General features: G+C 72.5%; 61 protein-coding genes, 1 tRNA gene, 3 pseudogenes and 1 riboswitch (1 of these 66 cut by a window edge). Of the genes and pseudogenes, 19 read left to right on the top strand and 46 right to left on the bottom strand.

Annotated elements, in window-relative coordinates:
• Both ABZT87_RS26105 and ABZT87_RS26100 read left to right on the top strand, forming a co-directional pair.
• Nucleotides 1–211 carry the 3' portion of a hypothetical protein gene (locus tag ABZT87_RS26105; RefSeq protein ID WP_354855320.1) on the top strand. It extends 200 nt beyond the left edge of the window, so 211 of the gene's 411 nt are visible here — the last part of the coding sequence; its start codon lies off the left edge, out of view; its stop codon occupies nucleotides 209–211.
• A 61-nt stretch (nucleotides 212–272) separates the two neighbouring features.
• A pseudogene (locus tag ABZT87_RS26100) lies at nucleotides 273–698 on the top strand (low temperature requirement protein A); the annotation flags it as partial.
• Between the two features lie 48 nt (nucleotides 699–746).
• On the opposite strand, the gene ABZT87_RS26095 reads toward ABZT87_RS26100, so the two are convergent.
• The 6 genes from ABZT87_RS26095 to ABZT87_RS26070 all read right to left on the bottom strand — a co-directional run bounded on the left by ABZT87_RS26095 (nucleotide 747) and on the right by ABZT87_RS26070 (nucleotide 6,283).
• Nucleotides 747–1,355: a thymidine kinase gene (locus ABZT87_RS26095; protein WP_244295995.1), complete on the bottom strand. Its 609-nt coding sequence runs from the start codon at nucleotides 1,353–1,355 to the stop codon at nucleotides 747–749.
• Between the two features lie 164 nt (nucleotides 1,356–1,519).
• A complete protein-coding gene (locus tag ABZT87_RS26090; protein ID WP_355138827.1) occupies nucleotides 1,520–2,911 on the bottom strand; it encodes an MFS transporter in 1,392 nt (463 codons plus the stop codon).
• Nucleotides 2,912–2,928: 17 nt separating this feature from the next.
• Nucleotides 2,929–3,696, bottom strand: a complete 768-nt coding sequence (locus ABZT87_RS26085) for a glycerophosphodiester phosphodiesterase (protein ID WP_355138825.1) — start codon at nucleotides 3,694–3,696, stop codon at nucleotides 2,929–2,931.
• A gap of 72 nt (nucleotides 3,697–3,768) precedes the next feature.
• Nucleotides 3,769–4,611, bottom strand: a complete 843-nt coding sequence (locus ABZT87_RS26080; RefSeq protein WP_355138823.1) for an SDR family NAD(P)-dependent oxidoreductase — start codon at nucleotides 4,609–4,611, stop codon at nucleotides 3,769–3,771.
• Between the two features lie 100 nt (nucleotides 4,612–4,711).
• Entirely contained in the window at nucleotides 4,712–5,305 is a 594-nt protein-coding gene (locus ABZT87_RS26075; protein WP_355138821.1) for a hypothetical protein, read from the bottom strand.
• A 213-nt stretch (nucleotides 5,306–5,518) separates the two neighbouring features.
• The gene (locus ABZT87_RS26070; RefSeq protein WP_355138819.1) at nucleotides 5,519–6,283 is read right to left on the bottom strand and encodes a lysophospholipid acyltransferase family protein; all 765 of its coding nucleotides are present in this window, start codon (nucleotides 6,281–6,283) and stop codon (nucleotides 5,519–5,521) included.
• A 165-nt stretch (nucleotides 6,284–6,448) separates the two neighbouring features.
• On the opposite strand from ABZT87_RS26070, the gene ABZT87_RS26065 reads away from it, so the two are divergent.
• From ABZT87_RS26065 to ABZT87_RS26045, 5 genes are all read left to right on the top strand, one after another.
• On the top strand, nucleotides 6,449–7,864 hold the full coding sequence (locus ABZT87_RS26065) for a cytochrome ubiquinol oxidase subunit I (protein WP_355138817.1): 1,416 nt from the start codon (nucleotides 6,449–6,451) through the stop codon (nucleotides 7,862–7,864).
• A 15-nt stretch (nucleotides 7,865–7,879) separates the two neighbouring features.
• Nucleotides 7,880–8,878 carry a cytochrome d ubiquinol oxidase subunit II gene (gene cydB / locus ABZT87_RS26060; protein WP_355138815.1) on the top strand — a complete coding sequence of 333 codons (999 nt, stop codon included), beginning with the start codon at nucleotides 7,880–7,882 and terminating at the stop codon, nucleotides 8,876–8,878.
• A gap of 59 nt (nucleotides 8,879–8,937) precedes the next feature.
• Nucleotides 8,938–9,768 carry an arginase family protein gene (locus tag ABZT87_RS26055; protein WP_355138813.1) on the top strand — a complete coding sequence of 277 codons (831 nt, stop codon included), beginning with the start codon at nucleotides 8,938–8,940 and terminating at the stop codon, nucleotides 9,766–9,768.
• Nucleotides 9,769–9,880: 112 nt separating this feature from the next.
• Nucleotides 9,881–11,074 (top strand): GNAT family N-acetyltransferase, encoded by a 1,194-nt coding sequence (locus ABZT87_RS26050; protein WP_355138811.1) that lies wholly within the window; start codon nucleotides 9,881–9,883, stop codon nucleotides 11,072–11,074.
• Nucleotides 11,075–11,155: 81 nt separating this feature from the next.
• A complete protein-coding gene (locus ABZT87_RS26045; RefSeq protein WP_354855289.1) occupies nucleotides 11,156–11,530 on the top strand; it encodes a hypothetical protein in 375 nt (124 codons plus the stop codon).
• A 12-nt stretch (nucleotides 11,531–11,542) separates the two neighbouring features.
• On the opposite strand, the gene ABZT87_RS26040 is transcribed toward ABZT87_RS26045, so the two are convergent.
• Nucleotides 11,543–11,974 (bottom strand): hypothetical protein, encoded by a 432-nt coding sequence (locus ABZT87_RS26040; protein ID WP_355138809.1) that lies wholly within the window; start codon nucleotides 11,972–11,974, stop codon nucleotides 11,543–11,545.
• A gap of 96 nt (nucleotides 11,975–12,070) precedes the next feature.
• On the opposite strand from ABZT87_RS26040, the gene ABZT87_RS26035 reads away from it, so the two are divergent.
• Nucleotides 12,071–12,523, top strand: coding sequence for a MarR family winged helix-turn-helix transcriptional regulator (locus ABZT87_RS26035; RefSeq protein WP_355068061.1), 453 nt, complete (start codon nucleotides 12,071–12,073; stop codon nucleotides 12,521–12,523).
• Nucleotides 12,524–12,600: 77 nt separating this feature from the next.
• Here ABZT87_RS26035 and ABZT87_RS26030 read toward each other — a convergent pair whose 3' ends face one another.
• The 3 genes from ABZT87_RS26030 to ABZT87_RS26020 form a co-directional block, all read right to left on the bottom strand.
• Nucleotides 12,601–13,287, bottom strand: coding sequence for a hypothetical protein (locus tag ABZT87_RS26030; protein WP_355138807.1), 687 nt, complete (start codon nucleotides 13,285–13,287; stop codon nucleotides 12,601–12,603).
• A 74-nt stretch (nucleotides 13,288–13,361) separates the two neighbouring features.
• A complete protein-coding gene (locus ABZT87_RS26025; protein WP_355138805.1) occupies nucleotides 13,362–13,823 on the bottom strand; it encodes a peroxiredoxin in 462 nt (153 codons plus the stop codon).
• 45 nt (nucleotides 13,824–13,868) lie between these two features.
• Nucleotides 13,869–14,702 (bottom strand): patatin-like phospholipase family protein, encoded by an 834-nt coding sequence (locus ABZT87_RS26020; protein WP_355138803.1) that lies wholly within the window; start codon nucleotides 14,700–14,702, stop codon nucleotides 13,869–13,871.
• 78 nt (nucleotides 14,703–14,780) lie between these two features.
• Between ABZT87_RS26020 and ABZT87_RS26015 the strand changes: the two genes are divergently transcribed.
• Complete coding sequence (locus tag ABZT87_RS26015) at nucleotides 14,781–15,512, top strand: SDR family oxidoreductase (RefSeq protein WP_355068067.1); 732 nt, start codon at nucleotides 14,781–14,783, stop codon at nucleotides 15,510–15,512.
• Between the two features lie 30 nt (nucleotides 15,513–15,542).
• Here ABZT87_RS26015 and ABZT87_RS26010 read toward each other — a convergent pair whose 3' ends face one another.
• From ABZT87_RS26010 to zwf, 3 genes are all read right to left on the bottom strand, one after another.
• Entirely contained in the window at nucleotides 15,543–15,668 is a 126-nt protein-coding gene (locus ABZT87_RS26010) for a hypothetical protein (RefSeq protein WP_255473694.1), read from the bottom strand.
• Nucleotides 15,665–17,077, bottom strand: coding sequence for an OFA family MFS transporter (locus ABZT87_RS26005; protein ID WP_355068068.1), 1,413 nt, complete (start codon nucleotides 17,075–17,077; stop codon nucleotides 15,665–15,667). The genes ABZT87_RS26010 and ABZT87_RS26005 overlap by 4 nt, the downstream gene beginning before the upstream one ends.
• Nucleotides 17,078–17,206: 129 nt before the next feature.
• The gene (zwf, locus tag ABZT87_RS26000; RefSeq protein ID WP_354855297.1) at nucleotides 17,207–18,586 is read right to left on the bottom strand and encodes a glucose-6-phosphate dehydrogenase; all 1,380 of its coding nucleotides are present in this window, start codon (nucleotides 18,584–18,586) and stop codon (nucleotides 17,207–17,209) included.
• A gap of 281 nt (nucleotides 18,587–18,867) precedes the next feature.
• Here zwf and ABZT87_RS25995 point away from each other — a divergent pair, with 281 nt between their 5' ends.
• Nucleotides 18,868–19,707 (top strand): alpha/beta hydrolase, encoded by an 840-nt coding sequence (locus tag ABZT87_RS25995; RefSeq protein ID WP_355138801.1) that lies wholly within the window; start codon nucleotides 18,868–18,870, stop codon nucleotides 19,705–19,707.
• The gene (locus ABZT87_RS25990; RefSeq protein WP_355138799.1) at nucleotides 19,700–20,290 is read left to right on the top strand and encodes a DinB family protein; all 591 of its coding nucleotides are present in this window, start codon (nucleotides 19,700–19,702) and stop codon (nucleotides 20,288–20,290) included. Before ABZT87_RS25995 ends, ABZT87_RS25990 begins: the two co-directional genes overlap by 8 nt.
• 126 nt (nucleotides 20,291–20,416) lie before the next feature.
• Here ABZT87_RS25990 and ABZT87_RS25985 read toward each other — a convergent pair whose 3' ends face one another.
• Together ABZT87_RS25985 and ABZT87_RS25980 are read right to left on the bottom strand one after the other, a co-directional pair.
• Entirely contained in the window at nucleotides 20,417–21,253 is an 837-nt protein-coding gene (locus ABZT87_RS25985) for a hypothetical protein (RefSeq protein ID WP_355138797.1), read from the bottom strand.
• 150 nt (nucleotides 21,254–21,403) lie between these two features.
• Nucleotides 21,404–22,000 carry a hypothetical protein gene (locus ABZT87_RS25980; RefSeq protein ID WP_355138795.1) on the bottom strand — a complete coding sequence of 199 codons (597 nt, stop codon included), beginning with the start codon at nucleotides 21,998–22,000 and terminating at the stop codon, nucleotides 21,404–21,406.
• A gap of 316 nt (nucleotides 22,001–22,316) precedes the next feature.
• On the opposite strand from ABZT87_RS25980, the gene ABZT87_RS25975 reads away from it, so the two are divergent.
• A complete protein-coding gene (locus ABZT87_RS25975) occupies nucleotides 22,317–23,324 on the top strand; it encodes a tyrosine-type recombinase/integrase (protein WP_355138793.1) in 1,008 nt (335 codons plus the stop codon).
• 28 nt (nucleotides 23,325–23,352) lie between these two features.
• Here the strand turns inward: ABZT87_RS25975 and ABZT87_RS25970 are convergent, their stop codons facing one another.
• On the bottom strand, nucleotides 23,353–24,132 hold the full coding sequence (locus ABZT87_RS25970; protein ID WP_354855303.1) for an endonuclease/exonuclease/phosphatase family protein: 780 nt from the start codon (nucleotides 24,130–24,132) through the stop codon (nucleotides 23,353–23,355).
• 183 nt (nucleotides 24,133–24,315) lie between these two features.
• On the opposite strand from ABZT87_RS25970, the gene ABZT87_RS25965 reads away from it, so the two are divergent.
• Nucleotides 24,316–25,089 (top strand): TSUP family transporter, encoded by a 774-nt coding sequence (locus ABZT87_RS25965; protein ID WP_355138791.1) that lies wholly within the window; start codon nucleotides 24,316–24,318, stop codon nucleotides 25,087–25,089.
• A gap of 20 nt (nucleotides 25,090–25,109) precedes the next feature.
• Here the strand turns inward: ABZT87_RS25965 and def are convergent, their stop codons facing one another.
• Entirely contained in the window at nucleotides 25,110–25,619 is a 510-nt protein-coding gene (def, locus tag ABZT87_RS25960; RefSeq protein WP_354855305.1) for a peptide deformylase, read from the bottom strand.
• Between the two features lie 31 nt (nucleotides 25,620–25,650).
• The gene (locus ABZT87_RS25955) at nucleotides 25,651–26,871 is read right to left on the bottom strand and encodes a chorismate-binding protein (protein ID WP_355139079.1); all 1,221 of its coding nucleotides are present in this window, start codon (nucleotides 26,869–26,871) and stop codon (nucleotides 25,651–25,653) included.
• Nucleotides 26,872–26,967: 96 nt separating this feature from the next.
• Here ABZT87_RS25955 and ABZT87_RS25950 point away from each other — a divergent pair, with 96 nt between their 5' ends.
• On the top strand, nucleotides 26,968–27,168 hold the full coding sequence (locus tag ABZT87_RS25950) for a DUF5999 family protein (protein ID WP_234586185.1): 201 nt from the start codon (nucleotides 26,968–26,970) through the stop codon (nucleotides 27,166–27,168).
• 123 nt (nucleotides 27,169–27,291) lie between these two features.
• On the opposite strand, the gene gcvP is transcribed toward ABZT87_RS25950, so the two are convergent.
• From gcvP to ABZT87_RS25935, 3 genes and pseudogenes are all read right to left on the bottom strand, one after another.
• Entirely contained in the window at nucleotides 27,292–30,117 is a 2,826-nt protein-coding gene (gcvP, locus tag ABZT87_RS25945; protein WP_355138789.1) for an aminomethyl-transferring glycine dehydrogenase, read from the bottom strand.
• A gap of 71 nt (nucleotides 30,118–30,188) precedes the next feature.
• Nucleotides 30,189–30,287, bottom strand: a riboswitch (glycine riboswitch).
• 60 nt (nucleotides 30,288–30,347) lie between these two features.
• Nucleotides 30,348–31,209 (bottom strand): annotated as a pseudogene (locus tag ABZT87_RS25940) (NAD-dependent protein deacetylase).
• Between the two features lie 111 nt (nucleotides 31,210–31,320).
• A pseudogene (locus ABZT87_RS25935) lies at nucleotides 31,321–32,389 on the bottom strand (MerR family transcriptional regulator).
• A 107-nt stretch (nucleotides 32,390–32,496) separates the two neighbouring features.
• On the opposite strand from ABZT87_RS25935, the gene ABZT87_RS25930 reads away from it, so the two are divergent.
• On the top strand, nucleotides 32,497–33,153 hold the full coding sequence (locus tag ABZT87_RS25930; RefSeq protein ID WP_355138787.1) for an NAD(P)-binding oxidoreductase: 657 nt from the start codon (nucleotides 32,497–32,499) through the stop codon (nucleotides 33,151–33,153).
• A 43-nt stretch (nucleotides 33,154–33,196) separates the two neighbouring features.
• On the opposite strand, the gene ABZT87_RS25925 is transcribed toward ABZT87_RS25930, so the two are convergent.
• The 15 genes from ABZT87_RS25925 to ABZT87_RS25855 all read right to left on the bottom strand — a co-directional run bounded on the left by ABZT87_RS25925 (nucleotide 33,197) and on the right by ABZT87_RS25855 (nucleotide 44,833).
• The gene (locus ABZT87_RS25925) at nucleotides 33,197–33,892 is read right to left on the bottom strand and encodes a DivIVA domain-containing protein (protein ID WP_355138785.1); all 696 of its coding nucleotides are present in this window, start codon (nucleotides 33,890–33,892) and stop codon (nucleotides 33,197–33,199) included.
• Entirely contained in the window at nucleotides 33,889–35,055 is a 1,167-nt protein-coding gene (locus tag ABZT87_RS25920) for a globin domain-containing protein (RefSeq protein ID WP_355138783.1), read from the bottom strand. The genes ABZT87_RS25925 and ABZT87_RS25920 overlap by 4 nt, the downstream gene beginning before the upstream one ends.
• Before the next feature lie 2 nt (nucleotides 35,056–35,057).
• Nucleotides 35,058–35,456: a group 1 truncated hemoglobin gene (locus tag ABZT87_RS25915; RefSeq protein ID WP_355068091.1), complete on the bottom strand. Its 399-nt coding sequence runs from the start codon at nucleotides 35,454–35,456 to the stop codon at nucleotides 35,058–35,060.
• Nucleotides 35,457–35,821: 365 nt separating this feature from the next.
• Nucleotides 35,822–36,418: a MerR family transcriptional regulator gene (locus ABZT87_RS25910; protein WP_354855312.1), complete on the bottom strand. Its 597-nt coding sequence runs from the start codon at nucleotides 36,416–36,418 to the stop codon at nucleotides 35,822–35,824.
• Nucleotides 36,419–36,608: 190 nt separating this feature from the next.
• Entirely contained in the window at nucleotides 36,609–37,073 is a 465-nt protein-coding gene (locus tag ABZT87_RS25905; RefSeq protein ID WP_007460347.1) for a bifunctional nuclease family protein, read from the bottom strand.
• A gap of 185 nt (nucleotides 37,074–37,258) precedes the next feature.
• Nucleotides 37,259–37,960, bottom strand: coding sequence for a MerR family transcriptional regulator (locus ABZT87_RS25900; protein ID WP_193376631.1), 702 nt, complete (start codon nucleotides 37,958–37,960; stop codon nucleotides 37,259–37,261).
• Between the two features lie 50 nt (nucleotides 37,961–38,010).
• On the bottom strand, nucleotides 38,011–38,463 hold the full coding sequence (locus tag ABZT87_RS25895) for an FHA domain-containing protein (RefSeq protein ID WP_007071101.1): 453 nt from the start codon (nucleotides 38,461–38,463) through the stop codon (nucleotides 38,011–38,013).
• A gap of 217 nt (nucleotides 38,464–38,680) precedes the next feature.
• The gene (gene gcvH / locus ABZT87_RS25890; protein WP_007460354.1) at nucleotides 38,681–39,061 is read right to left on the bottom strand and encodes a glycine cleavage system protein GcvH; all 381 of its coding nucleotides are present in this window, start codon (nucleotides 39,059–39,061) and stop codon (nucleotides 38,681–38,683) included.
• 83 nt (nucleotides 39,062–39,144) lie between these two features.
• Nucleotides 39,145–40,110 (bottom strand): DUF881 domain-containing protein, encoded by a 966-nt coding sequence (locus ABZT87_RS25885; protein WP_355138781.1) that lies wholly within the window; start codon nucleotides 40,108–40,110, stop codon nucleotides 39,145–39,147.
• Nucleotides 40,111–40,121: 11 nt separating this feature from the next.
• The gene (locus ABZT87_RS25880) at nucleotides 40,122–40,454 is read right to left on the bottom strand and encodes a small basic family protein (RefSeq protein ID WP_007460356.1); all 333 of its coding nucleotides are present in this window, start codon (nucleotides 40,452–40,454) and stop codon (nucleotides 40,122–40,124) included.
• A complete protein-coding gene (locus tag ABZT87_RS25875; protein ID WP_355138779.1) occupies nucleotides 40,451–41,389 on the bottom strand; it encodes a DUF881 domain-containing protein in 939 nt (312 codons plus the stop codon). The genes ABZT87_RS25880 and ABZT87_RS25875 overlap by 4 nt, the downstream gene beginning before the upstream one ends.
• Nucleotides 41,386–42,018: a CDP-alcohol phosphatidyltransferase family protein gene (locus ABZT87_RS25870; RefSeq protein WP_355138777.1), complete on the bottom strand. Its 633-nt coding sequence runs from the start codon at nucleotides 42,016–42,018 to the stop codon at nucleotides 41,386–41,388. Before ABZT87_RS25870 ends, ABZT87_RS25875 begins: the two co-directional genes overlap by 4 nt.
• 293 nt (nucleotides 42,019–42,311) lie before the next feature.
• On the bottom strand, nucleotides 42,312–42,776 hold the full coding sequence (locus ABZT87_RS25865) for a MarR family transcriptional regulator (protein WP_354855316.1): 465 nt from the start codon (nucleotides 42,774–42,776) through the stop codon (nucleotides 42,312–42,314).
• 56 nt (nucleotides 42,777–42,832) lie between these two features.
• The gene (locus ABZT87_RS25860) at nucleotides 42,833–44,011 is read right to left on the bottom strand and encodes a PP2C family protein-serine/threonine phosphatase (protein WP_354855317.1); all 1,179 of its coding nucleotides are present in this window, start codon (nucleotides 44,009–44,011) and stop codon (nucleotides 42,833–42,835) included.
• 75 nt (nucleotides 44,012–44,086) lie between these two features.
• Nucleotides 44,087–44,833, bottom strand: a complete 747-nt coding sequence (locus tag ABZT87_RS25855) for an SAM-dependent methyltransferase (protein ID WP_355138775.1) — start codon at nucleotides 44,831–44,833, stop codon at nucleotides 44,087–44,089.
• 115 nt (nucleotides 44,834–44,948) lie between these two features.
• Between ABZT87_RS25855 and ABZT87_RS25850 the strand changes: the two genes are divergently transcribed.
• The 3 genes from ABZT87_RS25850 (at nucleotide 44,949) to ABZT87_RS25840 (ending at nucleotide 46,588) form a co-directional block, all read left to right on the top strand.
• Complete coding sequence (locus tag ABZT87_RS25850; protein ID WP_355138773.1) at nucleotides 44,949–45,830, top strand: universal stress protein; 882 nt, start codon at nucleotides 44,949–44,951, stop codon at nucleotides 45,828–45,830.
• Nucleotides 45,831–45,902: 72 nt separating this feature from the next.
• Nucleotides 45,903–46,115 (top strand): phosphatidylethanolamine-binding protein, encoded by a 213-nt coding sequence (locus ABZT87_RS25845; protein ID WP_088948250.1) that lies wholly within the window; start codon nucleotides 45,903–45,905, stop codon nucleotides 46,113–46,115.
• Nucleotides 46,112–46,588, top strand: a complete 477-nt coding sequence (locus ABZT87_RS25840; protein WP_355138771.1) for a hypothetical protein — start codon at nucleotides 46,112–46,114, stop codon at nucleotides 46,586–46,588. Before ABZT87_RS25845 ends, ABZT87_RS25840 begins: the two co-directional genes overlap by 4 nt.
• Here the strand turns inward: ABZT87_RS25840 and ABZT87_RS25835 are convergent.
• Nucleotides 46,585–46,791: a hypothetical protein gene (locus ABZT87_RS25835; RefSeq protein WP_354862918.1), complete on the bottom strand. Its 207-nt coding sequence runs from the start codon at nucleotides 46,789–46,791 to the stop codon at nucleotides 46,585–46,587. The two genes, ABZT87_RS25840 and ABZT87_RS25835, sit on opposite strands and share 4 nt — an antisense overlap.
• 133 nt (nucleotides 46,792–46,924) lie before the next feature.
• Between ABZT87_RS25835 and ABZT87_RS25830 the strand changes: the two genes are divergently transcribed.
• The gene (locus ABZT87_RS25830; protein ID WP_354862916.1) at nucleotides 46,925–47,575 is read left to right on the top strand and encodes a hypothetical protein; all 651 of its coding nucleotides are present in this window, start codon (nucleotides 46,925–46,927) and stop codon (nucleotides 47,573–47,575) included.
• A 5-nt stretch (nucleotides 47,576–47,580) separates the two neighbouring features.
• Here ABZT87_RS25830 and ABZT87_RS25825 read toward each other — a convergent pair whose 3' ends face one another.
• The 9 genes from ABZT87_RS25825 to ABZT87_RS25785 all read right to left on the bottom strand — a co-directional run.
• Nucleotides 47,581–47,769: a hypothetical protein gene (locus ABZT87_RS25825; RefSeq protein ID WP_355139093.1), complete on the bottom strand. Its 189-nt coding sequence runs from the start codon at nucleotides 47,767–47,769 to the stop codon at nucleotides 47,581–47,583.
• 73 nt (nucleotides 47,770–47,842) lie between these two features.
• Entirely contained in the window at nucleotides 47,843–49,120 is a 1,278-nt protein-coding gene (locus ABZT87_RS25820; RefSeq protein ID WP_355138769.1) for a hemolysin family protein, read from the bottom strand.
• An 80-nt stretch (nucleotides 49,121–49,200) separates the two neighbouring features.
• A complete protein-coding gene (locus ABZT87_RS25815) occupies nucleotides 49,201–49,398 on the bottom strand; it encodes a hypothetical protein (RefSeq protein WP_088989536.1) in 198 nt (65 codons plus the stop codon).
• 39 nt (nucleotides 49,399–49,437) lie between these two features.
• The gene (locus ABZT87_RS25810; RefSeq protein WP_355138767.1) at nucleotides 49,438–50,196 is read right to left on the bottom strand and encodes a hypothetical protein; all 759 of its coding nucleotides are present in this window, start codon (nucleotides 50,194–50,196) and stop codon (nucleotides 49,438–49,440) included.
• A gap of 59 nt (nucleotides 50,197–50,255) precedes the next feature.
• Nucleotides 50,256–52,010 carry a selenocysteine-specific translation elongation factor gene (gene selB, locus ABZT87_RS25805; RefSeq protein ID WP_355138765.1) on the bottom strand — a complete coding sequence of 585 codons (1,755 nt, stop codon included), beginning with the start codon at nucleotides 52,008–52,010 and terminating at the stop codon, nucleotides 50,256–50,258.
• 2 nt (nucleotides 52,011–52,012) lie between these two features.
• Nucleotides 52,013–53,317, bottom strand: a complete 1,305-nt coding sequence (selA, locus tag ABZT87_RS25800; RefSeq protein WP_355138763.1) for an L-seryl-tRNA(Sec) selenium transferase — start codon at nucleotides 53,315–53,317, stop codon at nucleotides 52,013–52,015.
• A 20-nt stretch (nucleotides 53,318–53,337) separates the two neighbouring features.
• Nucleotides 53,338–53,433 (bottom strand) — tRNA-Sec (locus tag ABZT87_RS25795).
• A 34-nt stretch (nucleotides 53,434–53,467) separates the two neighbouring features.
• The gene (gene nrfD / locus ABZT87_RS25790) at nucleotides 53,468–54,589 is read right to left on the bottom strand and encodes an NrfD/PsrC family molybdoenzyme membrane anchor subunit (protein ID WP_354862906.1); all 1,122 of its coding nucleotides are present in this window, start codon (nucleotides 54,587–54,589) and stop codon (nucleotides 53,468–53,470) included.
• Nucleotides 54,586–55,066: 4Fe-4S dicluster domain-containing protein (locus ABZT87_RS25785; RefSeq protein ID WP_355138761.1), on the bottom strand; the 481-nt coding region annotated here is incomplete at its 5' end. The genes nrfD and ABZT87_RS25785, both read right to left, overlap by 4 nt.

Genomic DNA, 55,066 nt, shown 5'->3' with positions numbered 1-55,066 from the left:
GTGGAGCGCGATCGGGTTCACCAGCTGGGTGCGGACGCCACCGATGGTGACCGACTACGAGATCACCGACGTGTCGGTGGCCACCAAGGGCGGGCGTCCCCGTGGCACGGTGACGGTGCGCTTGACCCGCGACGGCGGCATCAGTGAGGAACGCCGCCTGCCGGTGGTCCGTGAGAACGGCGACTGGCGGGTGTGCGGTGACCCGTTCTGAGCCGCCGGCCGTCGACCTGGTGACCAACTGGCTGCAACCGGATCAGGGCCCGGTGCGGGCGATGCTGATCGGGGTGACGCTGGGCAGCCTGCTGTTGTCGGCGGCGATCCCGCAGGCGTTCGCCGGGACCGGCCTGCTCTTCGCGGTGGTCTACGCGGGCGTGCAGGTGGGCCGGACCATGTTCGCGTTGTGGGCGACGCAGGGCAGTCCGTGGCTGGTCGACGGGTTTCAGAAGTCGCTGCCGTGGATCGGCGCCACGTCGGTGCTCGTGGTGGTCGGCGGCCTGGTGGACACGCCGGCCCGGGAGGTGGTGTGGGCGGCGGTGATCGAGCTGGAGGTGGTTGGCCTGTCGATCGGCTACCCGCTGCCGGGTCGGGAGCGCAGCCGCCCCGAGCGGTGGATGGTGGAGGGTGGGCACCTGGCCGAACGCAGCGCGGCGTTCGTCCTGATCGCGCTCGGCGAGTCGATCCTGGTCACCGGCAGCACCCTCACGTCGCACGTGGACCTGGTGACGTCGGGGGCGTTCCTGGGGGCCTCAGTCGCGGGGGCCGAGGTCGCCGCTGCGGTAGTGCCGGCGGCAGAGCACCTGGTAGCGCACGTCGGCGGTGTCGACGGTGTCGCCGATGACGACCTGCGCGCCCTCGCGCACCACCCGGCCGTCGACGACGCGGGCGTTGAGCAGCCCCTCCCGGCCGCACCAGCAGAGCACCTCGACCTGGATGCGGGCCACCTCGTCGGCCAGCTCGAACAGGCGCTGCGCGGCGGGGAACAGGCAGGACCGGAAGTCGGTGGCGAGGCCGAACGCGAACACGTCCACGTCGTAGCTGTCGACCAGCTCGGCCATCTGCTCGACGTGTTCGACTGTGTAGAAGCAGGCCTCGTCGCAGATCAGGTAGTCGACGCGGACCCCGTCGGCCCAGCGGCCGCGCACCAACGCCCGCAGGTCCAGGTCGTCGGTGACCTCGATGGCCTCGTGGGCCAGGCCGATGCGGGTGGTGACCTGGGGGCCCAGCGACCTGTCGATGCGGGTGGTGACCAGCCCACGGCGACCCTGCCGGGCGTGGTTGTAGTTCATCTGCAACGCCATGGTGGACTTGCCGCAGTCCATCGGCCCCCAGAAGAACTTCAACGCCGCGGCGTGCACCGGACGCCCGTCGAGGCCACGCGCCGCCGCGCACCCCGCCGGAGCGTGCGGCTGGCCAGGGAACGGGTGGGCCAGGCAGGTCGGGGCGGCAGCGTCGTCGTCGGTCACGGTCGGGCAGCCTAGCCGATCGACCGCCCCTGATCCGTCGGGTGCGGGATGCGTGCTCAGAGCACCCGGGGTGGCGTGTTGCCGGCGGCGACGATGGCCCGACGGATCGGCACGGCGGCCAGGAGCAGGAACCCGACCACGAAGAAGATCAGCAGTGAGACCAGGCCCACGCGGTAGGAGGCGGTGAGTTGGAACACGAGGCCGAACGCGAGCGGGCCGAGCCAGCTGGTGCCCTTGTCGCTGATCTCGTAGAAGCCGTAGTACTCGCCCTCCTTGCCGGCCGGGATGAGCTGGCTGAACAGGGAACGGCTCAGCGCCTGGCTGCCGCCGAGGACCAGACCGATGGCCGCGCCGAGGATCATGAACGGCACCGGCGCCTCGGCGGGCAGCCGGAACGCGCCGAGGATCACACCGGTCCACAGCACCAGGCTGAGCAGCACGGTCTTCCACGCGCCGATGCGCCGGGCCAGCGCGCCGAGGCTCAACGCCCCGCCGAAGGCGAGGAACTGCACCAGCAGGATGGTGATGATCAGGGTGCTCTGCTCCAGGCGCAGCTCCTCGGTGCCGTACTGGCTGGCCAGGGTGATGACGGTCTGGATGCCGTCGTTGTAGACCAGGAACGCGAGCAGGAAGAACAACGTCAGCGGGTACGCCTTGACCTCGCGCAGGGTGCGGCCGAGCTGCCGGAACCCGTCGGTGAGCACGTTGCCGCGCGCCGCGAGGGCCGCCGCGCTGGGGCGTTCGCGCAGCCAGCGCAGCGGCACCAGCGTGAACGCCGCCCACCACACCCCGGCCGACACGATCGACCAGCGGGCCAGGTCCAGGGTGCGCTGCGGGTTGTCGTCCTCGCTGAGCAGGGTGACCGCGACCAGGTTGAGCGCCAGCAGCAGGCCACCGCCGAGGTAGCCCAGCGCCCAGCCGCGGCTGGAGATACCGTCGCGTTCGTCGGGGCCGCCGAGCTGCGGCAGGAACGAGTTGTAGACGACGATGGCCGCGCCGAAGGAGATGTTGGCGACCAGGAACAGCGCCCCGCCGAGCAGGTAGCGGTCGCCGGTGACGAAGGCCATCGCGATGGTCGCGCCGGCGCCGGTGAACGCGGCCCCGCCGAGCAGCCGCTTCTTGTGCGCCGACCGGTCGGCGATCGCCCCGATGACGGGCAGCACGAACACGGTGAGGAACACCGACAGCGAGATCAGGTACGGGTAGTAGGACCCGGCCGCCACCCGGATGCCCAGCGGGTGCACGTACCCGTCGCAGGTGTCGGCGCCCAGCTCGCAGCCGGCGGCCAGCTCGGCGACGGTGGTGATGAACGGTCCCAGGAACACGGTGATCACCGTGGTCTGGAACGCCGAGTTGGCCCAGTCGTAGATGTACCAGCCGCGCCGCTCCCGGCGAGTGCTCGCCGGAGGCGGGGTGTCGTCCACCGTGGGGGTCACGGTCTCGGCCATCGGGGGTCCTTCGACGCTCAGGCGGCCCAGTGGCCGCGGCTGCGGTAGACGTCGCGCAGCACGCCGACGTGATCGGTCATGATGCCATCCACGCCACGATCCAGTAACTCGTGCATCTGGGCGGGTTCGTCGATCGTCCAGACGTGCACCTGCAGGCCGAGTCGGTGGCAGTAGTCGAGGAACCGGCGGTCCACCACCGGCACCCGCCCGTAGCGCGGCGGCACCTGCGCGGCGACCACCGACGGCGGCAGCCGCAGCGGGCGCCCGTGCAGCGAGGCGAGCCGCAGCCGGGCCACCCCGCGCATGCCGAGGCTGGTGGCGACGCGTCCCTCGGTCAGCGCCCGCAGCCGGGTCAGTCGGGCGTCGCTGAACGAGGCGAGCAGCACCCGGTCGGCGGCGCCGACCCGGGTCACGGTCGCGACCGTCGGCGCGACGCCGCCGTCGGCCTTCACGTCGATGTTGAATCGGACCTGCGGCCAGGCGCTGAGCACCTCGTCGAGCCGGGGTACGACGGCGGCGCCGCCGACGCGTACCGAGGCGAGGTCGGCCCAGCTCATCTCGGCGATGCGTCCCGCCTCGCCGGTGAGCCGCGCGAGCGTCGGGTCGTGGAAGATCACCGCGACGCCGTCGGCGGTGGCGTGCACGTCGGTCTCCACGTACCGGTAGCCGAGCCCGATGGCCCGGGCGAACGCCTCGGTGGTGTTCTCGTCGCCGTCGGCCGCGCCGCCACGGTGGGCGAACGCCAGCGGCGCGGGCGCGTCCAGGTAGCCGAATCGGTTCAGCACGGGACGCAGTATGCCTGCCGCTGGTGGACCCCCGGTGGCCTGCCGGCAACATTCGTCGCCCGGCGGCGAGGGTCAGGCCAGCCAGCCGCCGGTCAGCCGGGCCACCGCGGCGCCGTCGAGGTCGGCGAGCTTGACGGCGGCGAACTGCCGGGCCCCGTCGGAGGTCTGCACCCGCACCGGCGGCGTCGGGTCCATCAGCGTCGCCACCACGACCGCCGCGGCGTCGGCGGAGGACTGCGCGGCGGCGAACGCCTGCCCGGTGCGGGCCAGGTACGCGCGCAGAGCCGGCCCGTACACCCCGGCGGCGTCGCTGGCGGCGTCGGGATCGATGCCGATGCTGGAGACGAACTCGCTGGCCACCGCGCCCGGCTCGACGACGGTGACCCGCACCCCGGTGGTCGCGGCGAGCGGGGCGAGCGATTCCATGTACCCCTCGACGGCGAATTTCGCCGCGCAGTACGCCTCGTTGAACGGCTGCCCGACGATCCCGCCGACGCTGGAGACGGTGATCAGGCGGCCCCGGCTGGCCCGCAGGTGGGCCAGGGCGGCGCGGCTGACGTGCAGCACGCCGAAGAAGTTGACCTCCATGACGGCCCGGACGTCGTCGACGCTGTCGACTTCCAGGGTGCCGACGTGCCCGGCGCCGGCGTTGTTGACGACCGCGTCGAGCCGGCCGTAGGTGTCGACCACCTCGTCGACGCAGGCGCTCACCGAGTCGGGGTCGGTGACGTCGAGGCGGCGTACGTCGATCAGGTCGGCGACGCCCGCGGTGTCGGCGGCGGCGCGCAGCCGCTCGGCGCGGCCGAGGTCGCGCATGGTGGCCACCGTCCGCCAGCCGGCGCGGGCGCAGCCGAGCGCGATCTCCAGGCCGATGCCGGAGGACGTGCCGGTGATCAGCACGGTCTGCTCGCTCATGATCTCCTGCCCTTCGTGCCAGGGCGGCTGGCGCGAACGGAAGCCGGTCCCCGCCGGCCGCCCCCGTACGCACCCAACCCGCGGTGAACGTCACCGCATGTTACGGCCGGGACTGGTGTCCGGTGCCCGTTCGGCTCGGCTCAGCGCCATGCACCGCGTATCCGCCGGCGAGGATCGGGTACCGGGGCCGCTGGGGGTTGCCCGGGGGCAGGTCGGTCTCGGGGTCGAGGCAGTGCGTGGGTGGCGGCTCGTCCCCGTTCTGCGCCTGCGCGTCGACGATCACATCCGGCAGCCTCCCGCCGTCGATGATCTTCACGTAGTAGCCGTGGTTCCGTACCGCGCCTTCGCCCTCGGGCACGATCGCGGTCAACAGGGCGACGTTTCCGGTGACCCGCAGACAGGTCACGTCGGCCCGTCCCTGCTCGGCCAGGGTGCCGTCCGCCCGTTCGTGCCGGTAGAGGAACTGGCCGTACGTCGATCCGTCGGCGGTCGAGAACGCCGAGACGCCGAACCAGATCCGGTGCCCCACCATGTTGGGTTCGTCGTACACGAAATGCCCCAGCCCGGTGACCGTCGACCACCGGGTCGCCGCGGCGGACCTCGTCTCGGGCTGCTGAGCCCATGCCGCCGCGGGCGATGCCGCGACCACCACGGCCGCCACCACCACCAACGCCGCCACACGTGAACCAGACATGACCATTCCTCCTCGGTCGGTTGCTCGGTTGACACGTTCCAGCATCAGCGCGGGCCGAGGCGACCTCATCCCTCCACCGAGCCAGCCTGCTCCCTCGGCCAAGGAACGGACGCCGGCGGTGATCGACTCGGTTTCCTTGAAGGCGGGGCGTCCGAGGCACGGCAAGCCCCGGTTTGCCGAAAGCCGGGTCGACCTCGGCGTCGGCGGCGGCCGCTAGCTCGACCGGCGGTGGGCGCGGCTGGGGTCGGTGGGGCGGCCGGGGTCGACGTGTCGGGGCAGGTCGGGTTCGTCGGGGCGCAGCGGGGCGAGGGTGTCGGTGAGCGCGTCGATGATCCGGCCGGTGGCCCGGCGGGCGGCGCCGGGGTTGGCGGCGTTCGCCTCGCCCAGGTCGACGGGCGGCCCGAAGTGCACCCGGATCACCGGGCGGCGCCACAGCGCGCGGGCGATGCCGCGCAGCATCCCCTTCGGCGCCCGGTAGGGCAGCACCTCGTGCGCGCCCCACTGGGCGACCGGGATGACGGGGGCGCCGCAGGCCAGGGCGAGTCGGGCCACGCCGGTCTTGCCGCGTTCGGGCCACATGCCGGGGTCCAGGCCGATGCGTCCCTCGGGGTAGATGAGGATCACCGAGCCCGCCGCGACGGCGGTGGCGGCGTCGTCGAGGGCCCGGTGCACGGCGCTGGTGCCCCGGTCGACCCGGATGTGTCCGGCGTGGCGCATGGCGGCTCCGAGCACCGGGGCGCGGAACAGCCCGGCGGTCGCCATGATCCGCGGGGCGATGCCGCGGGTCTGGCAGGCGGCGATCATCACCGCGGGGTCGAACGGGCTGATGTGGTTGGCGGCCAGCACGAGCGGGCCGCGGCGCAGGTGCGCGGGGACGTCGCCGGTGACCTCGAGGCGGGCGAGCAGACCGACCAGGACGCGGGCCAGCACGAGGGCCGCACGCCAGATCAGTGGTGGCTGCCAGGTCGTCGTGTTCATCAGCGCGCCATCCTCGCATGAAGTGGCGGGGCCGCGAGGGCGAGTGGCCCGAGTGATCAGGGTCATTGGTCCCGGGCCGGTTCGGGCCGCCCGGCCCTGCCGCATTCTCTACGACGAGCAGTAGTATTTACTACGTCTCGTAGTACGCATAGCTGGGGGTAACAGGTGGACGCGTTGGACGTCGCCCGGTGGCAGTTCGGTGTCACGACCGTCTACCACTTTCTCTTCGTGCCGCTGACCATCGGCCTGTCCGTGCTGGTGGCCATCCTGCAGACGATGTGGCACCGCACCGGCAACGAGCGCTACCTCAAGCTCACCAAGTTCTACGGCAAGCTCTTCCTGATCAACTTCGCCATGGGCGTGGTCACCGGCATCGTGCAGGAGTTCCAGTTCGGCATGAACTGGAGCGACTACTCCCGCTTCGTCGGCGACATCTTCGGCGCGCCCCTGGCCATCGAGGCGCTCGTCGCGTTCTTCCTCGAATCCACCTTCATCGGCCTGTGGATCTTCGGCTGGGACCGGCTGCCCAAGCGGGCGCACCTGGCCAGCATCTGGGCCGCCGCGATCGGCACCAACCTGTCCGCGTACTTCATCCTCGCGGCGAACTCGTTCATGCAGAACCCGGTCGGCTTCCGGATCAACCCGGACAGCGGGCGTGCCGAGCTGACCGACTTCCCGGCCGTGCTGACCAACAAGGTCGCCCTGATCACCTTCCCGCACACCCTGGCCGGCTCGTTCCTGGTCGCCGGGTCGCTGGTCGTGGCCGTCGGCCTGTACCACGTGATCCGTAACCGCGACTCCGCCGACGCCGGCGCGTACCGCTTCGCCACCAGGTTCGGCTCCTGGGTGGTCCTGGTCGCCTCCGCTGCCGTGCTGTTCACCGGTGACATCCAGGGCAAGATCATGACCGACGTGCAGCCGATGAAGATGGCCGCCGCCGAGGGCCTCTACACCACCGAGAGCCCCGCCTCGTTCTCCGTGCTCACCATCGGCAGCCTCGACGGCAGCCGCGAGGTGTTCGCCCTCAAGATCCCGTACCTGCTGTCGTACCTGGGCACCGGTGACCCGCACGGCACCGTGCACGGCATCAACGACCTGCAGGCCCAGTACGCCACCCAGTACGGCGCGGGCAGCTACACCCCGATCATCCCGGTCACCTACTGGAGCTTCCGTTTCATGATCGCCTTCGGGATGGCGGCCGCCGCGATCGCCCTGCTGGTCCTCTGGAGCCAGCGCAAGGGCCGCACCCCGCGCAGCAAGTGGCTGCTGCGCGCCGGGCTGGCCATGCCGGTGCTGCCGCTGCTGGCCAACTCCTTCGGCTGGATCTTCACCGAGATGGGTCGCCAGCCGTGGATCGTCTTCGGCGAGATGCTCACCCGCAACGGCGTGTCCCGCAGCGTCTCGCTGGCCGAGGTGCTCACCTCGTTCACCGCCTTCACGCTGATCTACGCCACCCTCGCCGTGATCGAGGTCAAGCTGCTGCTGCGCTACGCCAAGGCCGGCGTGCCCGACGTCAACGACGAGCACCCCATCGACGACACCCCTGACGACGCCGAGCGCCCGCTCGCCTTCGCCTACTGATCCCCGGAGCCCATCGTGGACCTGACCACCATCTGGTTTCTCCTCGTCGCCGTGCTGTTCACCGGCTACTTCATCCTGGAGGGCTTCGACTTCGGCGTCGGCATGCTGCTGCCCGTGCTCGGCCGCGACGACCGGGAACGCCGCGTCCTGATCAACACCATCGGCCCGGTCTGGGACGGCAACGAGGTCTGGCTGATCACCGCCGGTGGCGCCATGTTCGCCGCGTTCCCCGAGTGGTACGCCACCCTGTTCTCCGGGTTCTACCTGCCGTTGCTGCTGATCCTGCTGGCCCTGATCGCCCGCGGGGTGGCCTTCGAGTACCGGCACAAGCGTCCCGAGGCGTCCTGGAAACGCCGCTGGGACGCCGCGATCGTGGTCGGCTCGCTGCTGCCGGCGATCCTGTGGGGCGTCGCCTTCGCCAACATCCTGCGCGGCGTGCCGCTGGACGCCGACCACGAGTACGTCGGCGGCCTGCTCGACCTGCTCAACCCGTACGCCCTGCTCGGAGGCGCGACCACCCTCGCGCTGTTCCTCACCCACGGCGCGGTGTTCCTCGCCCTGAAGACCACCGGCGACATCCGCGAGCGCGCGGGCGCCCTCGCGGTGCGCCTGGGTGTCGGCGCCGCCGTGCTCGCGGTCGGGTTCCTGACCTGGACGTTGAGCATCCGCTCCAGCGCGGCCGCCGTCGTGCTCGCCGTCGGCGCGGCCCTCGCCCTGCTCGGTGGCGTGGCCGCCGCTCGGGTACGCCGGGAGGGCTGGGCGTTCACCGGCACCGCCGTGGCGATCGGCCTGGCCGTGGCGACCCTGTTCGCGGCGCTGTTCCCGAACGTGCTGCCCTCCACCCTGGACGCGGCCGGCACGCTGACGGCCACCAACGCCGCCTCCACCCCGTACACCCTGAAGATCATGACGTGGGTGGCGGTGATCTTCACGCCGGTGGTGCTTGCCTACCAGGGGTGGACGTACTGGGTGTTCCGCAAGCGCATCGGCGTGGCCAACATCCCGCAGCACTGACCGGCGGGGCGGGGTCGCATGGTGCCCAGGAGTGAGAGGCCGCTGGAAAGCTCGTCGCCATGTGGAGCCGGGATCTCGACGTACTGGTGCCGATGTGGCAGGGCGCGGATGACCTCCGGGTGCGCGAGGGCCCGGCCGCGCTGGCTGCCCTCACCGTGCCGGGGACGCGGCGGGTCACGGTGCCGGTCCCGGCCGGCGGATCGGAGCGCGAGGGCGGTGTCCGGCACCGGGCTGCGGTTGTCGACGCGTACCGCGCGCATCGTGACGTGCTCGCGCGGCACCGTCCGCGGCGGCTGCTGACCCTGGGTGGGGACTGCGCGGTCGAGGTCGCGTCGGTGGCCCACCTCGCGGGTCGGTACGCGCAACGGCTGTTCGTGCTGTGGATCGACGCGCACGGCGACCTCAACACGCCCGCGAGCTCGCCGAGCGCAACCGCGCACGGCATGCCCCTGCGGCTGCTGCTCGACGACGACGCGCAGGGCGTGCTGCCGGCGCCCCGCTGCCTCTCGCCGGGGCAGGTCGCCCTGGTGGGGGTCCGGGATCTCGACCCCGCCGAGGTCGGGTACGTGCACCGGCACGACCTGACGGTCCTGGACGCCCCGACGCTGGGCGCGCAGCCGACCCGGCTGGCCGCGCTGCCCCCGCCCGGCGCCGCGGTGTACGTGCACCTCGACCTGGACGTGCTGGACCCGTCCGCGTTGCCGGCCGTGGCCGTCCCCACCCCCGGTGGCGTGACAGCCGCCGCGCTGGCGCGGTCGCTGACCGCGCTGCGCGCCCACCACGAGGTGGTCGGAGTGGGAATCACCGAGTACGTTCCGCAGCTCGCGCACGACCGGCAGGCGCTCATCGAGGTGCTGGACGCACTCGGGCTGACCGATGCGCTTGCCTGATCCGGTCCACGCGGGCACGGCTCGGACACCGAACACGCGGCCCCGGCCAGCCGGCATCGCACCCGCCAGAAAATCGGCGGTCGGCGCGGATCCGGCCCGCTAGGGTGTGCCGATGCCCGACGCCGTGCACGTTCGTGAGCTCACCACCGATGACCTCGACGCCGCCTGGGAGTTGGGGCGGTTCGCGTTCGGCTCCAACCCGCAGCGGCCCGCGCACGCGAGCGTCGAGGTGCCCGGCATGATCCGCTACGGCGCGTTCGACGGCAGCGGTCGGCTCGTCGGCAAGGCCGTCGACCTGCACCACGACCAGTGGTGGTCCGGGCGGGCGGTCCCGGCGGCCGACGTTGGCGGTGTGGCGGTCGCACCCGAGTCCCGCGGCCGGGGGGTGGCCCGTGCCCTGCTCACCGCTCTGCTGGGCGGCGCCCACGAGCGCGGCGCGGCGGTCAGCGCCCTGTACCCGACCGTCGCCGCCCCCTACCGCTCCTGCGGCTGGGAGGCCGCCGGTGTGCTGCGCACCGTCGACCTGAGCACCGTCGCGCTGCCCCGGCGCCGGCCCGCCGCGCACCTGAGCGTACGGGCCGGCACGCCCGCCGACCTGGACGCCGTCGCCGACCTGTACGAGCGGGTCTCCCGCCACCGCAACGGCATGCTCACCCGCCAGGGCGCGCTGTTCGACCACTTCAACGCCAAGGGAGACCTGCCCGGCGACGGTCTCACCCTCGTCGAGGCCGACGGCGACCTGGTCGGCTACGCCACCTGGCAGCGGGGCCGCGGCTACGGCGCCGATTCGGTGCTCACCGTCGACGAGGTGCTGGCCGTCACCGCCGACGCGGCCCGGGAACTCGTCGGTGTGCTGGGCAGTTGGGCCAGCGTCGCGCCGACGCTGCGGCTGTGCCCGCTCGACGGCGACGCCGTCAGCGCCCACCTGCCGCTGGAGGCGGCTCGCGACCACGCGCGGGACCTGTGGATGCACCGGCCGGTGGACGTGGCCCGGGCGGTGAGCGGGCGTGGCTGGCCCGTGCACGCCCGGGGCGCCGTCGACTTCCACCTCACCGATCCGCTCGCCGACTGGAACACCGGCGCCTGGCGGTTGGCTGTCGCCGACGGCGCCGCCGAGTTGACCCGGATCAGCGGCGAGGCGGACCTGCGCCTGGACGTGCGCGGTTTCGCGCTGCTCTACGCCGGGGCGGCCCGCGCCCGCTCGGTCGCGCAGGCCGGCCTGCTGGACTGTGCCGGTGACGCGGACCCGTCCGCCCTGGACCTGTTGGGCGCCGGCGGCCCGGCACAACTGCTCGACTACTTCTGACGGCCCGTGCGGCGTGCGCTCGGGCAAGGACCGTCCCCGGCGGGGACGGGTGGCCGTCCGCCTCGCCATTAAGGTGTGCCGGTGGAAATCCTGGCTCGTGTCCGGTCTGGAGCGACGGTGCAGCGGCTGCTGTCCCATCCGCGCCTTCCGTTGGTGGCGGCTTGGGACGACGACCGTCCGGCGATCCGGATCTGGGAGTACGGGGACGGACATCTGCGGGAGTGCGGAGCCCTCGGCGTGGGTTCGGCCGTCTACGTCGAGGACATCGGCTATGAACGGTTCGAGCGGACACCCTCCGCCGGCACCGCCGAGGCGTCGGTTGTCGACATGGACCAACTTGACCTCACCGACGGGACGCGGGTCTGGCAGTCGGGCGACCTGAACGCGGTCAGTGAAACCTCCGCGACCGACCCGTCCTGGCTGAAGATCCGGGCGGCCACGAACCGACTCACCTGAGCCCCTGTCGGTTCAGGCGACGCCCGCCAGTTCGTTGTTGGCCCGCTCGGTGATGAGCGAGAGGACGCGGGCGGCCGCGTCGGCCTCGGCGGGCGGGATGTCTCCGTACAGCCGGGCGGTGATGCCCTCGACGGCGTCGGCGATGTGGGCCTGGGTGGCGTGGCCGGCGTCGGTGAGCCGTACCTGCGGCTCGGCGGTGTCGTCGAGCCGCGCCAGCCCGGCGGCGACGAGGCCGGTGATCATCTCGTGCACGGCCGACTCGTCGACCTTGCGGGTGCTGGTGATGCGCTGCACGAGACGCGTGCGGGCGACGGGGCCGGCGGCGAGGGCGTTGAGGGTGAGGACCTGGCCGAAGTCGACGCCCAGGGGCGCGACGGCGCGTTCGAGCAGGGCCCGGGTGGCGAAGTGGGCCTGACCGATGACCTGACCGTTGAGAGTGGACACGATGCCTCCTTCAGAAACGTTGGCTTCACCAACGTTGGTGGAACCAACGTAACACGGTTTGTGGGTCACGCCAACGATTACTGTTAGGCTGCCGCCATGGACGCCACCGCCCCGCAGTCACCCGCCGGGCTGCGGACCACCCCGAGCTGGCTGCTCAACCAGGCCGCCACCCACGCCGGACGACTCATCAGCGCCGGCTTCGCCGCGCACGACCTGCGCGGCTACCACTACCGGCTGCTCGCCGCACTGGCCGAGAGCGGACCCGCGAGCCAGGCCGACCTGGGACGTCGCTGCGCCATCGACCGTAGCGACGTCGTGGCCGCCGTCAACGACCTGACCGGTCGGGGACTCGTGGTACGCGCCCCCGACCCGGCCGACCGTCGCCGCAACGTCATCAGCCTCACCGAGGCCGGCGCCGACGAGGCCCACCGGATGGCCGACACCGTCGCCCGCGTGCAGGACGACCTGCTCGCACCCCTGTCGAGCGCCGAACGCGACCAGCTGACCCGCCTGCTCACCCGACTGCTCGAGCACCACAGCGGCCACTGACGCCGACACCGCCACGGCGGGCCCACCCCACCGGGGCAGACCCGCCGCGACCAGCGAAAACCCGACGCGCGCAGCGCTCAGCGGGCCTCGCGCAGCTCCGCCAGCCGGGCCTCGATCTCGGCCAGCTCCGCGCGCAGCTTCTCCGCCTGCTGCTCGGCCTCGGCCCGCTCGGTGCCCAGGATCTGCTCCACCGCCTCCTGCACACCGGGCACGTCGACAAGCGCCACCATCTTCAACGCCTCGGCCGGCTTCACCACGTACGGCTTCGCGAGGGCCTTGCTGCCCTGCTGCGCGGCGACGGTCCACTCGCCGTCGGCGTACGCCAGGGTGACCGTGAGACCGGCGGGGCTCTTCGGCTTGGCGGCCTTGACCACCCGCCGGGCCGGCGTGGCCTTCTCGGTCTGCTCCACCTTCGGCTCCTCCTGTCGCGGCGCGGGCACCCGCGGCGTGTCCAACACGAACTCCGGCGCGGGCGCCGCCGCCGGCTCCGGCTCGGGCTCCGGTTTCGGCTCCGCCACCCGACGACCCGCGCCCTTGGGCGCCACCGCCAGGTCGGCGGGGGAGAACGGCAACTCGTCGCGGCCGAAACGCACCACCACGAACTCGTCGGACACCTCGGGATCGGTCAGCTCGACCACCTGGCCGACCTGACCGGCGATCTGCCCCGCCGACGCGGTGAACACCACCCGCGGCTTACGACCGGCCGCCAACGCCTCCCGGATGCTCTGCACCTCGTCAGTGGACAAACCCTGGCCGGCATCCATCACAACCCTCTTCCGTACACCTGTTTGATTGCTGTCTTGATACCAGTCGGCTGCGACAGCCGCCGCAAGGGGGTTCAGCCGCCCAGCGCCCGCAGCGCCCGGTCCGCGTGGTCGTTCATGCTGACCTCACTGTGGATCACCTCGATGACCCGCCGGTCGGCGGCGATGACGAACGTCATCCGCTTCGTGCTCAGCGGCCCCAGCGGCACCCGCCGCTTGACCCCGAACGCCTGCGCCACCGTCCCGTCGGCATCCGACAGCAACGGATAATCGAAACCGTGCAGCGTCGAGAACTCCGCCTGCTTCGCCACCGGATCACGGCTGATGCCCACCCGCGACGCGCCCAACGCCGTGAACTCCGCGCCCAGGTCCCGGAAGTGACAGCTCTCCGCCGTGCACCCCCGGGTCATCGCCGCCGGGTAGAAGAACAGCACCACCGGCCCGGTCGCCAGGAACTCCGACAGCCGCCGCGGCGTGCCCGTCTCATCCGGCAGCTCGAAGTCCTGCACCACATCGCCGACACCCACACCCGCCACCGCGCACCTCCGTTGTCCGATCGAACGCGCGGTGAGCGTAAGCGATCACACCCAGAGCGCCATCACCTCGTCGGCCACCGTCGCCGCCTGCGCCCACCCGGCCCGCGCCGCGCCGGCCCGCCGCGCCGGGTCCAGCACGTTGCGGCCGATCGCCGTACGCGCCCCCGCGTCCGGCGTCACCACCACCACCTGCGACCCGGCCGCCCGCAGCTCGGCCACCTGCGCCGCCAACCGTGGCATCGGCCCGAACGCCGCCGACGTCGGCGCGAGGACCAGCACCCGCTGCGCGCCCGCCGCCAGATCCGCGTTCACCGACGAGCGCATCCCACCGTCGACGAAACGACGCGCCCCGATCGTCACCGGCGGCCACACCCCGGGCACCGCGCAGCTCGCGCCCACCGCGTCCACCAACGACACCCCGTCAGCGCCGTCGAACACCACGAACTCACCCGACGCCGCGTCGACCGCTGTCACCAGCAGCCGCCGCGCCGGCCACTCCCGCGCCGGCAACCGCGCCTCGATCACCGCCCGCCGCGACGCCTCCGACGGGGTACGCGCCGCCACCGCCATCGCCCCGATACGCGCCCTCGACCGCACCGCGTCCCGCGTACGACCACCTGCCCACACCAGCCGTGCCACCGCCAGAAAGCCCAGCCGCGCCGCCAGCTCACCCGTCGGCGGGGCCAACTGCTCCTCGTACAACCGCCGCAGCGGCACCCCTGAGCGCACCTGCGCGCCGACCACCGAACCCGCCGACGTGCCCACCACCAGATCGGCCTCGGTGAGGGCCGCACCCCGCTCGGCCAACCCGGCCAGCAGGCCCAACTCCCACGCCACCCCGGTCACCCCGCCACCGCCGAGCACCAACGCCCGCCGCATGTGACCCTCCTCTCGACGATCGACCCGCGCCGGTCACGGTAGCGTCGGCTCACTCGACCCGACAGCCCCGGGGGCATCGTGGCACCACCCGTCACCGTCATCACCGGCGGCGGTCGCGGCATCGGCGCGGCCACCGCCCGCCGACTCGCCGCCGCCGGGCACCACCTCGCCCTGTGCTACCGCCGCGACCACGCCGCCGCCGAGACCGTCCTGGCCGACCTGCACGCCGCCGGCGCGCAGGCCATCGCGGTACGCGCCGACACCACCGACCCCGACCAGGTCGCCGCCCTGTTCGACGCCGCCGCCCAGCTCGGCCCGCTCACCGGGCTGGTCAACAACGCCGGCGTCACCAGCCCCATCGGCCCGTTCACCGAGCTGCGCGTCGACGACCTGCGCCGGGTCGTCGACATCAACCTCATCGGGTACGTCCTCAGCGCGCAACAGGCCGCCCGCCGCCTCACCGACGGCGGCGCCATCGTCAACGTGTCCTCGGCCGCCGCGACCCTCGGCAGCCCGGGGGAGTACGTGCACTACGCCGCCGTGAAGGCCGCCACCGACACCCTCACCGTGGGCCTGGCCAAGGAACTCGCCCCGCGCGGCATCCGGGTCAACGGCGTCGCCCCCGGCATCGTGCGCACCGACATCCACGCCGACTCCGGCGTACCCGACCGCGCCGACCGCGCCGCCGGCCGCATCCCGTTGGGCCGCGCCGGCGAACCCGACGAGGTCGCCGCCGCCATCGCCTGGCTGCTCAGCCCGGACGCCTCCTACGCCACCGGCACCGTCCTGCGCGTCTCCGGCGGCCTGTGAGCCGGGGCGCCGCGCGCCCCGGCTCACCGCTCAGTGAGTGAACAGCTTCGCCGCCGTGATCACCGTCTGCACGACCCCGTAGCCGAGCAGCACCGCCACCACCAGCCAGGAAATCCACAACCGGGCCTGCTGCCCGTGCCGACCGTCGTCACTCATCGCGTACCACTCCTCTCGACCGTCGTGTCGTCGTCCACGCCCTGCTCCGCCGCTGGTTCGTGGTAGCGCTGCGGCACCGGCCGCACCAGCAGGTTCGCCACGAAGCCCACCGCGAGGACACCCACCATCGTGAACAGCGCCGGCCGGTACGCCGCCGCCGTCAACGTGCCCGGCTTGCCCTGCGCGTCGAGGAACCCGTTCACGATCAGCGGCCCCGCGATCCCCGCCGCCGACCAGGCGGTCAGCAGCCGCCCGTGGATCGCACCCACCTGGTACGTCCCGAACAGGTCCCGCAGGTACGCCGGCACGGTCGCGAACCCACCGCCGTAGAACGACAGGATCACGCACGCGAACAGCACGAACAGCGCCGTCGCCGTCTGCCCGAACACGGCCAGCAGCGCGTACAGCACCATGCCCACACCCAGGTACACCAGGTAGATCGGCTTGCGGCCGATCACGTCCGACGTCGACGACCAGACGAACCGGCCCGCCATGTTGAACAGCGACAGCAGACCCACGAACCCGCCGGCCGCCGCCACCGACACCGCCGACGTCCCGTTTTCCCGGAAGAAGTCCTGAATCATCGGGCTGGCCTGCTCCAGGATGCCGATCCCGGCCGTGACGTTGCAGAACAGCACCACCCACAGCAGCCAGAACGAGCGGGTCTTCACCGCGTTGGCCGCCGACACGTTCGCCGTGGTCACCAGCGGCTTCGCCGCCACCGCCGCCGGGTCGAAGCCGGCCGGACGCCACCCGTCGGCCGGCACCCGCACGTTCGCCACCCCGAACATCATGATCACGAAGTAGCCCAGGCCGAGCGTCACGAACAGCCACACCAGCGCGCTGCCCGACGCCGTCGAGCCCGCGTTGGACGGGTCGTAACCGGGGTCGTAGAACGACAGGAGCTGACGCGACAGGGGAGAGGCCACCATCGCGCCACCACCGAACCCCATGATCGCCAGACCGGTGGCCAGACCCGGCCGGTCCGGGAACCACTTGATCAGCGTCGAGACGGGGGAGATGTACCCGATGCCCAGACCGATGCCGCCGAGCAGGCCGTAGCCCAGGTACAGCAGCCACAGCTGCTTCGTGGCGATGCCCAGCGACCCGACCAGGAAGCCCGTCGCCCAGAAACAGGCCGAGACGAACATGGCCTTACGCGGCCCGTTCGCCTCCACCCACGTCCCCGCCACCGCCGCGGACAACCCCAGCATCACGATCGCGATGCTGAAGATCACCCCGATCGCGGTCTGACCGGTGTCGAAGTGGGCGATCAACGAGTTCTTGTAGACGCTTGTGGCGTAAACCTGGCCGATGCAGAGATGGATGGCCAACGCCGCCGGGGGAATGAGCCACCGGCTGTAGCCGGGCGGCGCGACGGTGTGCCGACGATCGAGTGCGGAAAGCATGCGCTGCTTCCTCTCCGAAGAGGACGTGAGACACCCCCACATGCCCACACCCCACGCCCGCGGCAAACCTCACCGTCGCCGGACGGTCCCTCCGGTGAGCTGAGCGGTCACTCAGCCCATCCCCGCCGGCTACCCCAGGTCGGGCACGTGCCAGCCGCCGGCCAACGCGTCGGCCTCCGCCGGACCCCAACTACCCCTGTCGTACGGCCGCACCGGGGTCGCCAGATCCAGGATCGGCTCGACGATGCGCCACTCCTGCCGAATCGTCTCCGCCCGCGCGAACCGCAGATGCTGCCCGTCCATCGCATCGTCGAGCAACCGCTCGTACGCCTCCTGACGGCGACCCAGCGCCGCCCCGAAGTCCACCGACAGGTCCACCGGACGGCTCGCCACCTCCGCACCCGGGCTCTTCGCCTGAATCGACATCGTGATGCCGTCCCCACGACCCAGCCGGAACCGCAGCAGATTCGCCGGCGCCGCCGCCCCACCCGCGGCAGGGATCAACGCACGCTGCGGCTGCTTGAACTCGACCACCACCTCGGTCGCCGTCCCCGCCAGGGACTTGCCCGTCCGCAGATAGAACGGCACACCCGCCCAGCGGGGAGAGTCGACAGTCAACCGGGTCGCCACGAACGTCTCCGTGTTCGAATCCGGCGCGACACCCGGCTCGTCGCGGTAGCCCGCGTACTGCCCCCGCACCGTCAACTCCGGCGACAACGCCTCGATCTGCCGCAGAACCGCGGCCTCCGCCTCACGAAACGCGTCCATGTCGTCACCCGCCGGCGCGTCCATCGCGATCAACGCGACCACCTGGAGAATGTGGTTCTGCAACACGTCACGGGTCGCGCCCACGGTGTCATAGAACCCGGCACGACCCTGCGTGCCAAAACCCTCGGCCAGAGTGACCTGCACGTTGTCGATGTGCTCGCTGTTCCACAACGGCTCGAACAGCCGATTGGCGAACCGGAACGCGTACAGACTCTCCACGGCCTCCTTGCCCAGGTAGTGGTCGATCCGGAACACCCGCGTCGGATCGAAGGCCCCCCGCAACGTCCGATCCAACTCCGCGGACGACGCCAGGTCACGCCCGAACGGCTTCTCCACGATCACCCGACCACGATCGGCCAGCCCGACCGCCGCCAGCCCCCGCACGACCGCACCGAACACCATCGGCGGAATCGCCAGATAGAAGACCGGACGCTCGGCGTCGCGCAGACGCTCCGCCAGCCGCTCGTACGTCACCGGGTCCGCGTAGTCGCCCGAGATCATCGACAGGTTGCCCGCCAGGGCGTCGAACGCCTCGTCGTCCACCTCGTCACTCGCCTCGGCCACCGACTTGCGGGCGGTCGCAATCAACTGCTGATCGTCCCAGGGGGAGCGGGCCACCCCGATCACCGGGACATCGAGCCGACCACGTCGGGTCAACTCGTACAGCGCCGGAAACAGCTTCTTCGAAACGAGATCACCTGTCACGCCGAACAGCACTACCGCGTCTGAGCGCACGTGCATGGCACTTCCATCCGATCATGTGGAAACCTGATCTTCCGAACGGACAACCGCGAGCCCACAGGAGGAATTCCCCGGCAACGACACACGTGAGGTCGGCGACAGCGACGGCGCACACCCTGAGAAGTCCACCGATCAGAGTGTGACGCGGGCGACACCCAACCCTGATCGACGAATCTCGATCATCCTAAGGCCCGCCAACCCCGACGCTCCACCCCCTCCCGCGTATCCGCCACGACCGAAGACGGGCAGCAACGCTCCGCGCGACAGGGGAGGACCCCAGAATGAACCTGGCAGTCGACCGATCCGCCGCAGCCGACCCCGAGGTGGTGTGCCTGCCGATGTTCGGCATGACCCGCACCGCCACGGCCACCGCCTTCAGCCCCGCCCTCGCCGGCGCCGACCTGCGCGAGACATACCTGGACCTGCCCGGCCACGGCGACAGCCCCGCCACCTGCCCACCCACCTCCCAGGCCCTGCTGGACACCGTCTGCGCATGGCTCGACCACCACGTCGACGCACCGGTCCTGATCGCCGGCGCCTCCTACGGCGCCTACCTCGCCGCCGGCATCGCCCGCCAACGCCCCGACCTGGTCCGCGGCCTGCTCCTCGTCTGCCCCGGAATCACCATCGCACCGGCCAGCCGCACCCTGCCCGACCACCGCCCACCCCCGGGACCCGCCGGCTGGCTCGACAACGCCCCCACCGAACTGCGCACCCACCTCGACACCGCGCTCGGCCACCGCACCCCGGCCGTCGTCGCCACCGTGCTCGCCGCCCTGCACGCCGGCGGCCCCGGCGACGACACCTTCCTCCAGAAACTGCGCACCGACCCCGGGTACGCGCTACCCGACGAGGCCACCGACACCCCCTACGACGGCCCCGTCAGCGTCCTCACCGGCCGCCAGGACGGCATCGTCGGCTACACCGACCAGTTCCACGCCATGCGCCGCTACCCCCGAGGCACCTTCACCACGATCGACGCCGCCGGGCACTACCTGCCCTTCGAACAACCAGCACTGCTGCGCGCGCTCACCCAGGACTGGCTACACCGGACGCTGACCTCACCCATGCCACGGCACACGACGGCGCAGCGCCTGCGCGACAATGGCCGGCATGGCTGACCTGAGCGATACGAAAGCCGCGCTGCACCACTACCTGCGGCGGACGCGCGACGACCTCATCTGGAAGCTCGACGGTCTGAGCGAACGCGAGGCCAGAACACCCCGCACCGTGACCGGCAACAACCTGCTCGGCATCGTCAAACACTGCCTCAACGTCGAAGCCGGCTACTTCGGGCCCACCTTCGGCCGGCAGTTCCCGACGCCCGAGGAACTGGTTCCCCTGCCGGCATTCGACGACGACCCGCAGGCCGACTGGTACGCGCGCGAGGACGAGACGAAGAACGGCCTGATCGACCTGTACCGCCGGGTCGCGCTGTTCGCGGACGAGACGATCGACCAACTGCCGCTCGACGCGCCCGGGCAGGTGCCCTGGTGGCGGCCAGGGCACCAGGACGTGACCCTGGACCGGATCATCATGCACGTGACCGGCGACCTCGCCCGGCACGCCGGGCAGGCGGACATCATGCGCGAGCAGCACGACGGCGGAATCGGCTGGCACCAGGACGGCACCAGCATCCCCGACGGGTACGACTGGCCGGCGTACGTCAGCAAACTGCAGAAGCTGGCCGACCACTTCGAGTGACCGACCGCGCACGGCACCCCCGCACAGGCGATCATGGCCGATCCGGGCTGGGGGAGAGGCGACGCGGAAACGGGCAGTGCCCGGCCGACGAGAACCCTCGCCGACCGGGCACTCTCGCGGCTGCGGTCAGCTGCCGGCACCCAGGTTCTTCAACCCCTGCAGCATCTCGGCGAAGTCGCTGGTCTCCGCCGGCGGCGGCGTCTCGATGGTCACCGCCTTGCCGTAGTCGGTGTAGTCGACCACCATGTCGCCCATCGCGCCCATGACGGTGCCCGCACGGCGCGGCCGGTACTGCTCGTCGACCCAGAGGTCGACCTTGATCTCCTTGACGCCCGCCGCGGCGAACTGCTTCTCGACACCGGCCCGCAGCTTGGCGTCCACCTGAGCCAGTTGCGTCGCCACCGGAGTGGTGACGGTGTAGTGGACGGTACGCGCCCCGTTCACCGTCTCCGCACCGATGACCGTCACGCCCTCGGCGGCGAGCAGCGTCTTGACCTGCTTGGTCGGGTCAATGTCCTCGAACTGCTTGCTGAAGTCCATCCCCGCCTGCTGGCCGATGCTGATCATGTCCATCTTCATCCAGCGCTTACCGCCCATGCTCGCGCGGTCCTTCGTCGGCACCTCGACGTAGAACACGGTGCCGATCAACCGGATGGTCGTCGTGTCGCCGTCCGGGTCCGCCGTCGTCATCTCGGCCTTGACCGGGTCACCCAGGTCCATGACACCCTGCATGGAGATCTTCTCGCCGCCGACCGTGCCCGTCATCGTCATCGTCACCGAGTCGCTCTTGTCGGTGACGTCCATCGTCTTCTGCAGCGATCCCTTGAGGTCGCTGGCGAGCAGCTCAAGGACGCTGGGCTGCTTCGGCGCCTCGGACGAGCCGGACGCCACGCCGCAGGCTGAGGCGCTGAGTGCGGTGATCGCCGAGAGCGTCACCACCGCGGTCTTCTTCCACAGTGACACGTGTGCTTCTTTCCCCGAAGGATGCTGGGAATCTCCCCAGTAGATCGACGACACGCTAGCCCACCCGGTCGACTCCCGGGTGCCGCCCAAACCCCTTCGATAATGCACATTATGTAAAGTAAGTCGGGTTGCCGGGTCCCCTCGTAGTCCTCAGTCGCGGGTCAGGCCCGGCGGGCAGGCATCCTCATCGGGTTGGACGAGGCGCGCGTTGACCATCGGGTTGCGATGCAGGCCCCCGAGCACGAGCGCGCTGCCGCCGATGTCGGTCCAGGTGTCGTCCCACAAGGCGGAGACAAGCCAGGAGCGATCCGCCGGAAAGAACAGATCGGGCAGCGCCCCGCCGCCGCGCATGTGACCGGTCCGCCAAGTGAGCGCCTGATCCGGCCCGGCCTGCACCAACACGTAAGGCCAGCCGCAGTAGAGCGACACCCGCGGAGCGCACGGAAAGACGACGTCGTGGGCGCCGGTGTCGAGAAAGCCCAGCCACCAGGGCTGGTCCGGGGTGCACGCCGTCAGTTCGTCGATGACGGCGTGTTCGTGTGCGTCGAAGCCGACACCGTCGGGCGGGTGGAAGGTGGCGTACGCGTCGAACACCGGCGGGATCGCGGCGGTGACCGAGTGACCCGGTGTCGTGTGCCCGGCGAGCCAGGCGACGTCGCTGGCCGTGCCGATCCGCCAACTCCGCCCGTCCTTGCTGACGTCCAGGGGCACTGTCCACGCCGTTGCGCCTCCCGCATCGCCGCCCACGGAGGCTGGGGACGCATGTGGAGCCCACCCGGGGCGACCTGCGACCCGCCACAGGTGCCCCTCGGAACAGGCCAGGCCTATCGGTCCGTCCGCGTCCCTGTACACGGCGGGCACGCCTTGTCGACCGCAGGTGGGACAGGTGGCGGCGGACGACGTCATGCCACGCAGGGTACGTGGCTGTCAACCAACCCCAGCCCGTTCTCGCGGTGGGCCGGGCTGCGGCGCCTGCCGGCCATGTGTGGCCAGCCTGGATAAAGTCCGCCTCTCCCCTCGCTCACCCTTTCCGGGAACGCGAAAATGCTGCATAATATCCCTTATGCATGACAAAAAGGGCGAATCGCTCTTGGTGTTGATCGAGGAGTTCCTGACCGCCCGGGCGACCCGCAAGCCCTCCCCGCACACCCTGGCGGCCTACCGGCGGGACCTGTACACGGTGGCCGCGCTGGTGGCCGAGGATGACGTCACTCCCCTCCCCCTCGACGCGCTGTCGATCATCGACCTCTCCCCCCGCGTGCTGCGGGCGGCCTTCGCCCGGTTCGCCGCGCCCCGGGCGCCCGCGTCGGTGCACCGCGCCTGGTCCACCTGGAACAGCTTCTTCACGTTCCTGGTCACCGATCAGGTGGTGGCGGGCAATCCGATGCCGGCGGTCGGTCGGCCCCGGGCGCTGCTCCCCCAGCCGAAGCCGTTGCGCGGTGCGGACACCCCCGAGGTGCTGCTCGCGTCGGTTGCCCGTGATGACGGCCGGCAGCGTGATCCGTGGCCGGAGCGGGATGTGGCGGTGGTGGCGGTGGCGTTGTGCGCAGGGCTGCGCCTGTCGGAGTTGTTGGCGCTGCGGGTCGGTTCGCTGGCGGGTCGGCCGGGTGAGCGGCGGATCGAGGTCGCCGGCAAGGGCGGGCGTCCGCGGGTGGTGCCGATCGAGGCCGACCTGGACCGGGTGGTGGCGGACTACCTGGACAGTCGCCGTCGGCGTTTCGGGTCGCGGTCGGTACGCCCCGACTCGGCGTTGCTGGTGGACCGGCACGGTGAGCCGCTGCGCCGTGGTGGGCTGCAGTATCTGGTGGAGTCGTGTTATCGGCGGGCAGGGATCGGTGACCGGGTGCCGCGTGGGGCGCGGTTGCACGCGTTGCGGCACACGTTCGCGACCCGGTTGGCGGAGGACGGGGCGAGCGCGGCGGAGATCATGCGGTTGCTGGGGCATGCGTCGTTGGCGTCGTCGCAGACCTACATCGAGGTGACGGCCGGGCAGCAGCGTGATGCGATCCGTGCCAGCCGCACCAACCGGGCGTTGGGGGCTCTGGCCCCGGTGCGGGGCGCCACACGGTGACCAGGGTCAGCTGGCGCAGGCCGGGAGGTCAGCCGAGGTCGACCAGCAGGGGCCGGTGGTCGGAGATGGTGGACGGTGGTGCGGTGACGGCCCGTACGGGTGGGAGCTGGTTGAGGGCGTGCCGGTCGGCGAGGACGTGGTCGAGTTGGACGCGGGGCTGCCCGGAGGGGTAGGTGGGGAGTCGGCCCAGGGGGCGCCAGCCGGAGATGAACCGGGCCGGGCCGGCGGGCAGGTTGAGGTCGCCGAGCAGGACGCGGGGGCCGGGTAGCGCGCGGAGGGCGCGCACGGTCTGGCGGAGTTGGCGGGCGTTCCAGCCGGGCACGAACGACAGGTGGGTCGCGGCGGCGGTGAGGGGGCCGTGTGGGGTGTCGAGGACGGCGGCGAGGACGACGCGGGGTTCGTCGTGCAGCAGGATGAGGCCGCCGCCGGGGCCGGGGACGTAGACCGGTGAGCGGACGGGGGCGGGCTTGAGTCGGGTGACGTGCCAGCTGCGTACGGGGTGGCGGCTGATGAGGCCGATGCCGTAGCAGGGTTCGCCGTGGCCGTCGTCGTCGTGGCGCAGGGGTCGGAACTGTTCGCCGGGGGTGCCGACGACTGCGGCGGCGAAGCGGTGGTGTGGCGCGTCGAGGGCTCGGGCGGCGATGGCGGTCAGGTCGAGGTTGCCGCTGCGGTGTTGGTCGCGGTCGACCTCCTGCAGGGCGAGGACGTCGGCGTCGAGGGCGCGGACGGCGGCGGCGAGTCGGTCGGGGTTGACGAGTCCGTCGGTGAGGGATCGTCCGTGCAGCAGGTTGAAGGTGGCCAGGCGCACTCCTGCACCCTACGTCCCCGTGGCAGGGTTGCCGTGTGGTGAAGGTGCTGCTGTGTTCGATGCTGGTGTTCGTGGCGGTTGGCATGTTGGGGGTGTGGTTGCGGCGTTCGCGGGGTCGTTGACGGGTGAGGCTGGCCACTTCGGGCGTCGGTGGGTCGGGTGGGGTGGGGAGAATTGCCGCCCGTGGACGCCGTATCGCTGAGTACGTTGCTGGTCGCCGCGGCGATGGCCGGGTGGGTGGACGCTGTGGTCGGCGGTGGTGGGTTGTTGCTGTTGCCGGCGTTGCTGGTGGCCGCGCCGGGGTTGCCGGTGGCCACGGCGTTGGGCACGAACAAGTTGGCGGCGATCTTCGGTACGGCGACGGCGGCGGCGACGTACGCGCGGCGGACGAAGCTCGACTGGCGGGTGGTGGGGCCGGCGGCGGGGTTGGCGGTGGTCAGCGCGGGGGTGGGTGCGGTGCTGGCCGGGGCGGTGCCGGCGTCGGCGTACCGGCCGGTGGTGTTGGTGGTGTTGGTGGCGGTGGCGGTGTTCGTGCTGCTGCGTCCCCGGCTGGGGGTGGTGGCGGTGCCGGCGCGGCGGACGCCGGCGCGGGTGGCGGTGGCGATCGGCGTGGCCGGGTTGGGCATCGCCCTGTACGACGGGTTGATCGGTCCGGGTACGGGCACGTTCCTGGTGTTGGCGTTCACGGCGCTGATCGGTGCGGACTTCGTGCACGGGTCGGCGATGGCGAAGGTGGTCAACGCGGGCACGAACCTGGGTGCGTTGGTGGTGTTCGGGGTGACCGGGCACGTGTGGTGGTTGCTGGGCGCGGGGATGGCGGTGTGCAACATCGCGGGCGCGGTGCTGGGTGCGCGGATGGCGTTGCGCCGTGGTTCGGGTTTCGTGCGGGTGGTGCTGCTGGTGGTGGTGCTGGCGTTGGTCGCGAAGTTGGGTCACGACCAGTGGGTGGCCCGCTGACGGAGGCGGGTGGGCCCGCCCTAGGCGCGGCGGCTGGGTGAGTCGAAGCGGCCGGCGCGGATCTCGCGCAGGGCCCGGCGGCGGGTGTCGCCGCGCAGGGTGTCGACGTAGAGGGTGCCGCGCAGGTGGTCGGTTTCGTGTTGCAGGGCGCGGGCGAGGAAACCGGTGCCGCTGATGGTGAGCGGTTCGCCGTGCTGGTCGACGCCGTGGGCGGTGGCGTGCAGGGCCCGTACGGTCGGGAAGTACAGCCCGGGGATGGACAGGCAGCCTTCCTCGTCGTCCTGGAGTTCGTCGGACAGTTCCAGGGTGGGGTTGATGAGGTGGCCGCGGTGTCCGTCGGCGTCGTAGACGAACACCTGGGCGCTGACGCCGATCTGCGGTGCGGCGACGCCGGCGCGGCCGGGCTCGCCGAGCAGGGTGTCCATGAGGTCGGTGACCAGGGCGCGTAGCTCGGCGTCGAAGGTGGTGACCGGCTCGCATTCGGTGCGCAGGACGGGGTCGCCGATGATCCGGATGGGCCGCATGGTCATGCGGGTCAGCGTATCGCCGTCGGTGGTGGGGTCAGCGTCCGGCCAGGGTGGCGCGGATCGGGGTGGTCTTCGCGGCGGCTTCGGCGACCTCGGCGGCGGGGTCGCTGTCCCAGGTGATGCCGCCGCCGGCCCAGGTGTGCAGCAACTCGCCGTCGGCGGCGGCGGTGCGGATGGTCAGGCCGAGGTCGACGCGGCCGGGTGCGACCCAGCCCAGCGCGCCCATGCTGGCGCCGCGGCCGACGGGTTCGAGGCCGGCGATGTGGGTCAGGGCGGCGAGTTTCGGTGCGCCGGTGACGGAGCCGCCGGGGCAGGTGGCGCGCAGCAGGTCGGCGAGGCCGAGGCCGTCGGCGGCGGCTGCCCGTACGGTCGACTCGGCCTGCCACAGGTCGCACCAGCGGCGCACGGTGAACAGGTCGTCGACGGTGACGGTGCCGGTGCGGGCGATGCGGGCGAGGTCGTTGCGTTCCAGGTCGACGATCATGATGTGTTCGGCGCGTTCCTTGGCGCTGGTGAGCAGTTCGGCGCGGCCGGCGGCGGTGGCGGGGCGGGTGCCCTTGATGGGTCGGGTGATCAGGTGCCCGTCGCGGACCTCGATGAGGGTTTCCGGGGAGGCGCAGCCGATGGCCCAGTCGTCGCCGGTGAGGACGCCGCCGTAGCGGGCGCCGGGCAGCGCGCCGAGGCGGAGCAGGGCGGGCAGCGGGTCGCCGGTGTAGGGGGCGGCGGCGTGGCCGACGAGGTTGGCCTGGTAGACGTCGCCGCGGCCGATGGCGGCGCGGATGGCGTCGACGGCGGCGGCGTGCTGCTCGGGTGTCCAGCTGTCGGTCCAGTCGCCGAGCCACCAGGGTGTCGCCGCGCGGGCGGGGGCGCGTCGGGTGGGGCCGTGGTCGTAGACGACGACGGCGAGGTCGGGCAGGGCCGGGGCGGGTTCGGGCGCCGCGGTGGGGGCGCCGGCCAGGTGTGCTCCGGCGGCGGCGGACAGGTAGAGCGCGGCGCCGCAGGCCCCGGTGTCGTGGTGGGTGGGGGTGGGTCGGGTGAGGTCGCGCAGGTTCAGGCCGTGCGCGGCGAGGAACTCCTCGGCGAGGGCGGCGGGGTCGCCGCCCTCGGTGCGGCGCCAGTGCAGGCGGGCGCGTTCAGCGAGCGTGTCGCGACACGCGGTGGGCGCGGCCGGCACATCGACCAGCACCTGTGGGAGCGTTTCCACGCCGTATGGTCCGACCTTCCTCATCCGTTCAGTGGATTTCCCGTACGCCAGGCCGGCACCTGCTCGATGCTGGACACTTTCGCTTGGTACTGTGCGTCACTGGTCATGTGAACCATGACACAGTGCCCCCACAGTCCGGAGAACCCGATGTGCCAGCACCAACCGACCTGCCCCTTAGCTGAAGCCACCGACCGGGAAGCCGCCCGGGTCCTCGCCTGCTTCCCTGAGCAGGGCTGGAGCCTGCTCTGCAACGGTGTCATCGTCTTCGAGGACACCGGCGAGTTGCTCCCCGACGGCAGCAGCATCGCACCGCACCGCGGCCCCGCCCGCCACGCTCTCGTGGCCTGAACGACCACCCAGCGTAACCACACCGCCGCCGTCGACCCAGGCTAGTCCCCCGGTACGGGACGTCTCCGCCCAGGTCGCGGCGCAGCCGGGGCGGCCAGAACCGCCCGCCCCGGCCCGCCGACGTCAGTCCTCGAACGCCTCCGGCGACGGGCACGAGCAGACCAGGTTCCGGTCGCCGTAGGCGCCGTCGATGCGCCGCACCGGCGGCCAGTACTTCCCCGCCCGGTCGGTCCCGCCCGGGTACGCGCCCACCGACCGCGGGTACGGGTGCGGCCACTCGTCGCCGCTGACCATCGCCGCGGTGTGCGGCGCGTTCGCCAGGGGGTTGTCCCCCGCCGGCCACTGCCCCGACCCCACCTGCTCGATCTCCGCCCGGATCGCGATCATCGCGTCGCAGAACCGGTCCAGCTCGGCCAGGTCCTCGCTCTCGGTCGGCTCCACCATCAGCGTCCCGGCGACGGGGAACGACATCGTCGGCGCGTGGAAGCCGTAGTCGATGAGCCGCTTCGCCACGTCGTCGACGCTCACGCCGGTGGCCTTCGTCAACGGCCGCAGGTCGAGGATGCACTCGTGCGCCACCAGGCCCTTGTTGCCGGCGTACAGCACGCCGAAGTGCCCGCGCAGCCGCGCCGCCACGTAGTTCGCGGCGAGGACGGCCACGCCGGTCGCCCGGGTCAGGCCCTCGGCGCCCATCATCCGCAGGTACGCCCACGGGATCGGCAGGATCCCCGCCGATCCGTACTTCGCCGCCGAGATCGCGGGGGTGGCGTCGGCGTGCGCGCCGAGCGGGTCACCGGGCAGGAACGGCGCCAGGTGCGCGCGCACCGCCACCGGACCCACACCGGGGCCACCGCCGCCGTGCGGGATGCAGAACGTCTTGTGCAGGTTCAGGTGCGACACGTCCGCGCCGAACGTGCCCGGCTTGGCGAACCCGACGAGGGCGTTGAGGTTCGCCCCGTCGACGTACACCTGACCGCCGGCGTCGTGGACCTTCGCGCACAGCGACGCGATGCCCGTCTCGTACACGCCGTGCGTCGACGGGTACGTCACCATGATCGCGGCGAGCGCGTCCCGGTGCTTGTCGATCTTCGCGTCCAGGTCGACGAGGTCGACGTTGCCGTCGTCGTCGCAGGCCACCACGACGACCCGCATGCCGGCCATCACCGCCGACGCGGCGTTGGTGCCGTGCGCCGACGACGGGATCAGGCACACGTCGCGGTGCGTCTCGCCCCGCGACGCGTGGTAGGAGCGGATGGCCAGCAGGCCGGCCAGCTCACCCTGGGAGCCGGCGTTGGGCTGCACGCTGACCGCGTCGTAGCCGGTCACCTCGGCCAGCCACGACTCCAGCTGCCCGATCATCTCCCGGTACCCGGCGGTCTGGTCGTCCGGCGCGAAGGGGTGGATGTGCGCGAACTCCGCCCAGCTGACCGGCTCCATCTCGGTGGTCGCGTTCAACTTCATCGTGCACGACCCGAGGGGGATCATGCCCCGGTCCAGGGCGTAGTCGAAGTCCGACAGCCGCCGCAGGTAGCGCAGCATCGCCGTCTCCGAGTGGTGACTGCGGAACACCGGGTGGGTCAGGAAGTCCGAGGTCCGGGCCAGGTCGACGGGCAGGGCCGCGTCGGCGTCGCCGTCGAACGCGTCCACACCGAAGGCCGCCCACACCGCGCGCAGGTGCGCGTCGGTGGTCGTCTCGTCGCAGGACATGCCCACCCGGTCGGCGTCGACCAGCCGCAGGTTCACCCCACGCTCGGCCGCCGCCGCCGCGACGACAGACGCCGCGCCGCCCGGCACGCGGGCGGTGATCGTGTCGAAGAACGCGACGTCCGCGACGTCGACGCCGCCGGCGCGCAGCCCGGCCGCGAGCCGCGCCGCCATGGCGTGGGTACGCGCCGCGATGGCGCGCAGCCCGTCCGGGCCGTGGTAGACGGCGTACATGCCGGCCATCACGGCGAGCAGCACCTGCGCGGTGCAGATGTTGCTGGTCGCCTTCTCCCGCCGGATGTGCTGCTCGCGGGTCTGCAACGCCAGCCGGTACGCCGGGTTGCCGTCCGCGTCGCGGGACACCCCGACCAGGCGCCCGGGCAGCATCCGCTCCAGGCCCGAGCGGACCGCCAGGTAGCCGGCGTGCGGCCCACCGAAGCCCATGGGTACGCCGAAACGCTGGGTGGTGCCGGCGGCGATGTCCGCGCCGATCTCCCCCGGCGCGCGCAGCAGCGTCAATGCCAGCAGGTCCGCGGCGACGGTCACCAGGGCCCCGACCGCGTGGGCCGCCTCGGCGAGCCGCGCGTGGTCCCGCACCGCCCCGGACGCGCCCGGGTACTGCAGGTGCAGTCCGAAGAACTCCGCCGGCAGCTCGTCGCGCTCGACGTCGAGGACCCGCACGTCGATGCCGAGGGGCACCGCCCGGCTGGTGATCACCGCGATGGTCTGCGGCAGGGCGTCGGCGTCGACGACGTACACCCCGCTCTTGCTCTTGGACGCCCGCCGCGCCAGGGTCATGGCCTCCGCGGCGGCGGTGCCCTCGTCGAGCATGGAGGCGTTCGCGGTGGCCAGGCCGGTCAGGTCGGTGACCATGGTCTGGAAGTTCAGCAGCGCCTCGAGGCGGCCCTGGCTGATCTCCGGCTGGTACGGCGTGTACGCCGTGTACCAGGCCGGGTCCTCCAGGACGTTGCGGCGGATCACCGCCGGGGTGTGCGTGCCGTGGTAGCCCAGGCCGATCATGGAGACGGCGACGGTGTTGCGGGCCGCGAGGGCCCGCAGCTCGGCGATCGCCTCGGCCTCGGTGGCGGGATCGGGCAGGTCGAGGGTGCCGTGCCAGCGGATCACCTCGGGGATCGCGGCGTCCATCAGCTCGTCGATGGAGTCGTGCCCGACGACCTCCAGCATCCGACGCTCATCGTCGGGGCCGGGACCGATGTGACGGGTGGCGAACTGCTCTACGGACATCAGGGGCGCTCCCGGGCGAGGTCGACGGATCGGCCTCCCCCTCTGTCGCGCCCGCACAGCGCTCCACAGTGCCTGCCCACGAGGTCCTTTTGCCTGAGAGGTTCCGGGGAGGATTTGCCCCTTCGGCGCCGCCCCTGCTGCTGTCGGGCGGTCTCTCCCACGTGGGTGGTACCGGCATGGTCAACGCTACCAGCGCCGGTGTTTCCGGCAGATGTCCTACCCCTTGAACGTCACACGCCGGCCGGCGCGGCCAGCGGCGCGGCCCCGCCGACGACCCGGTCGGCCAGCACCGGCAGCAGCGCCCCCAAGGGCGCGTCGACGCACACCGTGGCGTACCCGTCACCCCGGGTCGGCCCCTGGTTGACGATCGCGACCGGAATGCCGCGTTTCGCGGCGCGAATCACGAACCGGCGCCCCGACATGACCGTCAACGACGACCCGAGCACCACCACCGCCCGCGCCTGCTCCACCAGCGCGAAACACCGCGCCACCCGCTCGGGCGGCACCGTCTCGCCAAAGAACACCACGTCCGGTTTCAGCATGCCCGTCCCGCAGATCCCGCAGTCCACCGGCCGGAACCCGGCGACCTGCTCGTCGGGGAGATCCACATCACCGTCCGGGTTGACGGCGGCGACGCGGGCCACGAAGTCCGGGTTGGCCTCGCGCAGCCGCCGGTCCACCTCCTCCCGGGAGGTCAGGTTGCCGCAGTCCAGGCAGACCACCTCGTCGAGACGGCCGTGCAACTCGACCACCCGGTCGCTGCCCGCGGCGCCGTGCAACCCGTCGACGTTCTGCGTGATCACCGCGTCGACCAGGCCCGGCGCGTTGCAGCCGCGCCACCGCGCGGTGCCCGGCGTTCGGCGCCGCCCGCGCGATCAACCGCCACCCCAGGTGGCTGCGCGCCCAGTACCGCCGCCGGGCGAGGGGATCCCGGGTGAACGCCTGGAAGGTCATCGGGGTGTGCCGGCGGGCCACCCCGCTGGGCCCCCGATAGTCCGGGATACCCGACTCGGTGGACAGGCCCGCCCCGCTGAGCACCACCACCCCACCACCGGCCAGCAGCGAGGTCAACGCCTCCAGGCTCTTCGTCACCCCTTCATGCTGCCTCAGCGCACCCGCCGACGCCGAACACCCGGCGGCGGTCACGTGGCGGCGGTCACGTGGCGGTGCCGCACACCCGCTCGACGGCCAGTCCGTCGCCGTCTACACCGCGACGACGTCAGCGACGACGCAGGCGATGTTGTCCGGCGCCCCCGCGTCCCGCGCCGCGGCGACCAGGTCCCGCACCGCGTGTTCCGGATCGGCGGCCGCGCTCAGCGTCGAGAACAGGGCGGCCCGGTCGACGACCGCCCACAGTCCGTCGGAGCACAGCAGGTACCGGTCACCGGGCAGCGCCGCCCGCAGCGCCAGGTCGGCCTCGACCTGCTGACCGCCGCCCAGCGCGCGCACCAGCAGCGCCCGCTGGGGGTGCGCGCCCGCCTCGTCGCGGTCGAGGCGGCCCTGATCCACCTGGGCCTGCACCCACGTGTGGTCCTGCGTCAACAGGGGACAGCTCACCGTCGCGCAGGAGGTACGCCCGGGTGTCACCGACGTGCACCAGCGCCAGGTGGGTGCCGCTGCGCAGCAGCGCGGTCAGCGTGGTGGCCGGCTGGTGGTCGTCGGTCGCCAATTCGCGTACGACCCGGTCGGCGTCGGTGACCGCCCCCGCCAGCGTCGTCAGCAGGTCGACGGCCGGCCCGTCGGTGAGATCCAACGCGGTGAGGGCGTCGACGGCGGCGGCGCTGGCGGCCCCGCCGCCGGGCCCTCGCACCCCGTCGGCGACCGCCAGCAACCGGTCACTGGCGTACGCGACGTCCTCGTTGCTGTCCCGCACGGTTCCGGTGTCACAACCGGCGGCGTAGCGGACGGCGACGGTGCGGTTCGTTCTCGACATGGTGGCGCTCCCTTCGGACAGGTGATCCACGAGGAGGCTGGCGAGCCGGGCGCGAGCCGCGGTGTCGACCGACACCTGCCGCCAGTACGCGGTGACCGCCTCCGCCGCCGCCGCGGGCTCCAGGTCGCACACGGCGCGGATCTGCGCCAGCGGCATGCCGATGCGACGCAACTGGGCCACCAGCCGGGCCAGCGGCACCTGCCGCGGGTCGTAGAGCCGGTATCCCGACTCGGGATCCACCGCGGCCGGCGCCAGCACCCCCACCCGTCCGTACAGGCGCAACGCCTTCGGCGTCAGTCCCGCCGCCCGGGCGAACGCCCCGATGGTCAGCAACCCCACGTCGGCATCCTCCTCGCGCCGGTCACGGCGACCGGCACGCACCACCCTGGGGGTTGCCCACAGGTCAAGGTCAAGCCCGGCGACACCGCCGCCGGTAGGTTGGGCCCATGCGTGTTGTCATCGCCGGAGGCCACGGCAAGATCGCCCTGCTGCTCCAGCGGCACCTCGCCGGCCGCGGCGACACCGCCGTCGGCCTGATCCGCAACCCCGACCAGGCCGACGACCTGCGCGCCGCCGGCGCCACCGCGGTCGTCTGCGACCTCGAACACGCCGACGTCGACGAGGTCGCCGCGCACCTGCGCGACGCCGACGCGGTGGTCTTCGCCGCCGGCGCCGGCCCCGGCAGCGGCGCCGCCCGCAAGGACACCGTCGACCGGGCCGCCGCCGCGCTGCTCGCCGACGCCGCCACCCGCGCCGGCGTCCACCGCTACCTGCTGGTCTCCTCCATGGGCGTGGACAACCCACCCGCCGCCGGCACCGACGACGTGTGGGCCGCCTACCTACGCGCCAAACGAGCCGCCGAGGACGACCTGCGCGCCCGCGACCTGGCCTGGACGGTGCTGCGCCCCGGCCGGCTCACCGACGACGAACCCACCGGGCACGTCACCCTCACCCGACACGCCGGCCGAGGCGACATCAGCCGCGCCGACGTCGCCATGGTCCTCGCCGCGCTCCTGGACGAACCCCGCACCGCCGGCACGACCCTGGAACTCGTCGGCGGAACGACACCGATCGCCGACGCCGTCCGCGCCGCCGCGAGATGACCCCCGGGCTGGGGTCGCGGTACGTGACCCCAACCCGGGCCGGTCAACGCTGGTGGTGACGCGGCAACGCCGCCTGCCCCACCACGCCACCCACGAAGGGCGCCCCCGGCGTCTCCTTCGCGATCCGGTCCATCGTGCGCGCCAACTGCTCACTGCCGTCGTCGAGATGCCGCGCCGCCGCCTGCATGTGCGACACCATCATCTCGCCGAAGATCCGCAACGCCTCCCGGGTCGCCACCGTGTCGTCGAAGCTCGGCCCGGCCGTACTGCGGTACTCCGCCACCGCCCGCTCGGCCTCCTGCTTCGCCTCCTCCGCCGCCGCCCGCATGTAACTCTCGTACTGCAACCGGGCGTACTCGGCGACCCGCCGCGCGTAGTCGTGCGCCTGCGCGATGATCTGCTCGGCCTCCCGCTGCGCCGCCGACAGCAGATTCACCTCCTTGGCCGCCGGCACCTTCACCGCCGCGCCCGTGCTCGGGATCACCCCGTGGCGGTGCAACTCCACCCGGTCGGTGAGCCGCTCGTTCTCCGCCCGCAGGTTCGCGATCTGCGTCGCCAACAGATCCAACTCGTCGGCGACCTGCACCCGGAACCGGTCCACGTCCGCGTTGTCGTAGCCACGCCGCGCGAACGGCGCCGTCCCGAACTCCCACCGCCGAACCCGGTCGGAGGTCATCCGCACCTGCACACCGCCGGACACCTGAATCCCGTCGTACCGGCTGATCGGGGTCGCGCTCACCTCTCACCCCCCTCACTCGACTGCTGGACCGCCGTACGCCACGCCGGGCCGTACCACTGCTTGCCCAGACCCTCGTGATGCACCTGACCCTCGTGGTAACCCGCCCGAGCCAACGTCTGCACCGCGTGCGACACCATCTCGTCCGACCCGCACACGTACACGTGCCGCGAACGCCAGTCACCATCGGCCAACGCCCGGTCCACCGCGTACACGAACTCGCCCGGCCGGTTCGCGTCCGCGCCCACCACGTACGTCACCGTCAACCACGGACACGACGACGCCAACTTGTCGATCGCGTCGCTGTCGTAGAACTCGCTGCGCGACCGCGCACCCACGTACAGATCCACGCGACGACCGGAACCCTCCGCGGCGACCTGCTCCACCAGCGCCTTCACCGGCGCCCAGCCGGTGCCCGACGCCAGCAGCAACAGGTCACTGGAACCCGCCGCCCACAACGCCAGGCGCTCCCCCACCGGCGCGGCCAGATGCACGCGGTCCCCCACCGCCGAGCCGTACACCAGCCGCGACGACACCGCGCCACCCGGAGCGGCCCGCACATGCAACTCCAGCGTGCCGTCCGCGCGCGGCGCGTTCGCCGGCGAGTAGTACCGCCACGACCGCACCGACGGATGCGACACCCCGATCGACTGACCCGGAGTGAACGGCAACAGGTACTGCGGACGCACCGTCAACACCGCCACGTCGAACGCCCGCCGCTCATGGGACACGATCTCCGCCACCCACCACGGCGGGTTCACCGCCTCCGCGGCCTGCGCCGCCTCCGTCATCACCTGCGCGATCAGCCCGTACGCCGCCGCCCAGTCCTGGGCCAGCTCATCGGTCCACTGCTCGGCGAGAAAATGCTGCAACGTCGCCAACAGCGCCTCACCGACCGCCGGATAGTGCTCCGCGCGGACCGCGAACTTACGGTGATCCGCGCCGAGGTCCTGCAGGAAACCCACCAGCCGATCGACCTGATCCACGTGGGACACGATGTGGCCCAGCGCGGTGACCAGGCGGTCCCGCTGCCCCGCCATGTTCGTGGGGAACATCTGCCGCGTCTCGGGATGCGCCAGAAACAACGTCGAATAGAAGTAGAGCGGCACCTCGTCGCCGTGCCCGGCGACGAGGGACCAACTCTGCTTGAGTCGGGCCGCGTCCACGCTCAGACGCCCGGACGCTCTCCGGTGGCCACCACCTGGTCCTGCACCTGCGCCAGCACCGCCCGCACGTCGTCCTGCACGTCGGCCGGAACACCCAACTCGGTCAGCGTCGCGATCAGGTACTCACCGACCTTGGCGTAGTGCGCCACCGGAATGCCCAACGGCTGGTGCGCCTCGGCCAACCCGCGACCGGTGTACTCGTTCGGGCCGCCCAGCACCACCGTCAACATCAACGCCAGGTGCCGACGCTGGCCCGCCATGTCCACAGTGGCGAAATAACCCGCCAACTCCGGATCGGCGAGCACCTTGTCGTAGAACAGCTCCACGGCCGCCTTCACCGAACCCGCTCCGCCGATGCGGTCGTAATTCGAGGCGGGAGCGGTCTCTTCCGTAACCGTCACGGTCGTTCCTTCCGGGGTGACAGGTCGCGCGCGCGGTGACGCGCAGGGGCAACGGCCACCGACGCCACACCGTCAAGCCGCTGCGGCACACCGGGGACCGTGACGGACCATAGCGTGCCCGCAACCTCCGGTCAGGGCCCCCCTATCGGTTTCCCGACAGTCGACGCACACGCATCGTCACCACAGTGGACCCCGAAAATCCACCCACGGCAACCAGAAGATCACCCACGGTATCCACTGTGGAAAACGTCACCCGGGGAAACCGTCACCCGGACGCCACGACCTGACCCACAGTCACCAGACGGCCGCAGCCAAAAGAGTCACCCGTATCGCCGGACCGGGCACCAGCGGACGCGCAGCGCGACTCAGCCGGCCCGCCGCCGCGCCCGCCGCGCCGCCAACTCGTCACCCACCGGATCCGACGAGGGCCCCACCACCGGCTCCGCCGGACCGCTCGCCGCCGGCTCCGCCGGCAGATGCGACAACGACCCCTGGATCTCCTTGAACGCCCCACCGATCGCGATCCCGAAGACGCCCTGCCCACCCTGCAACAGGTCGACCACCTCCTCCGGGGACCGACACTCGTACACCGTCGTCCCGTCGGAGATCAGCGTGATTCCCGCCAGATCCTCCACACCACGCGACCGCAACGCCTCGATCGCCTTGCGGATGTTCTGCAGGGACACCCCCGCGTCCAACAACCGCTTCACGACCTTCAACACCACCAGATCGCGGAACGAGTACAACCGCTGCGTCCCCGAACCCGACGCGTCCCGGACGCTCGGCACCACAAGCGTCGTGCGCGCCCAGTAATCCAACTGCCGATAACTGATGCCCACCGCGTGACACGCCGTCACACCTCGGTAGCCCACCGAGCCGTCACCCTCAGTCGCCACACCCGGCGACGACGCACCCGGCTCACCCAACTGTGTACCCGGATCAGGATCCTGCGGCTCGTGCATCCGGACAACCTCCCCGTCAGTGCGGCGACGCGTCGTTTCCGGGACGCGCACCCCTCGACACGGCAACCCTAACGCCACCTTCAGGGGTTACCACGGAGGAACCGACGCGACACGCCGCGCAGCCACCGAGAAAGATCACCAACCACACGCCGACGTCACCCACCGTGACACCAGCGCGGAACCGAGCCACTCAGCCCGCGAAATCCTCCGGACGCACCTGCTCCAGGAACTCGCGGAACTTCTCCACCTCGTCCTCCTGCTCGTCGGGGATGACGATCCCCGCCTCGCTGAGGACCTGCTCCGCACAACGAATCGGCGCACCGACCCGCAACGCCAACGCGATCGAATCGCTCGGCCGCGCCGACACCCGCACCCCATCGCCGATCAGGAGATCCGCGTAGAACACGTTCTCCTTCAGCTCGGTGATCTCCACCGCCTGCAACGGCGCCTGCAACGCCGCCAACACATCCCGCAAAAGATCATGCGTCAACGGACGGGCCGGCTTGACCCCCTGCTGCTCATAAGCGATAGCCGTGGCCTCGACCGCGCCGATCCAGATCGGCAGATAGCGGTCGCCCTCGACCTCCCTGAGCAGGACGATCGGCTGGTTGCTCGGCAGCTCCACCCGAACTCCGACCACGCTCAGCTCGCGCACCGCCGCCTCCGTGTCGTTGTCACCTACGCCGCACCGCGCCCTTCCCTGCACGGTACACGGACCGCAACACGGTCGTCCGATGCGCTACAGCACCACGCCCGCGCCAGAGAGGGGTTACCCCGGCAAGCCTACGGCACGCTTCGGAGAAGAGATCTTTCCGCTCCACCGCCGCCTGCCGGGCACCCTCACCGACCCAACGTCGACCGAAGCCCCACCCGCACCAACGCCGCGTGCAACTGCTCCGACAACGCCACCAACTCCCGCGCCGTCTCCGCCGCCCGCGCCCGCGCCGCCGGATCACTCTGCCGCGCCAACGGCGCCACCAACTGCGCGAACAACCCGACCTCACGATCGGCCGCGCTCCGGTAACCCCGCAGATGCCGCGGCTCCAACCCGTACGCCGCCAAACCCGCCACCGCCGACGCGATGATCAACGCATCCGCGTCGTACCACCCCGGCGGATCCGACACCAGCACACCGAGCCGCTCCAACTCCACAAGCGTCGACTCGTCGATCCCACTGCGAGCCACCAGCTCAGCCCGGCCGAGCCGCACCTGCGACGACTCGGCCGGCTCCGCCGACTCCCGACCCGGCACCGCACCATCGGGCCCCACCGCGACCAACGCCGGCCGCGACCGCTCCGGCTGCTCGCCGGACGAATCCCACTGGGCCAACTGCTCACGGATCACCCGCAACGGCAGGTACCGGTCCCGCTGCGCGGTCAGCACGAACCGCAACCGCGCCACATCGTCCCAGCTGTACTTCCGGTAACCCGCCGCCGTCCGCTGCGGCTCAACCAGCCCCTCGGCCTCAAGGAACCGCAGCTTCGAAATCGTCGTGTCCGGGAAATCCACCCGCAACTGCCCCAGCACCTCACCGATGCTCATCAGCGGCTGGGACCGGGCCGCCCCGGGTGGCGTGGAGGCCGCAGGCTCGTTCACCCCCGGCCGGCCTCCTCCTCCGGGCGCGGACCGGCGATGAACACCACCCGGAACTTACCGATCTGTACCTCGTCACCATTGCTCAACGTGGCCGCCTCGACCCGCTCACGATTCACGTACGTGCCGTTCAGGCTACCCACGTCCCGCACCGTGAACGTCCCACCATCACGGTGGAACTCCGCGTGCCGGCGCGACACCGTCACATCGTCGAGGAAGATGTCACTGTCCGGGTGCCGGCCACTGGTCGTCACATCGTGGTCCAACAGGAACCGGGCACCCGCATTCGGGCCGCGACGAACCACCAGCAGCGCCATACCCGGCGGCAACGAACCGGACATCCGGCTCGGCACCACATCGGTGTCCGGCCCTTCCAGCACTTCGTCGAGCGAGCCGAGATTGAGCGTCGAGGTGACGTCGAGTGGGGGGAACTCGTCGTCTGGGCGCGTCATGGGACCACCTCACGGATCTGTTCGGTCGGCGTCGGGTAATGGCGGGTCTGGCCGCCGGGCGCTCGTCCACCCGGCGGCTGGCTCCCCGTGCCCGGGAAGGCAATTCCACAACGCTCAACTAATGGATTCTTCTCGGTCGACTGGGCGAGCCTAGCCAGCGCCGAAATGCAGGGCAACCGGACGCGCGCAGACATCCCGCACACCGGATCAAGCACACTCAGCCTTCGGTGATCTTCTGGTACGCGCCCGCCGTCAGCAACCCGTCCGTCGCCGTCGGATCGTTCGGAGTGATCTCCACCAGCCAACCCGCACCGTACGGATCCGTGTTGATCAGCTCAGGGGTGTCACCCAGCGCGTCGTTGCGCGCCGCCACCGTGCCCGCGACCGGCGCGTAGATCTCCGACACACTCTTGGTCGACTCGATCTCACCCAGCGAGTCACCGGCCGCGACTACCGCACCCGCCTCCGGCAACTGCACGTACACGATGTCACCCAACGCGTCCTGCGCGAAGTGCGTAATGCCGACCCGCACCGAGCCGGTACCGTCACCCGCCACCCACTCATGCTCGGCGGTGTATCGCAGATCCTCGGGAATCACCAGACGCGTCCTCATCCATCGGTGCCCCGGACCACCCGGGCCCGGCGCGGCCGCGCCGGTCAGGAGACCGGACGGGCGTGTTCCTACTTGGTCGGCGCGTGCAGCGCCGAAACCTCGGCAACCTCACGCTCCCCAAACGCCACGTTACCGCCGTCACCCCGGACCGACGCGACCACCCCACCAGGAATGTTCAACGCCGTACGCATCGTCGCCGGATCACCGATCACCGTGATGGTGTACGGCCCCGTCAACCGACGCCCCTCCACCATCAACGACCCGTTGTCCCCATCGAGGAAGTACGTCGATGCGATCACCCGCACCGTCGCCCGGTCACCACCGGAGATCTGCATCGCCTCCGCGCCCGCGCCCCGCAACTCCTGCACCGCGTCCAACACCCGGTCCGCCGTGATCGGCTTGACCCCGTTGCTGGAGAACTGCACCGTCAACCCCGGACCCACCGCCGGCAACGTGCCCGCCAGAATCCCCAGCTCGTCCGCCCGACGAGTCGCCTCGTCCAACGCCGCCTGCCGACCCTGCGCACCCGAGGCCAACTGCCGCTGGCTCTCCTCCAACGCCCGAATGTCCTGCTGGAGACGGTTCTCGCGCGCATCCAGATCCGACAGGATCCGCACCAGATCCTCCTGACGCGTCGCCCCCAACGTCGGATCCGTCGACGTCGTCCGCAACTGCACGACAAGCGTGAACCCCAGCAACGCCAACAACGCCGCGATCATCACCCCGGCCGCGCTGAACCGCGACCGACCCGCCGCCACCGCAGGGGCCGACTCCGCCACCGGCTCGTCCACCGGCTCACCTGCCCGCGCCACCGCGCTCAGGTCCACCGTCGCGCCGTCATCGACCGGGGCCACCCCGGGCTCCGCATCCGGAGACTCCGGCTCCTTCGTCGGACCGTGCGGCGCCAACGGACTCAACTCGTCCGGATCCGGCGCGTCCGGCCGCGGATCCGGCTCACCCGCCGGCTCACCCGGCCGCCCCGGCACCGCCGGCTGCGGCCAGCCCGTCCCCGTCTCCGCCTGCTCGTCGCTCATCGCTGTCAAACCTACGCCCGGAACAGGTGCCGACGGATCGCCGCCACATTCCCGAAGATCCGCACACCCAGAACGACCACCACACCGGTGGACAACTGCCCGCCCACGCCCAACTGATCCCCCAGATACACGATCAGACCCGCCACCAGCACGTTCGAGATGAACGACACCACGAACTGCTTGTCGTCGAAGATGCGGTCCAACTTCGCCCGGACCCCACCGAACACCGCGTCCAACGCGGCGACCACCGCGATCGGCAGGTACGGCTGCAACGCCGCTGGCACCGTGGGATCAAGCCACACGCCCAGCACCACACCGGCGAGCAACGCCAGCACCGCGATCATCCGCCACCTCCGGAAGGACTAGCGGTCCCCGGCGAACCCGACGACCCAGGACTGCCGGACCGGACACCCGACCCCGAAGGGCTCGGACTGACCGACGGCTTGGCGTAGCGTAGCTGCGGCTCCGGAGCCGCCGGCAGGGTGAGGTCCTCCGCCTTGCGCACACCGAACGACAGGCCGGTCTTCTGCGCGACCTCCTGCATCACCGCCGCGCTGCGACTGTCCTCGAACTTGCGCCGCATCGACCCCGGCCCGATCGCCGACACCTCGTACGGCCCCGTCACCGGCCGGAAATCCACCAGGATCGCCTCGCCCGCCGTACGGATCGTCGACGTCGACGTCAACCGCTGCCCATTGATCGCGATCGCCTCGGCACCGGCGCTCCACAACGCGTTCGCCACACCCTGCAGATCGCTGTACAGCACCTGCGGCGGCCCCGCGCCCTTACCGGTCACCGCGTCCGCGTTGCCCGGGGCGTCCGCCAGGCGCACCACCACACCGTCACCCCGCACCCGGCCGAGCCCGGTGACCGCCTCCAGGTCCCGCAGACGTGCCGCGGTCGACCCGCTCAACGCCGCGTCCCGCTGCCGGCTGACCTCCTCCCGCAGCTGATCCGCGCGCGCCGACAACCGGTCGGTCTGGCTCTCCCGCTCCTTGATCTGCGCCACCAACCCGGAGCGGGCCTGAGCACGCCCCGGCTCGTCCGCCATCGTCTGGCGATACGCCACCGCGAACAGGAAACCCAGCACCACCACCACGACCAGGCTGACCGACCGCGCCGGCCAACCCCGGGACGCGTCCTGCGACGACGCCACCCGCTCGCGCGCGGCCGCCGCGTCCGCGTACCCCGGATCCAGGGGGTTGCGGAACAGCTCGGTGAGGAAGTCCGGGGCGTACACCCGATCCGGGCGGGGACGCTCCGGCGGCGTCGCGCTCACGCGCCCGCTCCCGGGCCGCGCGCCGCGCGCACCAGCCTCGACGCCTGCACCACGTACATGGCGCCGGCCACCCAGTAGAGCACCAGCCCCCACCAGGCCAGCCCCCAGCCGATCGCGGCCGTCGCCGTCGCCGCCTGACTCCACTCGGTGGCCAACAGCAGCACCGGGAACGCCGCGAGCAGCAGGAACGTGGCGGTCTTGCCCACGTAGTGCACCGGTGGCGGCCCGTACCCGTAGCGGCGCAACACCGCCAGTGAGCCGAGCAGCAACGCCTCCCGGGCCAGCAGCGCCGCCGTGAACTGCCACGGCACGATCTCCCGGGCGGTGAAGGCAAGCAGCGTGGCGAGGATGTAGAGCCGGTCGGCGAGGGGGTCGAGCAGCTCCCCGAGCCGGCTCACCTGACTCAGCCGGCGCGCGATCCAACCGTCGACCCAGTCGGTGGTGCCGCCGATGGCCAGCACCACCACCGCCGCCACGTCCGCGCGGGCCACCAGGAACAGGTAGAGGAACAGGGGTACGCCCAGCAGGCGCCCGAAGCTGATCAGGTTGGGCAGGGTGAGCACCTGGTCGCCGGGAGCCTGGTCACCGGTGTCCCGCGGATGCTCTGCCCGAGCCGGCCGACGCGACACCCGAACCTCCTCCACCGCACGCCCCGACGCCAGACCGAGATCGGGCGCGGCGGAGGTCGTACGCGCTGTCGGGCCGGCAACCGCCGGCTCCCCTGCGGCCCCGGGATGGGACCTCTGCCCTGATGCGGCCCGCGATCTCGATGATCACGGGCCGGCTGAGTGCGCTGCCACTATATCGGGCTTCCCGCGCTCCTCGGCCGCCGCCGCGTGCTGTCGGTGCGGCTGTGCCGCACTGTGGCGTGGATCACCACGCGTAGAGCGTCCTAGGATACTAGTGGAAGGGGGACGGCGGTTCAGGCCGTCTGGACCGCTTGATCGGTCTGCTGCTCCGGCACCGTCTGCGTGGCCGCCCGACCGAAGGCGAGCAACGACAGCAACAGATCGTGCTGCATCCGGGGCGGCATCCGGTCCAACACGGCCTGCACCGCGCGCTGGCGCCGCTCCGCCAGCTCCCGCAGCAGGGTCAGGGCGGCGGCGGTCGGCACCAACCGCACCTCCCGCCGGTCGCGCGGGTCGGCCACCCGGCGCAACAGACCGGTCGCCTCCAGCCGGTCGCAGAGGCGGCTGGCCGAGGAGGGCACCACGTCCAGCAGCTCCGCGAGACCGTTGACGTTGGTCTCCCGTCGGCCGCTGATCAGCATCAGCACCCGCAGCTGGGTCGGTGGCACCTGATGCCGCGACGCCGCCGAGTCGAGCACGGCGATCAGCGTCTCGGCGGCCGCGTCGATCGCCGAGGCGAGATCCGCAGGTCGCTCCACCCGATGTCCCCTGCCGTCGTCACGCTGGTGCCCGCCCGGCGCGGCGGCGGCAACCCTCATCCGCCGTCCCGCTCACGCGGACCATGCCAGTCGAGGCAGACGACGACGGCGTCGTCGCGCAAATCGGAATCCGCGTGATAGGCGTGTAGTTCGCGCATCACCGTACCAACCGCCTCGGTCGCCGGCTGCAACCGTGTGGCCCGCAGGGATCGGGCCATCATCCGCTGCCCGTACGGCTCCCGCCCCGCCGGCTCGGCCGCCCACACGCCGTCGCTGACGACGAAGACACGGTCACCCGGCGCGAGCTGGAACTCCTGCAGCTCGTAGCGGGTCTCGGCGAACATGCCCAGCGGCAGTTGCTGCTCCAGCTCCACCGGCTCGACCGTCGCGCCACGCATCCGCAGCAGGTGCGGCGAACCGGCGTCGACCGCCCGCACCCGCCCGGTGCGGATGTCCAGCTCGAGCAGCAGCGTGGCCACGTACCGACGGCCACGGTGCTGGTAGTAGACCGTGTCCGAGGCCAGCTCCGCCTGCTCCACCAGGCCACCGCCGGAGCGGCGGGCGTTGCGCATCGCGTTCACGGTGACCGCCGTCAGCAGCGACGCGGCCAGGCCCGTGCCCTCGCCGTTGAGCACCGTCAGGGTCAGCCGGTCACCGTCCAGCGACCAGTCGAAGTGGTCGCCACCGACGGTGTACGCCGGTTCCAACTGCCCGGCCAGGTGAAAGGCGCGGTGCGCCACGCTACGACCGGGCAGCAGGTCCCACTGCATCTCGGCGGCCATGCTGAGCCGCTCCCGGCGACGGGCCCGCCGATAACGGTCGGTCTCCCGGTCCGCGGCCCGCATCGCCACCGCCAGGTCGCCGGCGATGTCGGTGGCGCGGCCGGTCATCGCCGGGCCCGGGACGGTCGGCAGTTCGATGAGCAGCACACCCAGCCGCTCCCCCCAGACCGTCAGGGGCAGGTAGAGCCGGCAGACTCCGTCGTCCAGCCCGTCGCGCACCGGCTGCTGGCTGGAGAAGCAGCGCTGCGCCACGGTGTGCTGGGCCAGGGCTCCGGCCGCCGGCAGGTCCGGATCCAGCACCGGCCAGAGCCCGCTGATCCGGTAGTCGGCGACGAACACGTCGGTGCGTAACGCGCCCAACGCCGACCGGATCGCCCGGTCCGCCGCTTCCGCCAACTGGTCGGGCGCGGCCTCGCGCAGCGCGCGCGACACCCCGTCCGGCGCGTCCACCATGGTTGGTCGTCCCTCCAGAAACTTGCTACAGGGCAAGCATCATACGGACGCCACCGGGCAGCCGGTCGTCGCGGGTCAGTCGGCGTCCCGTGTCGCCAGTACGCCGTGAAAGGCGTCCGGCACGTCGGCGGGCGGGCCGGCGGGCCGCCACCGGTGGACCGGGACGATCCCGTCCGACGTCGGCGTCCACCGGCCCAGCAGTGGGGCGAAGGCCGCCGGGGGACGCATCCGGAATTCCGGACCCATCATCGCCAGCGCCTGCGGGTGGGCGGCCAGCTCCTCGGTGTCGAAGTCCACGGCCAGCAGGCTGCCCGGCGCCGCGGCGGCGAACAGCTCGTCGAGGGTGCGCGTGAGCGTGGCGTCGTCGAGGAACGCGGCGAGCCCGAGGAAGACCACCCCCACCGGCCGCCGCCCCCACCCGGGTACGAATCGATGCAGCTGGGCCGGGTCGATCGTGCCGATGTCGGTGGCGTCGCCGTAGCCGTAGCCCGCCCGGTCGCTGTCGGCGAGGATCCGCTGCCCCAGCCGGATGGTGACCGGGTCGACGTCGGTGTAGAGCACGGTGGCCTCGGCGGCGACCTCGTGCACGTTGCCCATCGTGGGCACCCCCGCGCCGAACACCAGGAACCCGTCCACGCCCTGCTCGACCATCGCCCGCACCGCCCGGCGCAGGAACGCCCGCAACTCCCGGAAGACCGGCGCGCACGGCCCGTACGCCTGCTCGAAGGCGGTCGCCGCGGCCACGTCGACGTCGAAGTGGTGTTCCCCGCCGAGCCAGAAGTCGATCATGCGAGCGGTGCTCGGCTCGTCCGGTTCATCCATCGACGACGCTCCTCCCCGTCCGGTCGCCGCCAGCGTACCGACCCGGGCCCGACCGGCGGTATCGCTCCGTCGCGCCGCCACGCCCGCGATACTGGCTCGGCGGGAGGTGAGACGGGTGAACTCGGCGGACAGCGCGGCGGTGGTGGTCGGCGTGGACGGCTCGGAGCCGTCCCTGCGCGCGGTGCGCCTGGCCGCCGCCGAGGCCGTCCGCCGGCACCGGCCGCTGCGGGTGGTGCACGGCTTCATCTGGCCGCTGCTGCACGTGCCGGTCTCCCCCGCTCCCGACGCGCCGCCCGGCGCCGGACTGCGCCAGCGGGCCGAGGAGCTGGTCGCCGCCGCGGTGGCCGAGGCCGAGGCGACCGCGCCCGGGCTGACGGTCTCCGGCGAGATCATCGACGGCGAGGCGTCCGCGGTGCTGGTGGGTGAGTCCCCCACCGCCGCGCTCATCGTGCTCGGCGACCGCGGGCTGGGCGGCTTCTCCGCGCTTGTCGTCGGCTCGGTGGCGGTGCAGGTCTGCGCGTACGCCGACTGCCCGGTGCTCGTCGCCCGCGGCGACCAACGCCCCGACGAGCCGGTGCTGGTGGCGATGGACGGCTCGGCGGCGTCCCGGCTCGCCGCCGACTTCGCCGCCGAGACCGCCGTGGCGCGCGGCGTGCCGCTGCGCGCGGTGCACGCCTACCGGCACCCCGGCAGCAGCGGCCCCGGTGACATGCAACCCCTGGTGTACGACGAGGCGCAGCTGCACGCCGAGCAGGAGCGGATGCTCACCGGCTGGCTGGACGGGCTGACCGACCGCCACCCGGGGCTGCGGCTGACCTGGCGGGCGGCGCACGGCCGCGCCGGCGCGGTGCTCGCCGAGGCGTCCCGGTCCGCCCAACTGTTGGTCGTCGGGGGGCAGGGGCGTGGCGAGGTGACCGGCTTGCTGCTGGGGTCGGTGAGTCAGTCGGTGCTGCACCACGCCCGCTGCCCGGTCGCCGTGGTCCGCGGCCCCCGCTGACACCCCGGGGTTGGCCCCCCGCCAGACGGGTAGACGGCCGCGGTACGCCAACGGCGACGAAGGAGGCAGCAGATGCCAGGACCACGGCCGGGCAGCAACGCGTACGACAAGCAGCGGGCGCGGTTGCGCAACGCGATCGACGACTCCGGACGCCGGGTGCCCGACGGCAAGGCCAACCAGGTCGCGAACCGGATCCTGCAGGAGGATCGCGGCCAACGGGGCGTCGTACGCGGCGAGCGCACCTACGGCCCCAAGAGTGAACGCGAACCGGGCGACCCGAAGTGAGGGGGGTCGACCTGGCCGACGGCGCCATCGCGGGCGCCGTCGGCAGCACCGCGCTCAACGTGGTCAGCTACCTGGACATCGCTCTGCGGGCACGGCCGGCGAGCAGCACACCGGAGCAGACCGTCGACCGGCTGGCCGGCATCGCGCACGTGGACCTGGGGTCGGGGCCCCGGGCGGCGAACCGCCGCTCGGGGCTCGGGCCCCTGATCGGCTACGGGCTGGGTATCGCCGCCGGCGTGGCGTTCGCGCTCTACGCCGGTGGTCGGCGCCAGCCACTGCCGATGGCCACCGGCGTGCTCTGCGCCGGCGTCATGGCGATGACCGACGGGTCCATCACCGCGCTGGGGATCAGCGATCCGCGCACCTGGCGGCGCTCCGACTGGATGTCCGACATCATCCCGCACCTGGCATACGGACTGACGGCCGCCGCCACCTGGAACAGGTTGCGGCGGCCGTCCGGTCACGGTCGTTAGGCGCGGGCGTCGCTGTCGTCCTCGGCGACCGGCTCACCCGCCGGGCCGTACGGCGACACCTGGCCCTTGGGCACCGGCCGACCGGCGTCTCCGCGCGACGTGCCGCGGTTGAGCGGATGCCCGGTCGGCTGGGGCCCCTTGCTGTCCTGACTCGTCGCTCCCTTGGCGTTGCGCCGGAACTCCTCCTGCTGCGGGTTGACCACGAGTGTCTCCCTCCGGGTACGGCAGGCGGCATCGACCGCCTCCACCGGCGGCATACCCGTCCGGCCGGGCGGCATTCCGGTCCCGCCCCGCGCCCGCAGGGCTAGCCGCGCCCAGGGTGGGTACCCACCCGGTGTGGGTGACGATCGAGCGGTGGTGCGGGTCCTGCTGGACCGGCGCAGCCACACGTACGCCGAGGAGGCCGGTATCCGGCTCGCCGACCGCCCCGGTCCGCTCTACCAGCTGCTGGTGCTGGCCACCCTGCTGAGCACCCGGATCCGGGCGTGCGTGGCGGTCGACGCCGCGCGGGAGCTGTTCGCGGCCGGCTACCGCACGCCGCAGGCGATGGAGGCGGCGAGCTGGCAGCAGCGGGTCGACGCGCTGGGCCGCGGTCACTACCGCCGCTACGACGAGCGCACCGCCACCATGCTCGGCACCGGCGCGCGGCTGTGTCTGGACCGCTGGCACGGCGACCTGCGGCGGCTGCACCGGGACGCCCAGGGCGACCCGGCCGGGCTGCGCCGACGGCTCACCGAGTTCCCCGGCATCGGGCCCACCGGCGCGGACATCTACCTGCGCGAGGCCCAGACGGTCTGGTCCGACCTGCGCCCGTACGCCGACCGTCGGGCCCTCGCCGGCGCGAAGCGGCTGGGCCTGCCGGGCTCACCGGACCGGCTGGCGGGGCTGGTCGCCGAACCGGACTTCGGCCGGCTCGCCTCGGCGCTGGTCCGGGTGGCGCTCGGCGAGGAGTCCGCGGGCGAGGTCACCCGTGTCGCCGCCGGCTGAGGCGCTCACTTGACCGGCTTGTCTCCCGGCGGTCGGGTCAGGTGCCACACGCCGAGCGCGGCGAGCAGCGCCAGGACGATGACCCCGCCGGAGATGCCACGGCCCTCCTCGGGGCTGCGGCCCGCGCTGCCGAAGTAGATCACCGCGAGACCGGCGAGCACGGTGACGAACGTACGCAACCCTCGGTCCTTCACGTACCGCACCGTAGGCGAGGAGCATCCGCTAGGGGGTGTTTCGCCCGTGTTGTCCCTCTTCTGGGCGACGCGCTCAGCGCTCGGCGACGAACCCGCGCAGCCGCACCCGCCGCACCGCCCGGTCGGCGACCTCCACCACCTCGATGGTCAACCCGGGCAACCGCACCGTCTCGCCCGGCTCACCCGGCAGGTGACCCAACCGGGCCAGCACCAGCCCGGCCACCGTCGTGTACTCCCGCGACAGCGGGAAGCTCAGTCGCACCCCCAGATCGGGCAGGTCGTGCAGGGGGAAGTCACCGGGCACCAGCAGCGCCCCCTCCGGCTCCCGGGCCACGCCGCGCACGTCGCGGTCGGTCTCGTCGTACAACTCGCCGACGACCTCGGCCAGCAGGTCCTCCAGCGTGACGATGCCGTCGATGCCGCCGTGCTCGTCGACGACGAGGGCCAGTTGCTGGTGTTCCTGGCGCAACCGGCGCAACGCGTCGGCCACCGGCAGGGTGACCGGCAGCAGCAACGGTGACCGGACCCGCTCCCCCACCGTCCCGGTGCCGGCCCGCACCAGATCGCGGATGTGCACCACGCCGACCACCTCGTCCAGACCGCCGGGGCCGGTCACCGGGGCGCGGGACCGGCCTGCGGCGGCCAGCAGGCGTACCCCCTCGTCGGCGGCCACGTCGGTCGGCAGCGTGGTCACCTCCCGGCGGGCCACCAGGATCTCCCGCAGTGTCCGACCGGCGATGTCGAACGCGCCGGTCAGGATCTCCCGCTGCTGCGCCGACAGGCCACGCTGACTGACCAGCATCTCCCGCAACTCCTCCTCGGTCATCTCCTCCCGACTGGCCCGGGGGTCCCCGCCGGCCAGCCGGACCACCATGTCGGTGGCCCGACTGAGCAGCCACACCGCCGGGCGGGACACCCGGGCGAGCAGGTCCAGCGGCCCGGCGCTGAGCAACGCCCACCGCTCGGCCCGCTGCATGGCCAGCCGCTTGGGCGCCAACTCGCCCAGCACCAACGTGACGAAGGTCAGCGCCACGGTCACCAGCAGCACCGAGGCCGGGCGGGCCGCCGCGCCGAGGAAGCCCAACGGGCCGACCAGCGGCTGGGCGAGCGACACCGCCGCGGCAGCCGAGGCGAGGAACCCGGCCAGGGTGATGCCGAGCTGGATGGTGGCCAGATAGCGGTTCGGGTCCCGCGAGAGCCGGACCAGCCGGTCACCGGCGCGGGTCCGCCGACCCAACCGGCGCAACTGCCCCTCCCGCAGCGTCACCAGCGCCATCTCGCTGCCGGAGAGCGCGGCGTTGACCAGCACCAGCACGGCCACCAGCGCCAACTGCCCCAGCTGACCGCCCACCGCCCACCCCCGTTGACCGCCTGAGGTCACCTAACCGCAGCGCGCCCGGCTCCGGGCCCCGTTTCCGGCCGGCGGGGCGCTCAGTCGACCTCCAGGTCGTCCAGCGAGATGGAGTGGGTCATCAGCCACCGGGCCAGCGCCGACATGCCGAACAGCCAGAGCGGCACCGACTCGGTGGGGCCGTTGGTCGCGTAGATGGCGAACCGCAGATCCGGCGCGCGGTACGCCTCGATCCGCCATTGGTGCTGCCGGTCCCGCCAGACCGCCGAAGGGTCCATGGCGTCACCGTAGGTGACCGCCGACGGTCGAGGGGCCGGTTAGCCCGGCACCACCGCGACGCCGAGCACGGCACGCGCGGCGGACACCAGCAGGACGATGCCGATCCCGCCGAGCAGCAGCCAACCGACGCCGCGCCACCCCGAGGCGCGAACGGGCGGCGGCACCGGCGGCGGCCGCCAGATCTCCCGGTACGACCAGGCCAGCACGCCCACCCCGAACGGCAGGAGCCCGATCCAGTACCAGAACCACCGGGTGCCGACCAACGGCGGGGCGCCGCCGACCAGCCGGACCAGCCACAGCAGGGTCACCGCGCCGGCGAGCAGCCCGGCGGCGTCGGCGATCCGGTGCGCGGCAGCGCCGGCGCTCTGCCACAGGTCCGCCGACGCGGCCAGTCTCGCGTCCAACCCGGCGGGCCGGTCCGTCGACTGCGGCCCGGCGGGCTCCGCCTGTGCGTCGGGCGGCTCGACGAAGGCGTACCGGACCCGGCCACTCGGCACGCTCCAGGCGATCATCGCGCCCTGCGGGTCGTACCGCGGCTGCGGCCGGCTGCCCCAGTACGCGTCGTCGTCGGCCCAGCCCGACGCCCGTTGGAAGCTCACCACCCGGCCCGCCGCCAGATCCCGGTCGAGCTGGCCCGCCGTCGCCTCGCGCGGCGCCACCCACCAAGCCAGCGAAGCCCACAGCACCCACAGCACCCACAGCAGCGGCAACCCCCAGCGCAGCGCGACCGAGACGACACCACGCCACCGGTCAGCGAACGGCCGCGACGGGGACAGGGACGGGGACAGCTCGGCCATCTGTTCACCCTGGCAGCCCGCCGCAATCCTGTCCGCCCCGGATCATCGCGGTGGCACGCTCAGGTGACGACGACCCGGGCGTCGTCGGGCAGCCGGCGGGTGACGCCGCGGCGGTCCAGCAGCTCCAGCAGCGGCACCGCCACCCGGCGGGTGGTGTCCAACGCCTGCCGGGCCGCCGACAGGGTGAACGGCTGCGGCAGCCCCGCCAGCACGGTGACCGCCGCGTCGAGGGCGTCGGGCAGCAGCACCACCGTGTCGGCCAGCCGCAGCAGCGCGCCCGCGCGTACCGCCGCACCGATCTCCCGGGGGCCCAGGCCCAAATCGACGAGGCGGTCCGCCTCGGGGGCGCGAAACGGCCGGTCGGCGTACTCGGCGCGGACCCGCTGCACGGCTCGGGCCACCGGTTCCGGCAGGGTGTCGACGGCGGCCGTGCCGATCCGCCCACCGTGGACCCGCAGCGGCGGGCGGATCAGCGCCTCGACCAGCGCCCGGTCGGGCAGGGCGAGGTGTTGACGCAGCGCGTCCACCGGCATGCCCGGCTCCAACGGGTGCTCCCGGGCGTACCGGCCGACCTCCTCGGTGAGTTGCTCGCCGAGCCGCTGCCAGTGCGCGGGGTCGGCCAGCCAGTCACCGGCCACCGGCGTGGCCTGCACCGGCACGCCCATCCGGCGCAGCGTGCCGACCCGCACCAGCCGACGGCGGCGCAGCTCACCGGCCAGGTCGGGTCGACCGTCGAGGTCGGCCAGGACCGTCGCGCGGGCGGCAGCCGCGCCCCGCCGCGACAGCGGTGGCGGCGCCACGTCGAGGACCCGTACGCCGCCGGCCACGTGGTGTCGGCCGGGATCACGCAGCAGCGCCCGGTCGCCGACCAGCAGCGGCAACGGGCGGGCCAGCCGCAGCCGGACGGTGTCCGCGCCGAGCGGCCGGACCCGCACCGGCACCGCCGCCGACCCCACGTGCAGGGTGAGGGTGGCGGGCAGGTCGGCGGCCGGGTCGCCGGTGAGCCGTACGTCGATGACGTCGGTGTGATGGAACCGGCCCGGGGTGAGCAGCGCGTCGCCGCGGCCGAGCCGGTCACGGGGCGTACCGCGCAGGTTGACCGCCACCCGGGCCACGGCCGCCGCCTGCGGACGGGCCTCGCCGAGGGAGTGCAGGCCCCGAACCCGAACCAGTTCGTCGGCCCCGGCCAGCTCCAACTCGTCGCCGACGCGCAACCGGCCGGCGCCCAGCGTGCCGGTGACGACGGTGCCACTGCCCCGCACGGTGAAGCTGCGGTCCACCCAGAGGCGCACCGGGGCGTCCACTGTGGGGGCGGGCAGCCGGGCGGTGAGCCGCTCCAGCGCGGCCCGCAGCTCCGGCAGGCCGGCACCGGTCAGCCCACTGACCGCCACCGTCTCCACCGCGCCGAGGCTGCTCGCCCCGATCTCGGCGCGGGCTCGCTCCGCCGCCGGCGCGGGGTCGGCCAGGTCCGCGCGGGTCACCACCAGCAGGCCGTACCCGACGCCGAGCGCGTCGAGCGCGGCCAGGTGCTCGGCGGACTGCGGCATCCACCCCTCGTCGGCGGCGACCACGAGCAACGCGGCCGGCACCGGGCCGACCCCCGCGAGCATGTTCGGCACGAACCGCTCGTGCCCGGGCACGTCGACGAAGGCGATGGTGGCGCCGGACGGCAGCGTCGTCCAGGCGAAACCCAGGTCGATGGTCATGCCCCGGCGGCGTTCCTCGGCCCATCGGTCGGGTTCCATCCCGGTCAACGCCCGGACCAGGGTCGACTTGCCGTGGTCGACGTGCCCGGCGGTGGCGACGACGAACATGATCAGTCGTCCCCTCCGACGCGCAGCACGGCCGCCAGGACCGCCTCGTCGGCGTCGACGGGAACACAGCGCAGGTCGAGCAGGAGCCGGCCCCGCACCACCCGGCCGAGCACCGGCTGGTCACCGGTGCGCAGCGGCACGGCGTACCGCTCGGGCAGGCTCAGCGCCCACGAGTCCAGCTCGACGCCGGGGGCGCCGCCGCCGCCGACCACGGCGACCGCCGGGACGACCTCCGCCTTGCGTCCCTCCGCGCCGAGCCGGTCACGCAGCAGCTCCACCCGGCTGCGCAGAGCGGCCGGGTCGGCGTGCAGCGCGGTCCGCGTCGGCGTGTCCGGGCGGTGCAGGGTGGCGGCCAGCGCGGCCAGGGTCAGCTTGTCCACGCGCAGCGCCCGGGCCAGCGGGTGGCGGCGTAGCCGTTCGACAAGCGCGGCGTCGCCGAGCAGCAGTCCGGCCTGGGGGCCGCCGAGCAGCTTGTCGCCGCTCGCGGTGACCAGGGCCGCGCCGGCGCGCAGGGTGCCGGCCGCGTCCGGCTCGTCGGGCAGCAGTGGATCCGGCGCGAGCAGCCCGGAGCCGATGTCGGCGACCACCGGCACGTCGAGCGTGGCCAGTTGGCGTACCGGTGTGGCCGAGGTGAAGCCGGTGATCTGGAAGTTCGACGGGTGCACCTTGAGCACGAACCCGGTCTGCGGTCCGACGGCCGCGGCGTAGTCGTCGAGCGTGGTGCGGTTGGTGGTGCCCACCTCGCGCAGGCGGGCGCCGGTGCTCTCCAGCAGGTCCGGCAGGCGGAAACCGTCGCCGATCTCGACCAGTTCGCCTCGGCTGACGACGATCTCCCGGCCGGCGGCCAGCGCGGTGGCGGCCAGCACCAGCGCGGCGGCGCCGTTGTTGACCACGTGTACGGCGGCGGCGTCCGGCACGGCGGCGGCCAGCGCGTCCATCGCGTCCCGGCCACGACGCGCGCGTCGCCCCGTGCGCAGGTCCAGCTCGACGTCGGTGTGGCCGGCGGCCGCCACGACCGCGGCGACGGCGGCGGGTGACAGCGGCGCCCGACCCAGATTGGTGTGCAGCACGACGCCGGTGGCGTTGAGCACCGTCCGCGGACCCGGGGCGGGCAGCCCGGCGACCACGGCGTCGGGGACCTCGTCGGGCTCGATCTCACCGCGGCGGGCCCGCTCCTGCGCCTGGACGACGGCGGCCTTGACCCGGTCCCGGCCGAGGGTCGCGACGGCCTCGGCCAGCCGCGAATCGGCGAGCAGCGTATCGGTGCGGGGCACCCGGCGTCGCGGGTCCACGCTGCCGTCGCGCATCACGTCACTCCTGCCGCCGTTGGCGGAGACGGACGGGAATCGAACCCGCCTGGCCCGGGTCCCGGACCACACCGGTTTTGAAGACCGGGAGGGGCACCAGCCGCCTGAACGCCTCCGTCGGACATTCGATCACAACGCCCAAGCGGCCGCTCAGTCAGCCGCCGGATCCACCCCGGTCCGTCGAGCATTCACCCGCTCGCGTTGCGGCACCACCGTGTAGCGCGGGTCGCGCGCCGACGCGACGCCACCGTAGAAGATGCCGAACCGGGTGGCCACCGACGCGCCCAGCAACGCGACCCCGGACAACGCGCCCGCCGCGCGGCTGCGCCGGCCGAGCAGCGCCCCGGCCACCCCGGCGACGGTCAGCAGCCGACCGGCGCGCAGCAGCCGACCGGGCCGCCCCGACCGGTAGGGCTCGCTGAGCAACCCCAGGCGGGTCTCCACCCGGTGCGCGCCGTACAGCTCCAGGGCCGCGCCGGCCACCGCCATCCGGCGGGCCGGCCCCGCCTGCGCCGGTGACGCGGCGAGCAGACCCACGCCGGCCCCGCTGGCCAGCGCGCTGCCCGCGAAGATGACCGGCAACTCGGGGTACGCCTCATGCCACGACGGCACCGCCGTGTCGGCGAGCAGCACCCCGGTGTACGTGGCCAGCGCCGGCGCGGTGGCGGCGGCGACGAGCCCGGCGGCGTGCCCGACCGGCGGCAGTGCCCGGCCGGCCAACCCGAGCAGCCCGCGGCGGGGCAGCAGGCCGGCGCCCTCGGCGATCGCGGCGACCCCGGCGGCCGGCCCGAACGCGGTGAGGATCCAGGTGCCCACCGACATCGGCGAGGTCGGTTTGGCCACCCGCAGCATGTGGTGGAACCGCTCCGGCCGGCCCAGGTCCCGGATCAGGAAGACGGCGCTGGCGCTGACGGCGCCCAGCGCGGTGACCCGACCGGCGCGGCGCAGCACCGGCCGGCCGGTGAGCTGCCCTCCCGCGGCGAGCAGCGACGAGCCGGCGGCCAGCCCGCCGGTGAACAGGTACGCGGCGATGTCCCACTTCCAGACCGGCGCCTTCAGGATGGGCCGCCCGTAGTACGACGTGAACTCGGCCTCCGGAACCCGCAGCTCCTCGCCGCCGCCCCGACCGCGCCGCCGGCCCGCCCGCCGGGCCGGGTCGCCGCCGGGCTGCCGTGCGACCGAGTCACCACCGGGCTGCCGTGCGGCCATCTCGTCGCGGGCGTTGGTGAACCGGCGGAACCGATCGCCCACCCGGGGGCGCTCTGTGCTCACGAGGATCCTCCGACGACGAACGCGGCGACGGTCGCCGCCGTCATGGCCAGCGCGGCGAGGCCGGCGCGTTTCCACATCGCCGGCAGATCCCGCGTCGTCACCACCGGATCCGGCGGCAACCCGTACACCTCCGGCTCATCCAACAACAGGAAGAACGCCCCGTCACCACCCACACCGTCGTTCGGATCCTCCCCGTACAGACGCGCCTCCGACACCCCCCGCTCCCGCAGAGTCGCCACCCGCTGCGCCGCCCGCTCCCGCAACTCGTCCAGGGGCCCGTACTGAATCGACTCCGTCGGACACGCCTGCGCACACGCCGGCGTCATCCCCGCACCCAACCGGTCATAACACAGCGTGCACTTCCACGCCCGACCATCACCCCTACGCTGATCGATCACCCCATACGGACACGCCGAAATGCAGTACCCACACCCATTACAGATGTCCTCCTGCACCACCACCGTCCCGAACTCCGTC

The organism is Micromonospora sp. NPDC005237, from assembly GCF_040607775.1.
Classification (GTDB): Bacteria; Actinomycetota; Actinomycetes; order Mycobacteriales; family Micromonosporaceae; genus Micromonospora.
The sequence above is the reverse complement of the archived record's forward strand: the minus strand, read 5'-3'. Positions and strand labels throughout refer to the sequence as shown.

Excerpts from the sequence above, each read along its gene's own strand:
- ABZT87_RS26090 (WP_355138827.1), bottom strand. The coding sequence starts at position 2,911 with ATGGCCGAGACCGTGACCCCCACGGTGGACGACACCCCGCCTCCGGCG.
- ABZT87_RS26080 (WP_355138823.1), bottom strand. The coding sequence starts at position 4,611 with ATGAGCGAGCAGACCGTGCTGATCACCGGCACGTCCTCCGGCATCGGC.
- ABZT87_RS26075 (WP_355138821.1), bottom strand. The coding sequence starts at position 5,305 with ATGTCTGGTTCACGTGTGGCGGCGTTGGTGGTGGTGGCGGCCGTGGTG.
- ABZT87_RS26070 (WP_355138819.1), bottom strand. The coding sequence starts at position 6,283 with ATGAACACGACGACCTGGCAGCCACCACTGATCTGGCGTGCGGCCCTC.
- ABZT87_RS26055 (WP_355138813.1), top strand. The coding sequence starts at position 8,938 with ATGTGGAGCCGGGATCTCGACGTACTGGTGCCGATGTGGCAGGGCGCG.
- ABZT87_RS26050 (WP_355138811.1), top strand. The coding sequence starts at position 9,881 with ATGCCCGACGCCGTGCACGTTCGTGAGCTCACCACCGATGACCTCGAC.
- ABZT87_RS26035 (WP_355068061.1), top strand. The coding sequence starts at position 12,071 with ATGGACGCCACCGCCCCGCAGTCACCCGCCGGGCTGCGGACCACCCCG.
- ABZT87_RS26030 (WP_355138807.1), bottom strand. The coding sequence starts at position 13,287 with ATGGATGCCGGCCAGGGTTTGTCCACTGACGAGGTGCAGAGCATCCGG.
- ABZT87_RS26020 (WP_355138803.1), bottom strand. The coding sequence starts at position 14,702 with ATGCGGCGGGCGTTGGTGCTCGGCGGTGGCGGGGTGACCGGGGTGGCG.
- ABZT87_RS26010 (WP_255473694.1), bottom strand. The coding sequence starts at position 15,668 with ATGAGTGACGACGGTCGGCACGGGCAGCAGGCCCGGTTGTGGATTTCC.
- ABZT87_RS26005 (WP_355068068.1), bottom strand. The coding sequence starts at position 17,077 with ATGCTTTCCGCACTCGATCGTCGGCACACCGTCGCGCCGCCCGGCTAC.
- zwf (WP_354855297.1), bottom strand. The coding sequence starts at position 18,586 with ATGCACGTGCGCTCAGACGCGGTAGTGCTGTTCGGCGTGACAGGTGAT.
- ABZT87_RS25995 (WP_355138801.1), top strand. The coding sequence starts at position 18,868 with ATGAACCTGGCAGTCGACCGATCCGCCGCAGCCGACCCCGAGGTGGTG.
- ABZT87_RS25990 (WP_355138799.1), top strand. The coding sequence starts at position 19,700 with ATGGCTGACCTGAGCGATACGAAAGCCGCGCTGCACCACTACCTGCGG.
- ABZT87_RS25975 (WP_355138793.1), top strand. The coding sequence starts at position 22,317 with ATGCATGACAAAAAGGGCGAATCGCTCTTGGTGTTGATCGAGGAGTTC.
- def (WP_354855305.1), bottom strand. The coding sequence starts at position 25,619 with ATGACCATGCGGCCCATCCGGATCATCGGCGACCCCGTCCTGCGCACC.
- ABZT87_RS25950 (WP_234586185.1), top strand. The coding sequence starts at position 26,968 with ATGTGCCAGCACCAACCGACCTGCCCCTTAGCTGAAGCCACCGACCGG.
- gcvP (WP_355138789.1), bottom strand. The coding sequence starts at position 30,117 with ATGTCCGTAGAGCAGTTCGCCACCCGTCACATCGGTCCCGGCCCCGAC.
- ABZT87_RS25930 (WP_355138787.1), top strand. The coding sequence starts at position 32,497 with ATGCGTGTTGTCATCGCCGGAGGCCACGGCAAGATCGCCCTGCTGCTC.
- ABZT87_RS25910 (WP_354855312.1), bottom strand. The coding sequence starts at position 36,418 with ATGCACGAGCCGCAGGATCCTGATCCGGGTACACAGTTGGGTGAGCCG.
- ABZT87_RS25900 (WP_193376631.1), bottom strand. The coding sequence starts at position 37,960 with ATGAGCATCGGTGAGGTGCTGGGGCAGTTGCGGGTGGATTTCCCGGAC.
- ABZT87_RS25895 (WP_007071101.1), bottom strand. The coding sequence starts at position 38,463 with ATGACGCGCCCAGACGACGAGTTCCCCCCACTCGACGTCACCTCGACG.
- ABZT87_RS25885 (WP_355138781.1), bottom strand. The coding sequence starts at position 40,110 with ATGAGCGACGAGCAGGCGGAGACGGGGACGGGCTGGCCGCAGCCGGCG.
- ABZT87_RS25880 (WP_007460356.1), bottom strand. The coding sequence starts at position 40,454 with ATGATCGCGGTGCTGGCGTTGCTCGCCGGTGTGGTGCTGGGCGTGTGG.
- ABZT87_RS25860 (WP_354855317.1), bottom strand. The coding sequence starts at position 44,011 with ATGGTGGACGCGCCGGACGGGGTGTCGCGCGCGCTGCGCGAGGCCGCG.
- ABZT87_RS25855 (WP_355138775.1), bottom strand. The coding sequence starts at position 44,833 with ATGGATGAACCGGACGAGCCGAGCACCGCTCGCATGATCGACTTCTGG.
- ABZT87_RS25845 (WP_088948250.1), top strand. The coding sequence starts at position 45,903 with ATGCCAGGACCACGGCCGGGCAGCAACGCGTACGACAAGCAGCGGGCG.
- ABZT87_RS25815 (WP_088989536.1), bottom strand. The coding sequence starts at position 49,398 with ATGGACCCTTCGGCGGTCTGGCGGGACCGGCAGCACCAATGGCGGATC.
- ABZT87_RS25810 (WP_355138767.1), bottom strand. The coding sequence starts at position 50,196 with ATGGCCGAGCTGTCCCCGTCCCTGTCCCCGTCGCGGCCGTTCGCTGAC.
- selB (WP_355138765.1), bottom strand. The coding sequence starts at position 52,010 with ATGTTCGTCGTCGCCACCGCCGGGCACGTCGACCACGGCAAGTCGACC.
- selA (WP_355138763.1), bottom strand. The coding sequence starts at position 53,317 with ATGCGCGACGGCAGCGTGGACCCGCGACGCCGGGTGCCCCGCACCGAT.